At 57.4% G+C, this 57,671-nt stretch carries 41 protein-coding genes and 3 pseudogenes (1 of these 44 only partly in view); 23 read left to right on the top strand and 21 right to left on the bottom strand.

The window, feature by feature from the left end; translation table 11 throughout:
- The 4 genes and pseudogenes from V0R60_RS26940 to V0R60_RS05805 all read left to right on the top strand — a co-directional run.
- Positions 1–226 (top strand): annotated as a pseudogene (locus V0R60_RS26940) (HAMP domain-containing protein) (its annotated part extends 989 nt beyond the left edge of the window); the annotation flags it as partial.
- 267 nt (positions 227–493) lie between these two features.
- Entirely contained in the window at positions 494–1,135 is a 642-nt protein-coding gene (locus V0R60_RS26935; protein WP_408005542.1) for a methyl-accepting chemotaxis protein, read from the top strand.
- Between the two features lie 466 nt (positions 1,136–1,601).
- The gene (locus tag V0R60_RS05810; RefSeq protein ID WP_330079019.1) at positions 1,602–2,633 is read left to right on the top strand and encodes a 1-aminocyclopropane-1-carboxylate deaminase/D-cysteine desulfhydrase; all 1,032 of its coding nucleotides are present in this window, start codon (positions 1,602–1,604) and stop codon (positions 2,631–2,633) included.
- Between the two features lie 32 nt (positions 2,634–2,665).
- Complete coding sequence (locus V0R60_RS05805; RefSeq protein WP_330079020.1) at positions 2,666–4,048, top strand: amino acid permease; 1,383 nt, start codon at positions 2,666–2,668, stop codon at positions 4,046–4,048.
- Positions 4,049–4,250: 202 nt separating this feature from the next.
- Here the strand turns inward: V0R60_RS05805 and V0R60_RS05800 are convergent, their stop codons facing one another.
- Positions 4,251–5,102, bottom strand: a complete 852-nt coding sequence (locus V0R60_RS05800) for an AraC family transcriptional regulator (RefSeq protein WP_330079021.1) — start codon at positions 5,100–5,102, stop codon at positions 4,251–4,253.
- Between the two features lie 698 nt (positions 5,103–5,800).
- Positions 5,801–5,928, bottom strand: a pseudogene (locus tag V0R60_RS05795) (LysR family transcriptional regulator); the annotation flags it as partial.
- A gap of 601 nt (positions 5,929–6,529) precedes the next feature.
- Here V0R60_RS05795 and V0R60_RS05790 point away from each other — a divergent pair.
- Together V0R60_RS05790 and V0R60_RS05785 are read left to right on the top strand one after the other, a co-directional pair.
- On the top strand, positions 6,530–7,909 hold the full coding sequence (locus V0R60_RS05790) for an MFS transporter (RefSeq protein WP_330079022.1): 1,380 nt from the start codon (positions 6,530–6,532) through the stop codon (positions 7,907–7,909).
- 15 nt (positions 7,910–7,924) lie between these two features.
- Positions 7,925–9,340 carry an amidase gene (locus tag V0R60_RS05785; RefSeq protein ID WP_330079023.1) on the top strand — a complete coding sequence of 472 codons (1,416 nt, stop codon included), beginning with the start codon at positions 7,925–7,927 and terminating at the stop codon, positions 9,338–9,340.
- Between the two features lie 256 nt (positions 9,341–9,596).
- Here the strand turns inward: V0R60_RS05785 and V0R60_RS05780 are convergent.
- From V0R60_RS05780 to V0R60_RS05770, 3 genes and pseudogenes are all read right to left on the bottom strand, one after another.
- A pseudogene (locus V0R60_RS05780) lies at positions 9,597–10,922 on the bottom strand (tyrosine-type recombinase/integrase); the annotation flags it as partial.
- Positions 10,923–11,022: 100 nt separating this feature from the next.
- On the bottom strand, positions 11,023–12,291 hold the full coding sequence (locus tag V0R60_RS05775; protein WP_330079024.1) for a tyrosine-type recombinase/integrase: 1,269 nt from the start codon (positions 12,289–12,291) through the stop codon (positions 11,023–11,025).
- Positions 12,292–12,444: 153 nt separating this feature from the next.
- Positions 12,445–13,359 (bottom strand): LysR family transcriptional regulator, encoded by a 915-nt coding sequence (locus V0R60_RS05770; RefSeq protein WP_136475793.1) that lies wholly within the window; start codon positions 13,357–13,359, stop codon positions 12,445–12,447.
- A 198-nt stretch (positions 13,360–13,557) separates the two neighbouring features.
- Between V0R60_RS05770 and V0R60_RS05765 the strand changes: the two genes are divergently transcribed.
- From V0R60_RS05765 to V0R60_RS05755, 3 genes are all read left to right on the top strand, one after another.
- Positions 13,558–14,580 carry a zinc-dependent alcohol dehydrogenase family protein gene (locus V0R60_RS05765; protein ID WP_330079025.1) on the top strand — a complete coding sequence of 341 codons (1,023 nt, stop codon included), beginning with the start codon at positions 13,558–13,560 and terminating at the stop codon, positions 14,578–14,580.
- A gap of 461 nt (positions 14,581–15,041) precedes the next feature.
- On the top strand, positions 15,042–16,568 hold the full coding sequence (locus V0R60_RS05760) for a hypothetical protein (protein ID WP_330079026.1): 1,527 nt from the start codon (positions 15,042–15,044) through the stop codon (positions 16,566–16,568).
- Positions 16,568–17,971 carry an aminotransferase-like domain-containing protein gene (locus tag V0R60_RS05755; protein WP_330079027.1) on the top strand — a complete coding sequence of 468 codons (1,404 nt, stop codon included), beginning with the start codon at positions 16,568–16,570 and terminating at the stop codon, positions 17,969–17,971. The genes V0R60_RS05760 and V0R60_RS05755 overlap by 1 nt, the downstream gene beginning before the upstream one ends.
- Here V0R60_RS05755 and V0R60_RS05750 read toward each other — a convergent pair.
- Positions 17,953–18,873: a SphA family protein gene (locus tag V0R60_RS05750; protein ID WP_330079028.1), complete on the bottom strand. Its 921-nt coding sequence runs from the start codon at positions 18,871–18,873 to the stop codon at positions 17,953–17,955. The genes V0R60_RS05755 and V0R60_RS05750 overlap by 19 nt on opposite strands.
- A 385-nt stretch (positions 18,874–19,258) precedes the next feature.
- Between V0R60_RS05750 and V0R60_RS05745 the strand changes: the two genes are divergently transcribed.
- The 3 genes from V0R60_RS05745 (at position 19,259) to pgm (ending at position 24,900) form a co-directional block, all read left to right on the top strand.
- Entirely contained in the window at positions 19,259–20,911 is a 1,653-nt protein-coding gene (locus V0R60_RS05745; RefSeq protein ID WP_330079029.1) for a VRR-NUC domain-containing protein, read from the top strand.
- Positions 20,908–23,169: an ATP-dependent DNA helicase gene (locus tag V0R60_RS05740; protein WP_136475804.1), complete on the top strand. Its 2,262-nt coding sequence runs from the start codon at positions 20,908–20,910 to the stop codon at positions 23,167–23,169. Before V0R60_RS05745 ends, V0R60_RS05740 begins: the two co-directional genes overlap by 4 nt.
- Before the next feature lie 93 nt (positions 23,170–23,262).
- The gene (gene pgm, locus V0R60_RS05735; RefSeq protein ID WP_136475806.1) at positions 23,263–24,900 is read left to right on the top strand and encodes a phosphoglucomutase (alpha-D-glucose-1,6-bisphosphate-dependent); all 1,638 of its coding nucleotides are present in this window, start codon (positions 23,263–23,265) and stop codon (positions 24,898–24,900) included.
- Between the two features lie 100 nt (positions 24,901–25,000).
- On the opposite strand, the gene V0R60_RS05730 is transcribed toward pgm, so the two are convergent.
- Positions 25,001–25,288, bottom strand: a complete 288-nt coding sequence (locus V0R60_RS05730; RefSeq protein WP_330079030.1) for a hypothetical protein — start codon at positions 25,286–25,288, stop codon at positions 25,001–25,003.
- Between the two features lie 196 nt (positions 25,289–25,484).
- Here V0R60_RS05730 and V0R60_RS05725 point away from each other — a divergent pair, with 196 nt between their 5' ends.
- On the top strand, positions 25,485–26,393 hold the full coding sequence (locus V0R60_RS05725; RefSeq protein ID WP_136475810.1) for an SDR family oxidoreductase: 909 nt from the start codon (positions 25,485–25,487) through the stop codon (positions 26,391–26,393).
- Between the two features lie 77 nt (positions 26,394–26,470).
- Entirely contained in the window at positions 26,471–27,331 is an 861-nt protein-coding gene (gene ku / locus V0R60_RS05720; RefSeq protein WP_330079031.1) for a non-homologous end joining protein Ku, read from the top strand.
- An 88-nt stretch (positions 27,332–27,419) separates the two neighbouring features.
- Here the strand turns inward: ku and V0R60_RS05715 are convergent, their stop codons facing one another.
- From V0R60_RS05715 to ligD, 6 genes are read right to left on the bottom strand one after another with little or no spacing between them, the layout of a single operon-like run.
- Positions 27,420–28,085, bottom strand: a complete 666-nt coding sequence (locus V0R60_RS05715) for a glycosyltransferase (protein WP_136475814.1) — start codon at positions 28,083–28,085, stop codon at positions 27,420–27,422.
- Entirely contained in the window at positions 28,082–28,681 is a 600-nt protein-coding gene (locus tag V0R60_RS05710; RefSeq protein ID WP_136475815.1) for a class I SAM-dependent methyltransferase, read from the bottom strand. Before V0R60_RS05710 ends, V0R60_RS05715 begins: the two co-directional genes overlap by 4 nt.
- Positions 28,678–29,442: a PIG-L deacetylase family protein gene (locus tag V0R60_RS05705; protein WP_136475817.1), complete on the bottom strand. Its 765-nt coding sequence runs from the start codon at positions 29,440–29,442 to the stop codon at positions 28,678–28,680. Before V0R60_RS05705 ends, V0R60_RS05710 begins: the two co-directional genes overlap by 4 nt.
- Positions 29,439–30,461: an acyl-CoA dehydrogenase family protein gene (locus V0R60_RS05700; RefSeq protein ID WP_330079032.1), complete on the bottom strand. Its 1,023-nt coding sequence runs from the start codon at positions 30,459–30,461 to the stop codon at positions 29,439–29,441. The genes V0R60_RS05705 and V0R60_RS05700 overlap by 4 nt, the downstream gene beginning before the upstream one ends.
- Entirely contained in the window at positions 30,458–30,730 is a 273-nt protein-coding gene (locus tag V0R60_RS05695) for a hypothetical protein (protein WP_371922265.1), read from the bottom strand. The genes V0R60_RS05700 and V0R60_RS05695 overlap by 4 nt, the downstream gene beginning before the upstream one ends.
- A complete protein-coding gene (gene ligD / locus V0R60_RS05690) occupies positions 30,730–33,240 on the bottom strand; it encodes a DNA ligase D (RefSeq protein ID WP_330079033.1) in 2,511 nt (836 codons plus the stop codon). The genes V0R60_RS05695 and ligD overlap by 1 nt, the downstream gene beginning before the upstream one ends.
- Before the next feature lie 176 nt (positions 33,241–33,416).
- On the opposite strand from ligD, the gene yghX reads away from it, so the two are divergent.
- From yghX to V0R60_RS05670, 4 genes are all read left to right on the top strand, one after another.
- Positions 33,417–34,340 (top strand): YghX family hydrolase, encoded by a 924-nt coding sequence (yghX, locus tag V0R60_RS05685; protein WP_330079034.1) that lies wholly within the window; start codon positions 33,417–33,419, stop codon positions 34,338–34,340.
- Between the two features lie 109 nt (positions 34,341–34,449).
- Positions 34,450–35,169 carry an SDR family NAD(P)-dependent oxidoreductase gene (locus tag V0R60_RS05680; protein WP_330079035.1) on the top strand — a complete coding sequence of 240 codons (720 nt, stop codon included), beginning with the start codon at positions 34,450–34,452 and terminating at the stop codon, positions 35,167–35,169.
- Positions 35,170–35,362: 193 nt separating this feature from the next.
- A complete protein-coding gene (locus V0R60_RS05675; protein ID WP_136475825.1) occupies positions 35,363–36,118 on the top strand; it encodes an SDR family oxidoreductase in 756 nt (251 codons plus the stop codon).
- Positions 36,119–36,140: 22 nt separating this feature from the next.
- Positions 36,141–36,551: a cupin domain-containing protein gene (locus V0R60_RS05670; protein WP_136475826.1), complete on the top strand. Its 411-nt coding sequence runs from the start codon at positions 36,141–36,143 to the stop codon at positions 36,549–36,551.
- A 61-nt stretch (positions 36,552–36,612) separates the two neighbouring features.
- On the opposite strand, the gene V0R60_RS05665 is transcribed toward V0R60_RS05670, so the two are convergent.
- The 4 genes from V0R60_RS05665 to V0R60_RS05650 form a co-directional block, all read right to left on the bottom strand.
- Positions 36,613–37,380: an SDR family oxidoreductase gene (locus tag V0R60_RS05665; protein WP_136475828.1), complete on the bottom strand. Its 768-nt coding sequence runs from the start codon at positions 37,378–37,380 to the stop codon at positions 36,613–36,615.
- Between the two features lie 22 nt (positions 37,381–37,402).
- Positions 37,403–38,470 carry a phosphotransferase family protein gene (locus V0R60_RS05660; protein ID WP_136475830.1) on the bottom strand — a complete coding sequence of 356 codons (1,068 nt, stop codon included), beginning with the start codon at positions 38,468–38,470 and terminating at the stop codon, positions 37,403–37,405.
- Positions 38,471–38,665: 195 nt separating this feature from the next.
- Positions 38,666–38,983, bottom strand: coding sequence for an SCP2 sterol-binding domain-containing protein (locus V0R60_RS05655; protein ID WP_136475832.1), 318 nt, complete (start codon positions 38,981–38,983; stop codon positions 38,666–38,668).
- Positions 38,984–39,040: 57 nt separating this feature from the next.
- The gene (locus V0R60_RS05650; protein ID WP_136475834.1) at positions 39,041–39,751 is read right to left on the bottom strand and encodes a histidine phosphatase family protein; all 711 of its coding nucleotides are present in this window, start codon (positions 39,749–39,751) and stop codon (positions 39,041–39,043) included.
- Between the two features lie 197 nt (positions 39,752–39,948).
- On the opposite strand from V0R60_RS05650, the gene sohB reads away from it, so the two are divergent.
- Together sohB and V0R60_RS05640 are read left to right on the top strand one after the other, a co-directional pair.
- Entirely contained in the window at positions 39,949–40,965 is a 1,017-nt protein-coding gene (sohB, locus tag V0R60_RS05645; protein WP_330079036.1) for a protease SohB, read from the top strand.
- Positions 40,966–41,036: 71 nt separating this feature from the next.
- Positions 41,037–46,223 carry an NEL-type E3 ubiquitin ligase domain-containing protein gene (locus V0R60_RS05640; RefSeq protein ID WP_330079037.1) on the top strand — a complete coding sequence of 1,729 codons (5,187 nt, stop codon included), beginning with the start codon at positions 41,037–41,039 and terminating at the stop codon, positions 46,221–46,223.
- A 75-nt stretch (positions 46,224–46,298) separates the two neighbouring features.
- Here V0R60_RS05640 and V0R60_RS05635 read toward each other — a convergent pair whose 3' ends face one another.
- Both V0R60_RS05635 and V0R60_RS05630 read right to left on the bottom strand, forming a co-directional pair.
- Positions 46,299–46,793: a DUF934 domain-containing protein gene (locus tag V0R60_RS05635; protein WP_136475839.1), complete on the bottom strand. Its 495-nt coding sequence runs from the start codon at positions 46,791–46,793 to the stop codon at positions 46,299–46,301.
- Positions 46,777–48,429, bottom strand: a complete 1,653-nt coding sequence (locus V0R60_RS05630) for a nitrite/sulfite reductase (protein ID WP_330079038.1) — start codon at positions 48,427–48,429, stop codon at positions 46,777–46,779. The genes V0R60_RS05635 and V0R60_RS05630 overlap by 17 nt, the downstream gene beginning before the upstream one ends.
- Before the next feature lie 219 nt (positions 48,430–48,648).
- On the opposite strand from V0R60_RS05630, the gene V0R60_RS05625 reads away from it, so the two are divergent.
- On the top strand, positions 48,649–49,731 hold the full coding sequence (locus tag V0R60_RS05625; RefSeq protein WP_136475842.1) for an ABC transporter substrate-binding protein: 1,083 nt from the start codon (positions 48,649–48,651) through the stop codon (positions 49,729–49,731).
- A gap of 270 nt (positions 49,732–50,001) precedes the next feature.
- Here V0R60_RS05625 and V0R60_RS05620 read toward each other — a convergent pair whose 3' ends face one another.
- Both V0R60_RS05620 and metH read right to left on the bottom strand, forming a co-directional pair.
- Entirely contained in the window at positions 50,002–50,220 is a 219-nt protein-coding gene (locus V0R60_RS05620) for a DUF2970 domain-containing protein (RefSeq protein ID WP_136475844.1), read from the bottom strand.
- 110 nt (positions 50,221–50,330) lie between these two features.
- The gene (gene metH / locus V0R60_RS05615; RefSeq protein ID WP_330079039.1) at positions 50,331–54,038 is read right to left on the bottom strand and encodes a methionine synthase; all 3,708 of its coding nucleotides are present in this window, start codon (positions 54,036–54,038) and stop codon (positions 50,331–50,333) included.
- Between the two features lie 157 nt (positions 54,039–54,195).
- Here metH and V0R60_RS05610 point away from each other — a divergent pair, with 157 nt between their 5' ends.
- Together V0R60_RS05610 and V0R60_RS05605 are read left to right on the top strand one after the other, a co-directional pair.
- Positions 54,196–56,496 (top strand): fatty acid cis/trans isomerase, encoded by a 2,301-nt coding sequence (locus tag V0R60_RS05610; protein ID WP_136475848.1) that lies wholly within the window; start codon positions 54,196–54,198, stop codon positions 56,494–56,496.
- Between the two features lie 112 nt (positions 56,497–56,608).
- The gene (locus V0R60_RS05605) at positions 56,609–57,643 is read left to right on the top strand and encodes an acyltransferase family protein (RefSeq protein ID WP_136475849.1); all 1,035 of its coding nucleotides are present in this window, start codon (positions 56,609–56,611) and stop codon (positions 57,641–57,643) included.
- Positions 57,644–57,671: the final 28 nt, after the last annotated feature.

Here is a 57,671-nt window from a genome sequence, read left to right as displayed (position 1 = left end):
ACAGTCTGCTTGGCACGGCTCGGTAGTGGCGGTGTCGTTGTTCAGCCTGACGGCGTTGCTCGCACTGTATGGCGTGCTCTGCGTACAGGTTTCAATCCGTCGTAACACCGTCGGTATCACCCGCACTGCTCGCTCGATGAGTGAAGGTGACCTCTGCTCTCGTGTGGAAGTAGTCGGTAACGATGAACTGGCACACATCAGCCATGCGCTCAACGCCGCCCAGGAGCAACTACGGGAGTCGCTCCAGGCCATCAGCCATCAGACCCGTGGAGTCACTGCTACCGTGGCGGTGCTGGATGATCATGCCGGTGCCTCGGTGCAGGCTGCGGACAACCAGCGCCATCAGGTCGCCCTGATTGCCGCTGCTGCGCTTGAACTTGCAAACACCGCACAAGGTGTGGCTCTGACCTGCGAGACCGCTGTCAGCTTCTCCAGCGAGGCTCGCAATCTGGCAAACGAAGGCCATCAGCAGAGCAGTCAGACCACCTTGGGCATGCAGCAATTGACAGGCCGTTTGGATGAAGCCACTGCTGCTCTGGACAGCCTGCGGGAGCGTACCCAGCGTATTGACGTGGTGGTGGCAGTGATCAAAGGAATCGCCGATCAGACCAATTTGCTGGCGCTAAACGCAAGTATCGAGGCGGCCCGTGCCGGCGATCAGGGCCGTGGCTTCGCTGTCGTAGCTGATCAGGTGCGTGAGCTATCGGCGAAAACCCAGGCGTCCACCGCTGAAATCGGAGCCACCATTGCCGATCTTCAGCAGGGCGTCCGCGCCACCGCCAGCTTTATGCTGACCGCTTGCGAGCAATCCAAGAGCGACGCGGCAGACGTGGTCCGCCTGGGCGAGCATCTGAAACTGATTGCCGGAGCGTCACAACAGGTAGGGGAAATGCTCGAGCAAATCGCCACCGCCGCGCAAGAACAGGCAAGTACGGCAGAGGACGTCAGTGCCAATATCTTGCGGGTGGATGAGGCATCGTCGCGGATTCTGGAGAGTGCCCGTGAAGTCAATGGGGTAGCAGTGACGCTCAAGCAGGGATGCGACGCGCTGAAGGAAAATACAGAATGCTTTCGGTTGGAGCATCCCACTGGCGGAATGCCTGATACTCGGCGCAGTGCAGTGTGTATGCCTTGAAGAACCGCTTGGCGATGTAGCCGCGCCGAGCACGGCACCTCAGGCGATTTGCTGAGTAATGTGCTCAGCGGCAAGTGCTATCACGGATGTCGCGCAGGTGACTTCGAGTCTGAATGAAGCGCGAGTCATTCGCACCTTCAGCAGTCTGCGCCTCGGTGTCCCGTGAGGATGTTGGCCAGTCGGCGCACAGACAGTACACATCTACAGCGCCGCGCGCACATTGACTCGCTTCGACAAGATCACGAAACGCTATTCCTCAAACGGTTTACGGTGTTTGCGAAATCTCTTTGTGTGCAGATCCTAAGATTTTCCACATTCAAAAAGGGCGCCTCTTCAGCCGCTAACTATAGAGCTAAGACCCGTATCGGGTTTTTACGTATTTTGTCAGAGACTCAGTATGTGGTGTCCGGACTTCGTTATGTTCGTCGTAGCAGCATGAAGACTCATCATCCTGAGGGTATTTCATATGACCGCTTTGAAAACACTTGAAAACTTGCCTCGTCTTGATCTACGTGGATTCACTACGCCTGTACAATTACTCGAAAGATTCAGTGAGTCGATTGGAGTCGAGGTATGGTGCAAACGAGACGATATAGGCTCCGTTGGACTTGCGGGAAATAAGGTTCGAAAGCTTGAAGTCGAACTTGCATACGCAGTAGCGAGCGGCGCGACCCATTTAGTTGCGGAAGGCTCAAGGCTCTCCAATGCGACCCGAGCTGTGGCTGCTGCCAGTGCAGCGCTTGGATTAAAATGTACGCTGATCCTTTCTCACGAAGAGCCTCACGAGCCTGTTGGCAATTTAATGTTAGACGGGCTATTGGGCGCCAACTTGAATTTCGTTGGAGATGTAAGCTGGCTAGAGCTTAGTCAGCAGGCACAAAGTGTTGTTCGTAAACTCGAGGAGGCAGGTGAACGTGTTTACAGGCTTCCAATTGGATGTGCTTCTGAGCGAAGTTGTTTAGGGTTTGCGCTCGCTTATGCTGAGCTTCGCGAGCAAATGAACGAGCAGGGTCGTAAAGTCGAGACAATTGTACACGCCTCATCTTCGGGTGGAACGCATGCGGGTTTGGTTCTTGGTAACGCACTCTATGGAGATCAGACTAAAATTCGCGGTATTGTTGTCGCGGAAGATGTCTATCCGGATGTGGAGGGTACATATCTTTCATACGCTCGCGGTGCTGCGAAAATTATCAATGCGGATATTGATATCTCGCGCTCTCACATCAATATCAGTCAAGAGTATTTGGGTGATGGATATGGGATGCCATCAGTCGGGATATATGAGGCCATTGACTTGCTAGCCTCAAAAGAAGGCTTGCTGGTTGATCCGGTTTATAGTGGTAAGGCCGTGGCTGCCATTATCGATTTGGCGTCAAAACAAGACCTTAAAGGGCCAGTAGTGTTTTGGCATACAGGAGGGTATCACGCTCTATTTGATCCGAGCTACGCTAAGCGCATTTGGAGTTCAATTGACCGCCTATCAAAAATAAATTTGTAATTTTTAGAAGAATAACAATAAGGTGCACCAAGATGAATGACAATAATCTTCGACGGGGCCTAAGCACTAGGCACATCCGTTTTATGGCTCTTGGGTCGGCCATCGGGACGGGGCTTTTTTATGGATCGGCATCAGCCATAAAATTAGCAGGCCCTTCAGTTTTGCTTGCCTACTTGATAGGTGGCGCAGCGATTTACATGATGATGCGCGCCCTTGGTGAAATGGCGGTTCACAATCCGGTATCTGGATCTTTCGGACACTACGCTAGTCAGTACCTAGGTCGTTATTTTGGTTTTCTCACAGGCTGGAGTTATGCGTTCTCGATGCTGGTGGTGTGCCTGGCTGACGTAACCGCGTTCGGTGTGTATATGGGGTTGTGGTTTCCTGATACACCACCCTGGATCTGGGTGCTCGGAATAGTCCTTTTTATCGGTGCCTTAAACCTATGCAGTGTCAAAGTATTCGGGGAAATGGAATTCTGGTTATCGTTGTTCAAGGTGACTGCTATTGTTGCCATGATTCTAGCAGGGGGTGCTGTACTGTTGTTTGGCATTCAGTTGGATAACGGAACTGGCGCGGTTATCGGGCTCTCCAACTTATGGATCCATGGTGGGTTTTTTCCTAATGGCGTTAGTGGGATGATCGCCTCTTTCACCGTGGTGATGTTTGCTTTTGGCGGTGTCGAAATGATTGGCATCACAGCCGGCGAGGCTAGAGATCCCAAGCACGTGCTGCCCAAAGCAATCAATTCGGTACCTTTACGTATCCTACTTTTTTACGTACTTACCTTAGTGGTGCTGATGGCCATTTATCCCTGGACGAATATTGGTAGTAAAGGTAGTCCCTTTGTTCAAATATTCAGCGGCCTAGGCATAAGCTCGGCGGCGACTGTCCTGAATATCGTAGTGATTTCCGCTGCTGTTTCCGCAATAAATAGCGACATATTCAGCGCAGGGCGAATGATGTATGGTATGGCACAAAACGGCCAAGCCCCCTCAGGTTTCGCATCCCTGTCGCGTTTCGGCGTGCCTTGGATGACTGTCGCAGTGATGAGTATCGCTTTACTTTTAGGGGTGGTGCTAAACTACTTGATGCCGGAAAACTTATTTTTGACCCTCGCCTCGGTAGTGACTTTTTCAATTGTATGGGTCTGGCTGATGATCCTTCTGTCTCAAGTCCTGATGCGCCGTGGCATGAACAAAGATGAAGCGGCTGCTCTAGATTATCCAGTACCTCTATGGCCGGTAGCCCCAGCATGCGCCATTGCTTTTATGGTATTCATATTTGGTGTGCTCGGGTGGTTCCCCGCCACGCGTACAGCCATGTTTGTCGGGCTCGGATGGTTGACACTACTATCGGCGGGCTACTGGCTATGGGTAGCTTGTACCCCACAGCCTGCGTCGGCCAACGCTTGACTCGATAAAACATTATACGTCCGGCAAAGGAGTGCCGAGACGTCTCTATCAGCAAAACGGATCGTATCCATATATTTTGAGATTGTTAGTTTCAGAAAAGTTTAATTCGACTTCACTAGGTGTTTGAAGGGCGATATAAATTGCAAGGTTTCTTATTGAAGTCTGATAGATAGTGTCTCGCGCGACAGCCACTCACGGGTAATTAAGGCTCGCCAGTATTCCCTCCTGTCTCTGGAGAGTCTGAGGATACCTTTCTAATGTCAGCGCTAAGCTGTGTGTTATCCGATGGCTTACTCCGAAAAGCGTTCGGGGTGGCGCCCATAGCTTTTTGAAACATTGCGATAAATGCAGAAGGTGTGCTGTAACCCAATTTTTTGGCCACCGATTGCACGGTCAATCCATCAGAAAGCATTGCAAGTGCCCTTGACAAGCGAAGCCGTTGCTTCCACTTGATAAAACTCATCCCAAGATCACGGTCGCAGCGGCGGGCAAGGGTGCGTTCGGTGCTGTTAACGTGTCTTGACCACTCTAGAAGTGAGCGATTATTCCCAGGGTCTTTGAGTAACACTTCGAGTACCAGCTTTAATGCAGGGTCATCAGACATAGGCAAAAAACTCTCAATGCACGATCCCGCACTTAGCTGATCAATCAAGACCCGCATCAACCGGGTATCTTGTTCATTTTCAGGCTCGTGAGTTCCTCGTTTTTTTATATCTAAGAGAATCGCCTTGGCAATAGCTCCTACTGAAATGATGCTAGCGACAGTTGGCAGGGTTTTGCATAGCGTGGCTTCGACGTTTAAAAGAAAATATGCGGCGTCGTTGTCTGCCCAGGCGAGATGTTCCGTATTAGGTGGTAACCATATCCCAAAATCTGGAGGCGCCGCGTAACAGCTGTTTTCAACAGTTAGCTCAATAACTCCCTTGATCAAGTATACAAATTGCCCCCAAGCATGTTGCTCTGTCGAAAACGAAGTTACTTTGTTTGTTTCTATGATTCCAACCGATACTGAGCTCATCTCTGAAGTCTTATGGTGATCTGAGTGGTTGGGCATCGTACAAACTCCGCATAGCACGTTGATATCGTATCTTGAAAATTATAGCAGAGTACAATTGCTTGTCCTATTTTGTTGTCGAGGCATGCACAATGAAAGTAATAAATTTCACCTGGCAGCCGCACCCCACTGGTGAAGTCATGAGCGAGTTGGATTCCATCAATGAGTGATGGAGTGGGGGAGCACTGCATTTGGCGAGAGTGCCAATCAATCCCGATTGGGCGATGTGCTGGGAGATGATAAGTCTAGCTACTGAAAAGAGACCTCTCATGTCTAAACTCGCCGATTTTCGTCAACTCGAACAGTCCGTCGACGAACAGCTCAAAGTTCTCGACGCGTTGAAAAGCGAGGTTGGTCTCAAGTAAGATTTCAGCCATGAGCAAAACCCTAAAAACTAGCCATTAACTGCTGTTGCTGATTAGCCTGCTCGTTCAAAATTTTACTCACGCGCGCCGATTCTTCTGATTGAAGGGGCAATTTTTTAGTGACATCGCAGATGTTGGCAACGTTTCAGTTTACTTATTCCGATACCGCATTCTGCTCTTAAGCAGCACCGGCCACTGCGCAGGTCCCAACTGTGCGCGCCGGACACCAACCCGAAAGCGATGCCCCGGCCGAAGTTCCCCGGACCAGCAGCATGAGCGAGGCCAGCATGATGACCACCGAACAAGTCCGAGCCGATGCCAACGATACTCGTCCAGGCCTTTTTCCAATTCCTTAATTGCACGCGACAGCGGTGTTGCTCGATGTGCAGCTTTTCGGCCTCACGGGCGAAATGGAGTTCTTCTGCTACGGCGAGGAAGCAGTGTAAATGTCTAAACTGCATCTCGCCTTCCTCCTCAGGTCCCTCTTAACTCAGTGCTTGCTCGACTTCATTTTCGCTAATCGTTGCGGAGTTTTCGCTCGGCAGTCGTCATGGACTCGTTTCTGAAGATTCCTGTATTCAAACAATAGGCTTGCGCGCACGGCGCCCCGCGCTCAACGATCGGTGACAGCAGCCCGTATACAATGATTAGGGCTGTCGCTGCAATAGATGCGGTGGCAATGCTGCCGACGCTAATATCCCAAGGATGTTCTCACTCATCTGCCGACGCAGTGAGCGAGTGAGATTAAGCCTTGCTGCCGCATCAGTGAGTGCCCGTTTAATAGCGCAAGGTGTATTCGGCGGATGCTTACGATCACTTTGCGCGCTTGACGTTACGTATCGTTACCCCTACATACCCTTTTTGTGGGCATCCGCCCCATTTTCATGCGTTCGTAGCTCGTCGAGGAGCGTCAATCCCCGCATTGCAATCGCTTATGTAGCTGTTTTTTAAGGGATTTTCTTAAAATTCAGAGAGTTGGTCTGAAACCTGCAGATAGCTGATATATTAGGACATCAGTTTGTCCGGTGTCACAAATCTTTGCTCAAGATGAAGGATGACAGCGTGAACCAGATCACCCAACACGGTAGCTCTAGCCGAACTTTGGCCTCTCCGGTCCGCGATCGGCAATCAGCCAATCACGTACCGGTCGATGAAAGCACTGTCCGGAAGTACGTGATATCAGCATCCTCAGGTACTGCATTGGAGTATTTCGATTTTGCAATTTATGGATTGGCGGCTGCGCTCATATTCAACCCGTTATTTTTCCCTAACGTATCGCCATTGATTGGTTTTTTGGCCAGTTTTGCGACCTTCGCGGTCGGGTTTCTCGCGCGCTTCATCGGGGGCGTAGTACTCGGATATTACGGTGACAAGCTTGGCAGGAAATTCGTTTTGGTCGTAACAATCGGCTTGATGGGAGTTTCAACGGTACTAATCGGGTGCCTTCCGACGTATGACCAAATTGGATTACTGGCGCCTGTACTGCTCGTGGTCTTGAGAATCTGTCAGGGATTCGGGGCGGGGGCGGAGATTGCTGGTGCAACTACACTCTTGGTTGAAATTGCTCCTATCGGGAAGCGCGGATACATCAGCTCGTTTGTGTCGTTGGGTACAAACGTGGGCACCATCATCGCATTAGGGGTATGGATGCTGGTCTCGATGTTACCCGAAGAATCCCTCTTGTCGTGGGGATGGCGTATCCCGTTTTTGGCTAGCATTGGTGTGGTGATCTATACCCTTTGGCTTCGTCGTAATTTGGAAGATAGCCCGGCATTTAGCTCTAACGCTGCCCGCCAGGAGGCGTTTCATTTCCCATCCTACATGAGAGACCTCCTCAAAAATGGGCGTAGAAGCCTTATAAGCTCGGTCGGTCTGCGCATTGGAGAAAGTGGGCCGTCATCGTTCTATCAAGTATTTTTGGTTGGGTACGTGGTAACGACTTTGCAGCTCGATCGGACCGTGGCCACTAGCGCTTTGTTAATCACTTCAATTATTTGCTTCGCGATTATTCCATTGGTTGGAAAGCTGTCGGATCATTTCGGGCGACGAAAGATGTACCTTTTTTTTACGGCATGGAGCGTGCTTTGGTGCGTTCCCGCATTGCTGCTCGTCAATACAGGAAAGTACCCGTTGGTGCTACTAGCGTTCTTGGGTGGCTATGGAGTGGGCGTAGTTGGAACGTATGTGGTACAGCTCGCTTACCTGCCTGAGCTTTTTGGTTCGAAATATCGCAATGGTGGCCTGGCTACTTCCAAAGAACTTGGCGGGTTGCTCAGCGGTGGGCTTGTACCAGTAGTTTCTGCGTCGTTAATGGCTTTTTTTGGGTCGGTGTGGATCGTCGCGGGCTACATCATGTTCTTGGCCTTAGTGGCTTTTATAACTGCTCTACGTAGTCCCGAAACCATGAATAGAGATTTGGTCGATGCGGCCGATGCCATTTGATTAAGAGAGGTAACAATGCGTTCTGTTTGCGATCTATCTGCCATTGAAATGATTAATGCATTTCGCTCGAAAGAACTTTCTCCTGTAGAGGTCACCCGAGAAGTAATCGAGCGAGCACATAACATCCAGCCGCTGCTTAATGCCTTTTGTTTGATTGATGAAGCGGGTGCTCTGCAAGCTGCTCGTCAAAGTGAGAAAGCTTGGTATTCAGGAAACAACATTAGGGCGTTGGAAGGTGTACCGGTATCCATCAAAGACGTGACCACTGTTAGAGGGTGGCATTTAGGTCGAGGTTCGCTCACATCTGAGGGTAACCCACCTGCCGCTTCGGACTCTCCTAGCGTAGAGCGATTACGCAACGCAGGGGCAGTGCTATTTGCGAGCACCACCAGCTGTGAAGGTGGCTGGAAGGCAGTTACGGACAGCCCTCGAACGGGCATCACCCGCAACCCATACGACCTTGAAAAGACACCAGGTGGAAGTAGTGGGGGCGCGGCAGTGGCAGTAGCTTGCGGTGCTGGCCCGATCGCCCTCGGGAGCGATGGCGGAGGTTCAATCAGAATCCCTGCCAGCTTCACAGGGATTTTCGGCTTCAAACCTCAATACGGTCGTGTGCCTCAATACCCTTTGGGCGCTCATTACACCAACATGTCGCACCAAGGGCCTATGACACGTTGTGTAGATGATGCGGCGTTAGCGCTCCAGGTCATGTCAGGAATCCACCCGATGGATCCCGATACATTGCCTGCATTTTTAAAAGATGATTTTGTTGGATTGGAGGGCGCAACCCTGCAGGGTATGCGCATCGCAATAACATTAGACTACGGCTTCATGACAGTCGCCCCGGAAATAGCGTCTGCCTATGAAAGCCTACCTAGGCTATTACAAGAGCTTGGTGCTGAGGTAGTTCACCTAGAACCGGTTGACGATTGGCGTCAGACTTATCGTACGTTGTGGCAGGCCGGAGCAGCTCAAGCAATTCGCCGGTTGCCCGAAGTGCTTCGCCAGAAAGTTGATCCTGGCTTTTTGGCGGTCGCCGCCAAAGGCGAAGCGATTGCTATCGAGGAATATCTGGAAGCGAACATGGCTCGGATCAGCTATAGGCACATGTGCTCACGACTATTCGGTGAGGTTGATGCCGTTATCAGCCCAACTGTAGCGGTTCTACCTTTCAAAACTGGAGTCGATACTCCATCGTTAGCATTTTCAGACTGGCTTGATTGGGCCGGAATTTCATTGCTTGCTAATTTGACAGGCCAGCCAGCTGCATCCGTTCCATTTGGATATTCAAACCGTGGTCTGCCGATCGGGCTTCAGATTCTGGGTGCCGCTTACGAGGACGTGAAAGTGCTTAAAATTTCTAAAGCACTTGAAACGGCGAACCCAATTTCAAGAAGCCCTAATGAGCTGATGGAGCAGCTATCGCGTTGATTATGACAGGGCTTCTCGGCTAAATCTGACGCTTTTAAAGTATCAACTCCGCTAGTCGCTGATGAACCTCATCAGTGACTGGCTTGAGTTTTGCCATCTGTGTCAATCAATGAAGCTTGCAGGCGCCGATCCATACTTGCCTCAAGCCAATGTGGTTCGTACCGCCTGTGGAACGTTCACTACTCATCGCGAATTTAAGGTCACAACATGGCTTGTCGCGGATGTTAAATTGCGGAGAACGCTGGGTGCAACAGCGCTAGGAGGGTGTCCGCATCTCTGGCGCCGCGTACGCTGGAAAAGACAGAATCGACTCGTTAGGCGTGTGCTCATAGGTGGAGGACAGCACGGCACTGAGTCGATCGCCCAACAGGTTCCAAGCACACTTCTTCTCTTCGGCATAGTCGTGATGCAGGTAGTGCGTCGCACCCGCGAGCCGGCCAGCACATGGTTTTGGCAGTGGTCGATGACGTCCAGGCTGACCCCCAGGGCTTGCATCATGGTCGCGCCGGTGCAGCGCAGGTCATGCGGTGTCCAGTCACCGTTCTGGCCGTCGGCAAGGATGAGGGTACGTCGTGACGCCGTCTGGAGAGGGCCTTGCGGTTTTTAAACCGGGCCTGGCGATCGCCGACCTGTTTACTCACTACTTTTACGACCACATGCCCATCACCCTGCTTGTTGGGAAAGCACCACTGTGAGTCTCCGGTGAGGGTTTTGAGTTCCTGAAAGAAATGCAGCGCAAAGGGGGAGAGGAAGACATAGTGGTCCTGTTTCTTGCCCCGCGTGCCTTTGACGTTTTCACTGGGGGGAACCAGGTCTGCCGGTCCAGATCGACATTTTTCCATTCGGCCTGCAGCAATTCGCCAATCCGGCACAAGGTGCCCAGGCTGATCCAGAGCGCGAGTTGAGTCTCTTTGATTGATGGACGCATGCCTTCGTATTTCTGGCCCGCGGGGAGGGCGTTGTAATAGGCCGTCATTTGCCGCAAGCGATTGTGCAGTTCCAGCAAGTCAGCGGGCGAAAGGTTGCGGATTCGTTCCGCCTCGTAGTCAGCAGGGATCAATGGGGAGATGTCGACCAGCTCAGTTGGATCACCCTCGACCAACAAGGCCCACCAAGGCTGGCGCTGTCTGTCCCAGCTGAACATCTGAGTGAGTCGGCGAAGAAACTGATGGCTTGCCGGTGAGCGCCGCGGTTGCCCGCGGTGCGGATCAGTGCTCGAATATCGTGTTCGGAAACATTGTTCACCGATTTCTTGCCCAGTGCGGGGTAAAGGTCATTGGTAAAACGGCGTTGTAGTTCGGCATTGCCATCTTTGCGCGCCACGCCATCCAACAGCCACGCCTTGGCCATCCTGGACGGTCGGCGTTTGCACCTTCGTCGTTTTTACTTGTTCAGCCTCTACGTTAGCAGCGGCGTATGCCTGTGCCTTGGCGGTTTTCTTTTGCTCGTTGGGGTTGATCTGATCATCGATAAGCGCTCGAGCCCGCAGGCATACCTCTTTGTTCTGGTCGCCCCAGCGATAGAGAAAGCTGACCGGCACACCGACCTTTCGCACCGAGATTCGACCGGCCAGATTGCCGTCCGATAAGGTACAGCCTTCCGCTGTTGATAGCGGTCGGGCTCAATGACCAGAGCCCCAAATAGACCCAATCTGCGAAGGGTTGGCAAATCACTCGATGTAGTCAGTTCACGGCGGCGAGCGAGGCGTTTATGCGCAACCGATCTAGATAGTCCGACCATTGCTGAGCAGCCTCCCGACGTTGTCCTAGCAACTGTGCACGTGCATACACCGCGCCCAGCGCCCCCGGCATACGGTGGGATAACGACAGCTCCAGCACGATCGGGTCGATGCCCAGATGCTCGTGGGCAATGGTCCGGTAGGTGGCGCGAAAGCCGTGGGCTGTGATGTCGTACTCTGGCCAGATGCGTTGAAAGGACTTGAGCATGGAGGTCGGGTTTATTGGACGTCCCGGATAAACCGGTGAGACGAACACCCAGCCTTTACCTTCTTCATCGACCACGCGGGTTTTATGTAGCTCGCGTAACAGAACCAAGGCTTGTTCAGGCAACGGCACGATGTGTTTGCTCTTGTCCAGATGCTTGGTCTTGCTTACCACATAACGCCAATCGGCGCCCACCAAGTCGACATCTTCCCAGCGCATCTGCACCAGTTCGCCTGGGCGGACCGGCAACATGACCAGCAGGCGCATTGCGGTGGCAACGCTGCCATCGTTGCAGTCATCAAGGCGTAGAAGAAACCTGCCCAGGTCGGATGGCCTTTCGATCGCCGGGTTGCTGGTCACGATGTGGCGAATCTTCAACTCCTCGATGTTACTGAGCGCCACGTTGCGCTCGACCCAGCCGCGTCCCTCGGCAAAGCCTAGGACGGCACGGATGATGGTGCGCACGCGCCGGGCCATGGCCATTGTGCGCTGGCGGCGCAGCTCGGTAATGATCGTGGTGATGTGCTCCAGCTTGATCTCGCTTATCGGCTTTTTGCCAATGGCAGGCAAGATGTGGTTGTTCAGCGCTCCGGTAAAGCCCGAGATGGATTTGGTCACCAATTCGGCAGACTTGAATGCCAACCATTGCTCGGCCACGTACGCGAAGGTGCGCTCTTCATTGAGCAACTGTGCCTCGATCTTGGCGGTCCTGGCCTTGAGCGGAGCGGTGTGGTTAGCCACGTCGCGGCGTGCGCCGCGGGCAATGTCGCGCGCCTCCTTGAGGCCAATGTCGGGGTAAGCGCCGATGGAAAAGCGGTTTTCCTTGCCATGCAGCCGATACTTCAATCGCCAAACCTTGGAAGGGGATTTGCCTACCTTGCTCGACGCCCTTACCTCCAAGTAGAGGCCAGGAACTTCGCCATCGGCGTGTTTGCCGGGTTCGGTCAGTGAGCGGATCAAGGCATCGCTGAGTTTTCGCTTAAAAACAACCGCATTATCTGGGGGCATCGGTGGGGGCATCCTTTTTAAGGAACCGAAATTTGCCCCCAATTATGCCCCCATGAGTCGTGGAATCCATTGGATTTAGACAGACGGCAGTGGACTTAAATTGTCAATAAACCTTTGTTATAAAACAATTTTATGGAATTTAGTGGAATTCCATTACAGGCTATCCGGGTCCCCAAAGAACATCTGAATCCTCGACCGCAACCAGCGCTCACCCGGATCATTATCCTGAGACCCACGCCACGCCATGTGCAGCTCAAAACTCTGCACCTCGAGTGGCGGATCCTCGGCTCGTAGCCCGCCCGCCGCGGTCAGCGCTTCGGCGGTGTAGTCGGGTACGGTGGCGAGGATGTCGGTGCCTGACAGCAGGCTGCCCAGGCCATTGAATTGCGGTACAGCCAGCACGACATGACGCTTGCGGCCGAGTTTTTCCAGGATTTCGTCCATGAAACCACCCAGGTCGCCGGCGAACGACACCAGGGCATGGGGACGGGCACAGAAGTCGTCCAGGCTCAGGCTGCCAGGCATGCTGTCGGCGCGCAGTACTTTTGGTTTGCTGCGGCGCAGTACTTTGCGCTTGGCGTTGGCAGGCAAGTCGTTGGTCCAGCTGACGCCCACCGAAATTTCACCGCTGGCAAGCAAGGCCGGCATCAGCAGGTAATTGACCCTGCGTACCACCAGAACGATGCCCGGGGCTTCGGCACGTATGCGTTTGAGCAACTGCGGCAGCAGGGCGAACTCGGCGTCGTCCGACAGACCGATGCGAAACACAGTGGTGCTGGTGGCTGGGTCGAAATCAGCCGCGCGGCTGACGGCTGTAGAGATCGAGTCCAGGGCGGGCGAGAGCAGGGCGAAGATTTCTACGGCGCGCGCCGATGGTTCCATGCTGCGGCCGGTGCGCACGAACAATGGGTCGTCGAACAGGCTGCGCAAGCGTGACAATGCTGCACTGATCGCCGGCTGGCCGAGAAACAGTTTTTCGGCTGCGCGGGTTACGCTGCGTTCATGCATCAGCGTCTCGAAGACGATCAGCAGGTTCAGGTCGACGCGACGCAAGTCGTTACGGTTCATCGGCTCGGCTTCACTGGACGGTTGGGGCAGGGGTGAATCTTAAGGGTAAAGGCTGTTACCCTGCACCGCATAATTTGCCCAGAGCGGCATATCCTTAATCAATGACAAGCATGTCGACTATTAATGGCCACAGATGGTCTAACCGTGAAAGCCCGGATAGAGTTCAGGGTATTAGAGGTTCACTAGGCGAGGTTTGCGATGTCCCGCATGATCCGTTTCCACAAGTTCGGCCCGGCCGAGGTGCTCAAGATCGAAGAGCAGGTCGCGGCGCAGCCAGCTGCCGGTGAGGTGCAGGTCCGCGTTGAAGCGATCGGTATCAGTTGGTACGACGTGCTCTGGCGGCAGAACCTGGCGCCGTCCCAGGCACGCTTGCCCGCCGGTATCGGGCATGAAATGGCGGGTGTGGTCGTGGCCGTGGGCGAGGGCGTCGATGACCTGGCAGTGGGTGACAAGGTCGCCAGCTTTCCGGCCTGCAGTGCCAACGAGCATCCGGTGTACGGCGAGGTCATTGTGCTGCCACGTACGGCATTGACCCGCTACCCAGAGATACTTTCGCCGATCGAGGCCAGTGTCCATTACACGCCGTTGCTGATGGCCTATTTTGCCTATGTCGATCTGGCCCGGGCCAAGGCCGGGCAAACCGCGTTGGTCACCGATGCCAGCCATTGCGCCGGTCCTGCCTTTGTGCAACTGGGCAAGGCGCTGGGGCTCAAGGTATTTGCCGCCACCAAGGATGCCGATCAGCGCGACAATCTGATCAAGCTGGGTGCCGACAAAGTGATCGTCACCGAAGAGCAAGACCTGCTCATGCAGATCAATAAGTACACCGACAACCGCGGTGTCGACATGGTTCTCGATGGCCTTGGTGGCCCGCAGATGTCGTTGCTGGGTGATGTCCTGGCGCCGCGCGGCAGCCTGGTGCTTTACGGCTTGCAGGGTGGCAACCAGACGCCTTTCCCGGCCTGCGCCGCGTTTCAGAAGAATATTCAGTTCTTTGTGCATTGCATCGGCAATTTCACGGGCAAGCCGGAACTTGGCATTACACAGGACCAGGTGGCGCTGCAGCGGGCGCTGCGTGACATCAACCAGTTCACCGCTGACAAGCTGCTGACGCCGCAGATCATCAAGGTTTACCCCTTCGAGCGGGTTGTCGAGGCCCATCGCTACATGGACGAATGCCCCTGTGGTGGACGACTGGTGCTGGAGATGGCTGACGCCTGACACCTTGCCCGAGGTGTTTATCAGTGAAAAGCCCGAGCGTTGCTCGGGTTTTTTTATCGGCATTTAATCTTGGGTTTCGCCGTTGTCGACAACTACGCCGACGATTTAGTTAAGTCGCTCAATTGGGATGACGCTGGAAGCGTATTCCATGGTGTGTCATCTGGATGTAATCAAATAGCCGTTCTGCGCTGAACGGCTTTTTTTGCTTATTCTGTATCTTTTATTCGTTGGCCAAGCCCCGATAATGAGCTGTACTTATTACACTCAGGGAGTGAGTCGATATGAATGAGAATCCCATGATTAAGGTGGTTTTTCAGGCCGCGGCGGGTACTGCAGTCTGGGTTGATTGGTGCGTGTTTAGATTGCTGTAAATTCTTGTAGGAGCTTGTGGGAAGTTTCCTAGGAAGTTAGCTGGCTTTTTGTTTCTGCTGATTTTAAATATTTGCAGAAGCGCACTTTAGATGGCCGGAATCGATATTCAGGTGGGCGTAATGGGCAGTATTCACGATCAAGCCATGCAGTATATCTATCAGCAAGTATTGCAGCGTGTGCTTGAGCATTTGTCGCAAGCGCAAAAGGCATCGCTGCAATTATTGGTTCAGCGATTGATTGTGGCGGCCGGTGGCCTTGAACGGACCAAGGGATTGCGCTTGATGTTCGTGTTTGATGCCAGTTTGCGCTGCGCCCAGGCCCTGGCCTGTGTGCGAGCTGCGCAGTTGAGCATTGCGGCCCGCGCACCTCACACCTTTCACTTGCGTATTGCCACGGCGTGGCAAGCCGGGATGAGCACCACAGCACAAGCGAACATCGATAGCACGTTCTCACGATTGTTCATGCACGATGATCCACGCGTCGAGTTGCTGGTGCTCGATGCCGACGAACTGCTGTCCTACGATAATCGTCGCGCTCCATCTGACGCGCAACAACTGGCAGAGCGTCAGGAGTGGCTGTTGTGTGGTCACCTTGGCGGCGGTTCGCCGCTGTTGGCCAACTTTGCCAGCCACGGTTATTTGCACCTGGCTGAGCTGGCTCGCCAGGCTATTACCTGGCAGGGTCGCGTCGACGCGGTGATCAATGCGGACTCACTGGCCGATCGCAAGCGTTACCTGGCCTGGAGTAGGCGCTCGCTGCGTAACGCCGAATTGCTTGGTGCACGGCCTATTCATAGCTGCGCCGCAGCGCTGCTCGAAGGAATGGGTGAGCTGCACAGGCGCTACTTGGACTTGCTGCAAGGGCACGAGTCAGCTTTCGTACCAGCAGGTGCCGAACCCGAATTTGGCGAGCAGCCGGCATTGCGCTTTATCACAATCGACGATCTGGTGGCTGACCATGAAACGCTCCATGCCAAGCGACTGAGTCGCTTTCTGGGCTACAACTTCGACCAGCAGGCCGACCCCGGTGGTCACAGCGGAATCGCCAACCCATTGTTGTTAGCGCATCTGCAGGGGTTAAAAGCCGAGTTCATCGACAACACTCAATACGGTGATGGCATTCACCTGTATCTGCAGCAAACCCGACAGCGAATGCAGCGCAACGATGACTTTGCCACGGTTGAAACGTGCATTTTCGACTATTGGCAGACTGGCGAGCTGGAGCAACGACGTGGCGAGGCTAATGATTTTGCCTCGCAGGCTTATGGCCTGAGCGAAGCGCAATTGGTTTGCCAGTTGTTCAGTCCGTTCGTGGGGCGGGGTGCGCAGCTTGAAACATTCCTGTGCCGCTGCCATCCCGGCATGCTGGTGGCCATGCCTTACTTGCACAAGGCATTGCAGGGGCAGTCGGCACCGGAGCCGGTGGTGCAGTGGTTGGTGGACACCAGTGGTTTGCCACTGCCTATGCTGCAGAAGCTGTATAGCCGTGATGCGTTGGCTGGCGGCTCGCAGTGCCTGTTGTCCCGCTTGCGCGTGCGCGGTGCCAACCTGCGACATCTGAAGTACCGCGCTGCCAATAGCGTGTTGAGCGATGGCGAGCAGGCCGGCATTTGCTGATGAAGGACAAGACAAAACACAACAGGTTTGCCTATCAGGCGGTACACCGCTACTTGACTGAACTGATTTCCCAGTTGGCGCCAGGTACCTGTAACAAGTTGCCGTCGTTGCGAGATTTGGCGCGCCGATTGGATGTTTCCATCTCGACCATCCAGCATGCCTACTCGATGCTCGAACACGAAGGGCGTGTGCAGTCGGTGCCCAAGTCCGGTTACTTTGCCCGAGGCAGAGAGATCATCGTCCAGGCACAAAGTGGCGAGGATCTGTTGCACGACTTGCAGGCGCACGCCAGTCGTTCGCAAATGCTGGTGTTCAATGGTGAGCAGTCGCTGTCATCGCTCGAGACCAATCTGCTGGGTATCGAGCGCCAGTTGCTTCGTCAACATCCAAGGTTCACCGGGCTCGTTCACAGCAATGGCGACCTGGAACTGCGAACCGCACTGGCGGCGCACTACACCCAGTCGGTGCAGCTGTATTGGAGTGCTGACGATGTCTATCTATCGTCGGACCTGTACTCGCTATTCGAAACCTTGCTGGCCGCATTGGAATTGCAGGGCAGTACGATTGTGGTGACATCACCCTGTTCCTGGCGTTTGCTGCGGATTCTGCAAGCGTGCGGGCTACGGGTAATCGAAATGCCGCTGAACAGTGATGGCGGCCTGAACCTTGAGCACTTCGCCTACCTGCTCCAGCGAGAGCCGGTGCGCATTGTCATGTTGGCTTCACGCTTGAACAGCCCGCATGGCAGCCTGTTGCCCCACGTGCAGTACCAGGCCATCAGTGAACTGCTGGATCTACACGGGGTGTGGTTACTGGAAAACGACCTGGATGCCGAGTACTGCTTCGCCGCACATCCTCAGGTTTGTCTGCGAGAGATGGTCGATCCGCAGCGCCTGCTGGTGTTTTCCTCGCTGGAGCGCACGGTGGGAGCCGAAGCGCCATTCGCCTATCTGTTGTCGCGCCATTGCCCGCAGCAGCTCCAGCGCCAGTTCCTGGCCAGGGGCTTTCATTTGCCGCCCTTGCGCCAGCAAGCTGTGGCACGGCTGTATGGCAAGGGGCGCATCGATATCCATCTGGAGAAGGTACGCCTGCGTCTGTTCGAGCGGGTTACCCATCTTTATCAGCAAATGCAGGTTTACCTGGGCGCGCACATGCAGTTCAAGATGCCTGCCGGCGGCACGACGATCTGGGCGCATACCCGGACGCTGGTGGACATGCGGGTGTTGTTTCAGCGCCTGCTCGAGCAGGGCCTGGTCATCGTCCCAGGTGAATTGTTCAGCTTGCAGGGTGACTACCGCCAGTACCTGCGCCTGGGCTGTCCATCCAGACAGTCACATGACCTGCAGATTGGGCTGAAGGTATTGCGCGAGGAGCTGCAGCGGGCTCAAAAGGCCAAAAGGTAGCGAACGCTCAGTTGATCGCCCTCGCTTCGATTGCGAGCCCCGGATTCGCTGTAGTAGTTGATGAACACGCTGTGGCCACCTGTGCTGTAACGCACACCCGGTCCGAAGCCGAATACCTGCTCCTTGGAGTCCTTCTGGCGATGGCCGTCTATTTTGTCGGCACTTATCTGCTTGAGGTGATAGCCGGCCACGCCCACGCGCCAATGATCGTCCAGTGCGTATGAAGTGGCAAAGTTGCTGTGCAGTGCTTCGCCGGGTTGTATGTCGCCGGCTTGCAGTTGCTGTGCCGGACTGTCATTGCGACTGTTCCAGGCATAGTGCAGCCGCCCGCTGAACTCCAGGCGTTCGCTTGCCATCCAAGTAAAGGCGTAGTGGGGATTGAAGGTCCAGACATTGCTTCCAGTGTTGATCTGCGCGCGCTTGTCATAGTCACCGGTTGGCAAGGTGAAGACGAAATTCAAGCGTTGCCAGAAGGGCCGCCCGAACAACATCACCGGATCCCATTGCAATAGCAGTGGGCTGACTATCAGATCGCCTTGACGGGTGCGGGTACCTTGCGGACCGCCGTCGATATCCAGATCCAGGTGTACCAGCGGTAACAGTACTTCGGCGCCGTAATAGGCTCCGGCGATGCGCTGCTTGCTGATGTAGGCGAAGTGCGGCAGTACGGTGGTGCTTCGTATCCGCTGGCGCCCTGGCACCGAATGGCCGCTGGCATCCACGGCCTGGTTACTGCGGTTGTACTGGACGGGTAGCTCAAAAAGCATTCCCGGTTGTGTGATGCCATCCAGAAAACTAGTGTTGCCCAAAGGCAGGGGCGGCAGGCTGACACTATCGGCCTGGGCTTCCAGGCACAGCAGCGGCCAAAGCAGGCCAAGGGCGGGCAGGTGAGGGGCACGCATGCATAAGTCTCTCTAATTATGTGTTTGTCAAAGCGGCTTGGCGGCGCAGTAAGCATCGATGTGCAAAAGTGTCGTCGTATATCGTTGCTGTTCCGAAATTGATACAGCTCTTGGCGCAATATGTCGTCTACGCAGCCTTGAATTGCGCAAACTGCAACTGTAGCGGCTTTGATTGGGTTGAGTAGCCGGCAACTTGGTCTTCTGCGTTCTTTTTGTAGAACGATGCGGATTCCTGATTTGCTTTTTAACCGAGGGGAATAGATTTGTGGCTCTCTGCGCAACTGCCGATCGACACCCCTTGCCGATCAGTGGTGCTCCAGCAGGTTGCCAAAAGTGGTGATCTGTATGTATAACCAGTGTCATTGAGCCTGCCAGTAGCCTTGCCGTGATTGCCCATTCTGTCGACGACCCGTTTTACTACCTGTACAACTTCCAGCAAGTGCTGAATTGGATCGGGCAGCGCTATGCCGATCTGCTGGACGAAAACGAGCAAACCTTTATCGAACGATTCGCCGAGCAACCGCGTGCTTCCCAGGCGTTGCTGGTGCGTATGGTGATGCGCAAGGGTGAACTGTTTCGTCCAAGCAAGCTCGTCTACGCAGAAATCGGAGCACCCTTGGCGGCATTGCAACCTTTGCTGGAACACAGCTGGGTTACCGATGACAGCCCCTTGAGTCTCGAACAGCTGTTTCAAGTGTTGCGCAAGGATGAAATCGCCAGCGGGTTTAGCGCCCACCTGATTCGTCCTCGGGCGGCCAAGGCTGAGCTTTTTACCCAATTGCAGGCGCTGGAACTGACACCGCGACCTTTGCACGACTGGATGCCCGACTTTGCCGAGCCCATCCTCACGCTGCAGTTGCAAGCGCTGTGCGATCGTTTTCGTCTGCTGTTCTTCGGCAATCTCTATCAGGATTGGTCGGAATTCGTCCTCGCGGACCTGGGGCTGATGCGCTATGAACAAGTGGCTTTCAGTGAGCAATCAAGGGCATTGAAACACCGTGGGGACGTTGATCTGGCCCTGGCCTTGCACCGCTGCGCCGAGAGGCTGGAGCAGGGAGCTACGGCGCAAGAGGTGCTGACTCAACTGGAAACGTTGCAAAGCGACAATCCATGGTTGTTACGGCGACGTTCGCGGCTGCTGTACCAGTTGGGTCAACACAGCGAGCGCCTGGGCGACTGGAACCTGGCTTTGCAGATCTACCCGCGCAGCCAACACCCACAGGCGCGGATTCGCCGCATCCGAGTACTCGAGCGCAGCGAGCAATGGTCAGCGGCGCATGCCTTGGCCACGCAAGTTGCCGCGCATCCGGCCGGGCCAATAGAGGCTCAAGCGCTGGCGCGAATTCTGCCGCGCTTGCAGCGCAAGCTTGGTGGTCCCCCTCAGCCGCGACGAGCAAAGCCCTCAACCGCTTTGATCGAGCTGCAATTGCCGATCGAGCAGGCATTGCTGGGGGTCGAGCGGGCAGTGCAGGTGCACCTGGAACAGGAGGGCGGCCAGGTACATTACGTCGAGAACACGCTGTTCAACAGCCTGTTCGGCCTGCTGTGCTGGGACGCCATCTTCGCGCCGCTGCCCGGCGCCTTCTTTCACCCATTCCAGAGTGCGCCGCAAGACTTGCACGATCCGGAATTCCAGGCGCGTCGCATTGCTTTGTTCGACGATTGCCTGGAACAACTGGACGACGACCGCTACCAGCACACCATCGGCCGGAACTTTATTGCCAAACAGGGCCTGCAGTCGCCTTTTGTCTTTTGGCAGGGACTCGATCAGGCTTTGCTCGATCAAGCGCTGGCTTGCCTGCCGGCAGTGCATCTCAAGCGCTGTTTCGAGCGCTTGCTGGAGGATATTCAGGCCAATCGTGCCGGCATGCCCGATCTGATCCAGTTTTGGCCCGAGCAGCAGCGCTACCGCATGATCGAGGTCAAAGGGCCGGGTGATCGCCTTCAGGACAACCAACTGCGCTGGATCGATTTCTGTACTGAACACGGTTTGCCTATCGAGGTATGCCATGTGCGCTGGATAGCGCAGGCAACATGAGTTATCGCGTGGCGGTGCGGGCGCTGTGTGAGTTCAGCGCCAAGGTTGGCGACCTTGACCTGCGCTTCACCCCTTCGCCGACCGCGCAGGAGGGAATCAGCGGCCATCAACGGGTAGTGGCTCGACGCGGCCCGCACTATGAGGCTGAGGTCAGTCTTGAAGGGCAATTCGGTGCGTTGCAGGTACGCGGCAGGGCAGATGGCTATGACCCACAGCTCAACCGTCTGGAGGAAATAAAAACCTACCGCGGTGACCTGGCGCGCCAGCCGGAGAACCATCGTCAGTTGCATTGGGCCCAGGCAAAAATCTATGCCTGGTTGCTCTGTCAGCAACGTCAGCTTGCCGCAATCAACCTGGCCTTGGTGTACCTGAATGTCGATAGCGACAGTCAGACACTGATCGAGCAGCATTGTACGGCCCCTGAACTTGAACAGTTCTTCAATGCCCAGTGCGGGCTGTTCGTGCAATGGGCCGAGCAACAACTGCAGCGTGTGGCGCTGCGCGATACTGGCTTGCACAACCTGAGGTTTCCCCATGGCCAGTTCCGTCGTGGTCAGCGTGAGCTCGCCGAAACCGTCTATAAGGCAGTCAGTACTGGACGCTGTTTGATGGCACAGGCGACCACGGGCATCGGCAAGACCCTTGGCACCTTGTTTCCGTTACTCAAGGCCGTGGTCCCGCAGCAGTTAGACAAGGTTTTCTTCCTGACCGCCAAGACTCCCGGTCGCGCCCTCGCCCTGGAAGCCTTGCATCAGGTCCATCACAGCGCGCCCGGCATTGCCCTGCGTAGCCTGGAACTGGTCGCTCGCGACAAGGCCTGCGAGTACCCAGGCACTGCCTGCCACGGCGAAGCCTGCCCGCTGGCCAAGGGTTTCTACGATCGCTTGCCGGCTGCTCGACAGGCCGCCCAGGCGCTGGCCATTCTCGATAAGGCTGCACTTCGCGAAATTGCCTTGGCGCATCAGGTCTGCCCCTATTATCTGGGGCAGGAAATGGCACGATGGGTTGACGTGGTGGTGGCTGACTATAACTACTACTTCGACCAGAGCGCCTTGCTGCATGGCCTCGCTCAGGTGAATCAGTGGCGTGTGGCATTGCTGGTGGATGAAGCGCACAACCTGGTGGAGCGTGCGCGGCAGATGTACAGCGCCAGCTTTGACCAGTGGCAATTGCAGGCACTGCGTAAAAGCAAACCCGCCGGCATGGGCAGCGCCCTGGACCGCCTCAATCGTCAATGGAATGCCTTGCACAAGACTCAACTGATGCCGTATCGGGTGGTCGAGGAACTGCCGGAAGCGTTCCTCAAGGCGTTGCAGCACTGTGTCGGTCTGATCCAGGAGCAACTGAATCAGCAACCTACGGGCATCGATCCGGCGCTGTTGCAGTTTCTCTTCGATGCCTTGCAGTTCATCCGCATCAGCGAGTTGTTCGACGGCCATTTCATTTTTGATATCAGTAAGCGCGAAGGGCCGGGCAGGCGCAGCCTTTCGACCTTGTGCCTGCGCAATGTGGTCCCCGCTGCACAGATAGGCCCGCGCATGGCCAGCACCCGTAGCGCAACTCTGTTTTCCGCAACCCTGAGTCCCAGGCATTACTACACCGACTTGCTCGGCATGCCCGCAGACACCGCCTGGCTGGACGTGACGTCGCCCTTTGCCGCCGAGCAACTGCGCGTGCAGGTGGTCAGCAATGTCTCTACCCGTTATCAGCATCGTGCTGCCTCGATTGCACCGATCGTCGAGCTGATTGCGGCGCAATATGCGCTGGAACCCGGCAATTACCTGGCGTTTTTCAGCAGTTTCGAATACCTGCAACAGGTGGCCGGGCGGCTCGCTGCCGAGCATCCGCAGATTGTCCAGTGGCGTCAGGCACCGGGTATGGATGAAGGCCAGCGCCAAGAATTCCTGCAACGTTTCGAGGCCCAAGGGCGTGGTGTCGGCTTTGCCGTGCTCGGCGGCGCCTTCGCTGAGGGAGTCGACTTGCCTGGTACGCGGTTGATCGGGGCGTTTGTCGCGACCCTTGGATTGCCCCAGGTGAATCCAGTCAATGAGCAAATCAAACAGCGTATGGCGCGATTGTTCGATGCAGGCTTTGACTACACGTATCTGTATCCCGGCGTACAGAAAGTCATTCAGGCGGCAGGTCGGGTGATTCGCGGCACCGACGACAAGGGCATGGTCATGCTCATCGATGACCGCTTCGCCGAGCCTCGGGTGCAAGGCATGTTTCCCACTTGGTGGGCGCCGCAACAGAAATAATCAGGGGGCCGGGGAGCATTGCCATCGCGTGCTTGTCAAAGTGCCAGTAAACTCTGCATTTTTGACCCCCGAACATCTTTCTTGAGGTTTTGCATGAAGCTCAGTCCTTTGGCAGGCAAACCGGCTCCAGCGTCCGTGCTGGTAGATATCCCGCGCCTGTTGACCGCCTACTACACCGGCCAACCCGATCCCAGCATCGCCGCTCAGCGCGTTGCATTCGGCACCTCCGGGCACCGGGGCAGTTCGTTGGACCTGAGCTTCAACGAACACCATGTATTGGCCATCAGCCAGGCTATTTGCCTGTATCGTCAAGCCAAGGGTATCGATGGTCCATTGTTTGTAGGCGCGGACACGCACGCGCTGTCGACCCCGGCAACGGCCAGTGCTTTGCAGGTGCTGGCAGCCAATGGCGTTGAAGTCATGTTGTCCAAGGATGACGAGTACACCCCGACCCCGGCAGTGTCCCACGCCATCATCTGCTACAACCGTGGGCGCAGCAGCGGCTTGGCCGATGGTATCGTCATCACGCCTTCGCACAACCCGCCACAAAGCGGTGGTTTCAAATACAACCCACCCAACGGTGGCCCGGCCGACAGCGATGTGACCAAATGGATTGAATCCAAGGCCAACGAGTTGCTCGTCGCGGGCCTGAAAGACATCAAGTGCATCGAGCACGATCAAGCGCTGCGGGCGAGCACCACGCATCGCCACGACTATGTCAGCAGCTACGTCGCCGACCTGGAAAACGTGATCGATTTCGACGTTATCCGCAGCGCCAACCTGCGGCTGGGTGTCGATCCTCTGGGCGGTGCTGGTGTGCGCTACTGGTCGGCGATTGCCGAGCACTACAAGTTGAATCTGGAAGTGGTCAACACTGAGGTCGATCCAACCTTCCGCTTCATGTGCGTGGATTGGGATGGCCAGATTCGCATGGACCCTTCCTCGCCTCACGCCATGCAAGGCCTGATCGGCCTGCGTGAGCGTTTTGACGTGGCGTTTGCCTGTGACCCGGACCATGACCGCCACGGTATCGTGACGCCGAACGGCCTGTTGGCGCCGAACAATTACCTGGCGGTGGCCATCGATTACCTGTATCAGCATCGCCCGCAGTGGCGCCAGGACGCCGCGGTCGGCAAGACTGTCGTGAGCAGCGGCCTTATCGATCGTGTGACTGCACGCCTGGGCCGTCACTTGTACGAAGTGCCTGTAGGGTTCAAGTTCTTTGCCGACGGCTTGTTCGACGGCAGCCTGGGCTTTGGCGGTGAAGAAAGTGCGGGTGCCTCGTTCCTGCGCAAAGACGGGAGTGTCTGGACCACCGACAAGGACGGCTTGATCCCGGCACTGCTGGCGGCGGAAATCACCGCACGTACCGGGCGCGATCCGAGTCAGGCCTATGCCGAGCTGACCGCTGAATTGGGTGAGCCTTTTGCTACCCGTGTTGAAGCCAAGGCCAATCCGCAGCAGAAGGCGCTGTTGAGCAAACTGGCACCGGAGCAGGTGAAGTCGACAGCGCTTGCCGGTGAGCCGATCGAGCAGATTCTCAGCCATGCACCAGGCAACAGCCAGGCTATCGGTGGCTTGAAGGTCATGACCGCCAATGGCTGGTTTGCGGCGCGCCCATCGGGTACTGAAGACATCTACAAGATCTATGCAGAAAGCTTCATTGACGAAGCGCATCTGCAGCGCTTGGTAGCCGAGGCTCAGGAACTGGTTGACACTGCTATCGCTTGATATCTGCTCCCATTCGATTGACGGGGCGGGTAGATGAAGATTAACAGCCGATCAAAAGCCGACTGAAATCTCGCTCCAGGGGGCTTGGCCCGCGTAAACGCTACTGCAACTCAAGCTGCAGTTGCAAGCCGCCATCATCACACTGTCGATGGTAGTGGACGATCCCGCGGTATGTGCGCCCCTCCCAGACGAACGCGATGCTGTGCGAGCGTTCGAGCTTGGCCGGGACTGGGGCGCGCACCTGCATTTGCAAGCCGGGTTGACCATTGAGGTTCAGTGGCGCCAGTTGCACTTCGCACTCGGCGCTGTGGGCGATGGGGCCGAACAGCGTATCCTGGACGAAATCGATCTGCAGGCAGGTCGGGCACGCCCGGCTTACGTTTCTCATGCCGAAGCTCTCCGTGTAACTAAAACAATGTTGGGTGATTAGTTTTTCGAGGAGAAATCGCCAACAGAGTTCAGCTTTTTTGCACGCAGGACCACTGGTCGGACATCGCCGAAGATTTAGCAAACCTTGGCGCTGGAGTTACTTCCAAAGATAAGCAGCGCCACGCTGGCGCTGGATGCAATTTGGGAGTTAAACAATGGCCAGCGACAAGTCCCGCAACCAGTACCAGATGCAGAATCCGCTCACCCAGTACCCGCAACCACCGTTTCCGGCGCAGTCGCAAGCAGCGCCGGGCCTGGATCAGCAGATGAAGCCCAAGCCCGACCACGGTGAGCAAAGCTATCAGGGCTTCGGTCGACTCAAGGGGCGCAAGGCTTTGATCACTGGCGCCGACTCCGGTATCGGCCGCGCGGTAGCAATCGCGTTTGCCCGCGAGGGTGCTGATATCGTCCTCAACTACCTCCCGGTCGAACAACCGGACGCCCGCGAAGTGATCACGCTGATCGAGGCCGAGGGCCGCCGCGCGATTGCCCTGCCAGGTGATTTGAAAGACGAGGCGTTTTGCCGGGATCTGGTCGATAAGGCCCATGAACAGCTTGGCGGACTGGATATTCTGGTAAACGTCGCTGGCAAACAGGTCGCTCGCAAGGAAGTAGGCCGCATCAGTAGCGAGCAATTTGATGCAACCATGAAGACCAACGTTTATGCGCTGTTCTGGTTGTGCCAGGCGGCAGTGCCGCTGATGCCGGCGGGGGCGACCATTATTAATACCGCTTCGATCCAGTCCTACGATCCCTCGGCTACCTTGCTCGACTACGCCACCACCAAAGCGGCCATCGTTGCCTTTACCAAAGCGTTGGCCAAGCAGGTTATCGAGCGGGGAATTCGTGTCAACGCCGTAGCCCCAGGGCCGATCTGGACGGTGCTGCAGCCCAGTGGTGGTCAGCCCGACGAGAAGATCCCGCAGTTCGGCGGACATACACCGATGAAGCGTCCAGGCCAGCCCGCGGAATGCGCACCGCTCTATGTGCTGTTGGCCTGCCAGGAGTCGAGCTACATTACCGGTGAGATATTCGGGGTTACCGGGGGCAATCCATTGCCCTGATCGTCGGCACCGAAAACCTTCACGCAGCGTTGTAGTCAGACAGACAAGTGCTTTTCAATCGCCCGAGGGAGAACATCATGGCCAGAGCTATCTGGAAAGGTGCCATCAGTTTTGGTCTGGTGCATATCCCGGTGTCATTGAGCACGGCAATCAGTAGCGACCGGGTCGATTTTGACTGGCTCGACGAGCGCAGCATGGACCCGGTTGGCTATAAACGCGTAAATAAGGTGACCGGCAAGGAAATTTCCCGCGAGCATATCGTCAAAGGCGTGGAGTACGAAAAAGGGCGCTATGTGGTGATCAGTGAAGAAGAGATCCGCAAGGCTCGCCCGGAGGCGACTCAGACCATTGATATCTTCTCATTTGTCGACAGTGCCGAGATTCCCTTGCAGCAGTTCGATACACCTTACTACCTGAGTCCGGATCGGCGCGGTGGCAAGGTGTATGCCTTGTTGCGCGAAACCTTGCAGAGCACCAGTAAAGTCGCCTTGGCCAAGGTTGTTCTGCACACTCAGCAGCACCTGGCGCTTTTGCGCCCGCTTGAAGATGCGTTGGTAATGATCACGCTGCGTTGGCCACAGGAAGTGCGTAGCCTGGACAGCCTGGAGTTGGACGCCAGCGTGCGCGATTCGAGCATCGACAAACGCGAGTTGCAGATGGCTAAACGCTTGGTCGAGGATATGAGCGGTACCTGGAGCCCGGATGAATACCGCAACGACTTCAAGGAAACCATCATGGCCCTGGTCGAAGAAAAAGCCCGTCAGGGCAAGATCGCCACGGTGGCCCCAGTGGAAGGTGAAGGCGAGCAGAAAAGCGCAGACATCATCGACCTTACCGAACTGCTCAAACGCAGCTTGGGCGGGCGCAAGGCTGCGGCAAAAAAAGCCCCGGCCAGTAAAAAGACCTCCCCACCCAGCAAGCCTCGGAAAAAAGCCTGATCAGTTGGCCACCGCTGTCTGATACAGATGCCACCAGCGCAGGACGTCAGTGGCGTCGGTGAACACTGTTTCATCAAAGCCTGGCTGGCTACACCGCCGACGCATCGCCCAGGCTGTTGAGAAAGTCGCCAAAGCCACCGCGTACTTTGCAATCGCGCCGGCTACTGGTGGACACGCTGTTGCGGGCGGTCCAGACAATGTGCGCGCCGCATTGCTGCAGGTCGCTGACCAGTTGCACATCCTCATCGAGTGCCAGGGCTTGAAAGCCGCCCACTTGCTGGTAGGCCCGGGCGCAGATACCGAGGTTGGCACCGTGGATATGACGATGATCCTCGCGCGCCTGATAATGAGCCAGATAGCGCTCGCGCAGCCGCGAGTCCTGGTGTGGCTGCCAGGTCTCGACATGCACGGTGCCACATACAGCATCGGCGGCAAATGCCAACTGACACAGCAACCAATGCGCGGGCACACAGCTATCGGCATCGGTAAAGGCCAGCCAACGGGCACCTCTTTCCAGCATCAATGCCGCCCCTGCGCGGCGAGCGTGACCGACATTGCGCGCAGTTACCTTGAGGCTTTCCACACCATGGTTGAGTGCGATGATTTCACTGGCGTCGCTGCAATCGTCCAGCACTACCAATATCTGCACAGGCTCTCCCAGCGCCGACACTGCCCGAGCGGCGTCGGTCAGCGCTTGCAGGCAGGCGCCGAGCAGTTGTTCTTCGTTATGGGCAGGAACGATCACGGCTATCATGGGCAAGGCTCGTCGAGGTCGATGATCTGGGGGGTCACGCACCAGTATTCGAGGAGAAAGTCTGCCTCTTCGTGGCGCAGCTGACGGTGCAGGGTCAGGTGTGCTGCCAACAGTTCATGCGCCTGCTGACCGGTTTGAGGACAGCCCTCGATCGGGTGTAGCCAGTGGCAGAGCAACAGGGCTCCGTCGCTGCTCAAGCTCGCCCGCGCTCGTTGCAATACTTCCAGCCACTGACGCGGATCGAGGTAGTAACCGATCTCGCTGAGCACGATCAGATCGAATTCGCCGCTCGGCCAGTCCTGTGGCAGGCAGCCTTTTTCCACGTGTGCATGGTGCCACGGGCGCAAGCGCTCCCTCGCCAGATGGACGGCGGTGTTATCAAGGTCTTGGCACACCAGGTTTGCCGTGCGCTCGGCCAGTCCAGCACTGAGTTCACCATTGGCGCATGCCGGTTCGAATATTCTTGCGTAATGCTGGCGCGGCAGGCTTGTGAGCAGCACCTCGCGTTTGCGCTTCTCGTACCAGCGGGTGCGAAATGCCCATGGATCATCGTTGCCAGCAAATAGTTGTTCGAAATAGCTCGCGGGTACACTCATGTAAACACCAGTTCAAAAGGTTGCAGAAGACGCGCCAACGCTTCGCGATCCAATACGGGGGGACGTTCTCCATCGGCTTGCAGTTGGCTGGTGTGGGCGGTGATGGCCTGGCGCTTGAGCGCCAGCACAGCCGAGTCGAGAAACAGCTTTTGTGCACGCTGCCAGGGTAGGCGTGGGTCGTCTGGTCGTGCCCAGTGCCAAGCCCAGATCGGCACTTCAATCAGTTGCGCCCCGACGCGCTCGCAGGCCCTGGCACAGGCCCGTCCCACTGCTTCGTGATCGCAGTGGCCATCAAGGCGCCAAGTGGTCAGCACCCGGTCGCCGGGGCGTAACAGGTGAACCAGTCGTTCAGTCAGGCCCCGTTCATGATTGGCTATGGCGCTGTCTGCCAGTCCCAGGCGTAGCCAGGTCAGGTTTTCCATGACCAGTCCGAGGCGCCGCAACGCTTCGGCGCTCTCTCGAGGGCGTTGCTGGCGCAAGCGCTCGCTGGTCCAGTGCCGGGAGTACGGGTGACTGGCTTCGCCATCGCTGACCGATACCACTATCAAGTCATGTTCCCGACCTTGCAGGCTCGCCAGCAGGCCACCACAACCCAGTACTTCGTCGTCCGGGTGCGGCGCTACTACCACCAGGCGCGAGCCTTCAGGAACCAGTTGGTCGAGATGAATTGCCGGGACCGCCTGAAGGGTCGGCGATGCTTGCCAGTGTGACAGCGGGGTGCCGGGTGCCTGGATCGGGTTTTCGGGGGGACGCAAGGTCATAGGTGCCATCCTCCGTCGCCAGCGTTGCCGAGTTGACGGCCTAACTCGGCCAGGTCGCGTTCAGCATGACTTTGACGTATGAACACCGGTAGATCGGCGCTTAAGCGGGCAAAGTGACTGTCGCGGCAGAACGGTGTGGCGCCGAGTGCGCGACCGACGTGATTCAATACCATGGTCGCGGCTGACTCGACCTGGGCACGCAGACGCCGCACCTCACGTTCGGCATTGCTGCCAGGGTGGCTGTCGATCCAGTGAGCAGTTTCGCGCAGCGCCGCCCGTGCGCCCATGAGTGCGGCGTCGATCGCGCCCAGGTGGGCCTGGGCGTGAGGGTCGTTGCGGCTGTTGCAGTGCTCCAGCAAGAATCCGCCAAGGGCCTGGGCGGCACCGTACCAACAGGCTGCAATACCGCCACCGCCGTGCCAGAAGCCCGGGCGTGAAAGGTACTGGCCGCTGCTGCCGACCTGTTGCGCCGGGGTATCGGTGAATTCAACATCGACACTGGCCGTGTTAGCCATGCCTACCGCCTGCCAGCCCTCGTTGAAGATCCTCAATGAGGGTTGATTCAACGCTACCGCCACCAGGTAGGGTCGCTGCTGCTCATCCCATGCCGTGAGCAGGGCATGGTCAATCTGCAGTGCCCCGGAACACCACGCTTTGCGGCCATGCAAGCGTACTTCGTTGCCGTTGCGCGCACTTATCTGCACGCGCGCCGTCGGCGGCTCGGCCGCCCAGACGCCCCAAGTGCCAGAAGTGTCCAGGTGACTGGCGCCGCACTCATGGATGATTGCCAGCGCGTCGGTGTGGCCTTCGAACAACTTGGCCAGGCTCAAGTCGGCGCCGGCAACCTGAGCCAGGACTTGCCAGCGTTGCAGGGTGCGGCCATGGCCGGGCAGAGGCAGTTGGTCCAGGGCATTTTCGCGGCATTGCTGCAGACAGTGCTGCAGTTGGCGGTCGATGCTCAAGGCCAGCGGCCGCTGGGCGAACTGCTGCAGAAAAGCGGCAGGGACGGGTGTGTTCATCTGGTCGACTCCCGTGCAGCGTGGTGGTTATCTGCGCTGTTCTTTTTCAGGCCGCGCAGATTCATTGCGCAGAGACAGAACTGCAGCACGATCAGGGCCCAGGCCTGGGTGTGCCAGCCCCAGATCGCCCATAACAGGTTACTGGCAATAAAACAGACGAAACCGACTCGACGCCGTCGCGGCTGCTGCGAACCAATCCACCAGGCGGCGAGGACTGTCGCCAGCATTGCCGGCCATTGCAGCCAGTCGATCACATCCAGGTCGGTCATCAGTCAAGTCCCAGACGGCGACGCAGGTCTTTGCTGATCGACTGACGGACCTGGCCATAGTCGGCCCACGGATCTGTGCCTTCTGCCAGACGCTCGCCGAGGTTAAGCAGATTCCACTGGTTAGCGCCTTTGAGTTCGGTCAGTTCAGCTCGGGCAATGGGTACGGACACCGGCAAACCTTCGCGTGCGCGGATCGAGTAGGCGCACACGGTGGTAGCGCCTTTGCTGTTGCGCAGGTAGTCAATGAAGATCCGTCCGACGCGATTCTTTGGCCCGGACACCGCCGACAGCCGTTCCGGGAACAGTCCGGCCAAGTGCTGGACAATGGCCTGGCTGAAGCTTTTCACCTCATCCCAGCCTGCGCGACGCGTCAACGGTACGACAATGTGCATACCCTTGCCGCCACTGGTTTTGAGGAACGATTGCAGGCCCAATTCATCAAGCAGCGCCAGTGTCAGCTGGGTGGCCTCAAGCATGGCTTTCCACGGCAGGGCCGGATCTGGGTCCAGATCGAGCACGAAACGGTCAGGCTTGTCGAAGTTCTTTGCCGTGGCGTTCCAGGTGTGCAACTCAAGGGTGTTCATCTGTACCGCACCGAGCAGAGTCTGTGCCTTGTCGATGATCATCAGTGCTTGGCCGGCTTCGGCCTTGTCGTGGCTTTCCAGGTCGGGAATGTTCAGTTGCGCTGCATTTTTCTGAAAGAACAGTTCGCCGGACAAACCATCCGGGGCACGCACCAGTGCTACTGGCCTGCGCTGCAGATGCGGCAGTATCCAGGGCGCTACCTGCGCGTAGTACTCCGCCACTTGGCGCTTGGTAATCCCCGTGCTGGCATCAATGATGCGCTCAGGGTGGGTGAGGTGCAGGTTGCTGGGCAAGGCGGGGTGTTTCGACGGGTGTTTCGACTGATTTTTCACAGGTTGCTCCAGGGCAATGTCGCGCGCTGGTTTGTCATCGCGCAGGCCATGGAATACCGAATGGCGAACCACGCCGTCGCGGGTCATTTGCGCGAAGGCCACTTCGGCCAGCAACTGTGGCTTGAGCCAGTGCACGCCCTTGGCCTCGGCGCCGGTGGGCGCTCTGACGAATTGCGCCTTGCTGGTGTGCAGCGGTACCAGGCGCTGGTGAATGTGTTCGAGGGTCTGGCTGTTGAACCCGGTGCCGACTTTACCGGCGTAGCGCAGCTCGCCGCTGTCTGCATCGTGTAGAGCCAGCAGCAGGGCGCCAAAGGCCTGGCGTGAGCCTTTCGGATCGGTATAACCCACAACCACGAACTCCTGGCGCTGCTTGCACTTGAGTTTGATCCAATCGCTGCTGCGGCGGCTCACGTAGGTACTGCCAAGACGTTTGCCGATCAAGCCTTCGATCTCCATTTTGCAAGCGCTGTCGAGGAGCGATTGCACCGCTTGGGTGAAGTCGGCGCTAAAGCGCAGGCGCTGTTCGTCGGCATCTTCCAGCGCTGCGGCCAGGACCTCACGGCGTTGCTCCAATGGGCATTGACGCAAGTCCATGCCATTGAGAAAAGGCGCATCGAACAGGTAGTAGATGATCTGCTCGTCCTGAGCCTCGTCGAAGGCATTCTGCAAGGCCTGAAAGTCGGCAATACCTTCGGCGTTGTTCACCACCATTTCGCCATCGAGCCAGGCTGATTGCAGGCCGAGTTTGGCCAGCGCCTTGGCTTGCCTGGGCAGTTTGCGGGTCCAGTCGTGGCCGTTACGGGTAAACAGACGCACCTCGTCGCCGTCGAGACGGGCGAGGATACGGTAGCCGTCGAATTTCACCTCGTAGCACCAGTCACCTTCCGGGGGGGACTCAACCAGCGTCGCCAGTTGAGGCTTGAGCTCGGCGGGCAGGGGGCTTGCCTTTGCGGCTGTGAGTGCTCGATTGGCAGGCTTGGCCTGTGCTTTTTTTGGGGTCTTGGTCTTGGTGACTGACTTGGCCTTGCGATCGATCAGGGTGCGCTCACTGAGCACACTGTCCGGTTCAGCGGCGAGAATGTCATAGTCGGCTTGCGGGCGGGCCTGGGCGTCATCGGACTTGACCAACAGCCACTGCTCTTTCTTGCCGTCCAGATGAGTACGAAACAGATTCCAGATGCCGGAGAGCTTTTCACCTTGCAGGCGAAAGCGCAGCTTGCCTTTGGCATAGGCCTTGTGCGGATCTTCTTCAGGGATCCACACCCCGCGATCCCAGACGATGACATCACCGGCACCGTAGTGGCCTTCGGGGATGTTGCCCTCGAAGTCGGCATAGTCCAGCGGATGGTCTTCGACGTGTACCGCCAGGCGCCGGACCTTGGGGTCCAGCGACGGGCCCTTGGGAATGGCCCAGCTTTTCAGGGTGCCGTCCAGTTCCAGGCGAAAGTCGTAGTGCAGATGGCTGGCGTCGTGTTTTTGAATGCAGTACTGCAAGGCATGCGCAGGCGTTTTACCCGCAACGTGCTTGCCTGCGGGTTCCGGGGTGGCGTCGAAATTGCGCTTGCGCGCGTACTCCTGCAGCGGCTTGGCCATGGTGATGTCCTGCGACTTTTGTGCGTTCACATAGCATTGGGAAAGGCCGCGGGGATGGGAGTTCAATCGACTTGCACGCGCTGGCGTAACCTTGGGCGACTCCTCTTGGCGCCGCCGCGCCGTCGCTCTGCTTTAATGGGTCAGACATTTGATGCCGTCTCACGGAGTACGCGCCCATGGAACGTCTTAGTGCCAAAGACTTTGCCCCTGAACTGCTGGAACTTTACGATTACTACGCCCATGGCCAGATCAACCGCCGTGAGTTTCTCGACCGTGCGGCGGCGTTTACCCTGGCCGGGATGACAGCCAGTGCGCTGCTGGCATCCCTGAGTCCGAACTACGCGCTGGCCGACCAGGTTTCTTTCACCGACCCGGAAATCGTCGCCGAGTACGTCAGCTACCCGTCGCCCAAAGGCCATGGCCAGGTGCGGGGCTATCTGGTACGCCCCGCCAACGCCAACGCCAACGCCAACGCCAACGCCAACGCCAACGCCAAGGGCAAGGTGCCCGGCGTTGTCGTGGTGCATGAAAATCGCGGCTTGAACCCCTATATCGAGGATGTCGCCAGACGCTTGGCCAAGGCCGGCTTCATCGCCCTGGCACCCGACGGCCTGAGCTCTGTGGGTGGCTACCCGGGGAATGATGACAAGGGGCGCGAGCTGCAAGCCAAGGTCGACCCGGAAAAGCTCATGAACGACTTCTTCGCGGCTATCGACTGGCTGATGGGTAACGACAGCACCACCGGTAAGGTCGGCATCACCGGCTTTTGCTATGGCGGGGGCGTGGCGAACGCTGCGGCCGTGGCGTATCCGGAACTGGGTGCGGCCGTACCGTTCTACGGCCGTCAGGCCGATGCCAAGGATGTGCCGAAAATCAAGGCGCCATTGCTCCTGCACTATGGAGAGCTCGATGCCCGCATCAATGAGGGATGGCCGGCTTACGAACAAGCCTTGAAGGCGGCCGGAAAGACTTACGAAGCGTATTTTTATCCCGGCGCCAATCACGGTTTTCACAACGACACGACCCCGCGTTACGACGAGGCAGCCGCCAATCTGGCGTGGGAACGGACACTGGCGTGGTTCCGGCGCTACTTGGTTTAGCGGCTACGGCTGGTGCATACACATTTGGACATGGCTGGCCATTTGCCAACCCTGAAACTATCTGTTGCCATGCGCCTCTCAGACCATTAGCCATGTCAGGAGACCGGCAATGAGAACCATGGTAATAGGGGCCAGCAAGGGCTTGGGCAGGGCCCTGATCGAGGGATTGGGCGAGGCCGGCGACACGCTCATTGGCGTGTCACGCAGCAGGCCCGAGGGGCTGATTGCGCAAGCCGGCGTCGAGGTGCAATGGTTAGAGGCCGATCTGGCGAAACCGCGCGACGCCGCCAGGCAACTTGAGTGGGCGGTGGAGGAGCAGGGACTCGATACTCTGATCTACAACCTGGGCATCTGGGAGTCGCGCGCGTTCACACCCGAGTACAACTTTATCGAGGATGACGATGATCAGATCGAAGCCATCGTCAGCTGTAACATCAGCGCCACCCTTCTAGTCATCAAGCGCCTGCTGCCGACGCTACTGAAAAGTGCGCGACCGCGCATCATCCTCACCGGTTCGACATCGGGGCTTACCCAGAGCGGGCGTCCTGAGGTAGCTTTTGGCGCGTCAAAATTCGCCTTGCGCGGCATCGCCGATGCCCTGCGCGAAGGCTATCGTCAGCAGCACCTGGGCGTTACCTGCCTGAACCTGGGCTACTTGAACACCGACGATACCCTGGGTACCGCTCGTGAGGTAGCGGCACAACACGGTGAGGGGCAACTGATCCCGGTCCATGATGTTGTTCAAGTAGTGCGCATGGCCTTAAGCCTGTCGTGCGCAAGTTTCGTCAGGGAGCTGACGTTGCCGGCAATACTCGACGAACGCTTCTGATCGGTCGCAGGCCCTGGCGCGGGGCCTGCTCGCCTGAGCTACCGCTGATCTACAGCGGCGCCTTGTGTTTCGATGATGGCATAGACTCAACGGTTGCAATGTAACCGCCGAGCAGGCCGAAATCCGCCCGATGTTGCCGTCTTCCGTAGGCGTCTGACCCGCTCATCGCCCCCCCTATTCGGGAGACTCAGTCATGAAAGTCGTCGTGATCGGTGGTACGGGCCTGATCGGTGCACAACTGTGTGCGATCTTGCGAAACAAGGGCTATAAGGTGCTCGCCGCCTCGCCAAGCACCGGGGTCAATGCTCTGACCGGCGAAGGCTTGGAGCAGGCACTGGACGGTGCGGCGGTGGTCGTCGATGTAGCGAACTCGCCATCCTTTGAAGACGCCGCAGCGCTGGCATTCTTTCAAACCAGTGGACGCAATGTGTTTGCTGTCGAGAAAGCCTGTGGTGTGAGTCATCACATTGCGCTTTCGGTGGTGGGTACCGAGCGCATGCTCGAAAGCGGCTACTTTCGCGCCAAGATGGCGCAGGAGCATCTGATCAAGCAATCAGGCGTGCCCTACACCATATTGCGCGCCACCCAGTTTTACGAATTCATGGGCGCCATTGCCTATTCAGGCATCGACGGCAACCGTGTGTGCCTGACCACTGCCGCGTTGCAGCCGGTCGCTTCGGCCGATGTCGCGCAGGCGCTGGCTGACCTGGTCGAGCAGGCCCCTGGCAACCGCACGGTGGAAGTCGCCGGCCCCGAGCGCAAACCGTTGGTGGAGTTTGTGCGCAGCTACCTGGAACACAACCGCGATGCGCGTGAAGTGATCGTCGACCCCCAGGCCACCTACTTCGGGGCGCCGATCGATGATCGCTCGTTGACCCCAGAGGACGGCGCACGAATCGGTGTCATCCGCTTCCAGTCATGGCTGCAGAGTGTGCCTGTTGAAGGCTGAACCACGCGTTGAGGAGACCAGCATGCGCACCGGCTCGCTATTTTTCTTTGTAACCCTGGCGTGCACCACAGCTGTTCACGCCCAGTCCCCGGGCGCAAGCGCACCGCCGCCCAGTGTTACGCCAGTCATGACCCAGACGTTGCCTGAGTACCCTGGCAAGGAGGTATTGATTCTGGAGGTGCAGTATCCTCCTGGAGGCGCTGACCCGGTACATCGCCATGACGCCCACGGCTTTGTCTATGTGCTCGAAGGCTCGGTGGTGATGGGGGTGAAGGGCGGGAAGGAAGTGACACTCATGCCTGGCCAGAGCTTTTATGAAGGGCCACAGGATGTGCATACGGTTGGCCGCAATGCGAGCCAGGAAAAGCCGGCCAAATTTGTGGTGTTCCTGCTCAAGGATGCCGATAAACCAGCGCTGTTGCCTGCGCAGTGAAGCGGTCGGGCAGTTGCTGGCGATAGACACGCAGCAACTGCTCGGTGAAACCGCCTGGCGGTCAGGACAGGAAGCCACCGTCCACATTCAGCGCTACGCCTGTGGTGTAGCTTGAAGCATCGCTGGCCAGGTACAACACGGCGCCGGCCATTTCTTTCGGGTCAGCGACGCGCTTGAGCGGTATCTGCTGCAGGGCGGTGTTGAGAATGGCATCGTTCTTGACCAGTGCCGAAGCGAACTTGGTATCGGTCAGGCCCGGCAACAAGGCGTTGCAGCGAATACCAAAGGGCGCGCACTCTTTGGCGAACACTTTGGTCATGTTGATCACCGCCGCCTTGGTCACCGAATAGATCCCCTGGAATACGCCAGGCGACACACCATTGATCGACGCTACGTTGATAATGCTGCCGCCGCCGTTTTCACGCATCAACTTGCCAGCCTCGACCGACATGAAGAAATACCCGCGAATGTTTACATCGACGGTTTTCTGAAAGGCGCCAAGGTCGGTGTCCAGTACGTTGCAGAATTGCGGGTTGGTCGCGGCGTTGTTGACCAGGATATCCAGGCGACCGAACTGCTCGCGAATGCCGCTGAACACCGCGTTGATCTGTTCCATTTCACCAATATGGCAAGCCACAGCAGTGGCTTTGCCCCCAGCTGCCACGATGGCATCGGCGACTTGCTGGCAGCCGTCGAGCTTGCGGCTGGAAACAATCACATGGGCGCCTTGCTGGGCCAGCAGATGGGCAATCGCTTCGCCGATGCCACGGCTGGCGCCGGACACAAACGCAATCTTGCCGTCGAGGTCGAACAGTTGAGTCTTGGACATGGTTTTTTCCTTGTTGTAGTCGTCAAAGGCTGGACTTGGCAATGACCTGCAGGCTCATGTGCTCCAGTAGCGTGTTCATGTGGATGAACTGGGCAAAGCGCTTGTCCTGGGTCTGGCCATGGTAGAAGCGGAAGTAGATCTGCTGGACGATGCCGGCGAGGCGGAACAGTCCGTAGGTGTAGTAGAAGTCGTAATTGTCGATGCTGATGCCGGCGCGCTGGGCATAGTAGTCGACAAACTGCTGGCGAGTGAGCATGCCTGGCGCGTTGCTTGGCTGGCGTCGCATCAGTTGCACAGGTGCCGGATCATCGGCTTCGATCCAGTAGGCCAGGGTGTTGCCCAGATCCATCAGAGGGTCACCGAGGGTGGTCATTTCCCAGTCGAGCACACCAATGATGCGCATGGGGTTTTCAGCGTCGAGAATGACGTTATCGAAGCGGTAGTCGTTATGCACGATGGCCGGCTTGGGATGATCAGCCGGCATCTTCTCGCGCAGCCAGGCGATGACTTTCTCCCAGCGGGGCGCATCCGGGGTCAGGGCCTTTTCGTAACGGCTGCTCCAGCCTTCGATCTGACGTTGCACGTAGCCTTCGGGCTTGCCCAGATCGCCCAGTCCGCAAGCGTTGTAGTCCACCTGATGCAGTTCGACCAGACGATCAATGAAACTCTTGCACAGCATTGCGGTGTGCTCGGCATCAAGCCCCAACTCCGGCGGCAGGTCTGAGCGCAGAATGATGCCCTTGACCCGGTCCATGACGTAGAACTCGCCGCCAATCAACGCTTCGTCGGTGCAATGCACGTAGGCTTTGGGGCAGTAGGGAAAACCGCTGTTGAGCTGATTGAGGATGCGAAATTCACGGCCCATGTCGTGGGCCGATTTGGCCTTGTGACCGAACGGCGGACGACGCAGGACGAACTCGCGCTCGGGGTATCGCACCAGGTAGGTCAGGTTCGAGGCGCCGCCGGGGAACTGGCTGACCTGCGGCGTGCCGGTCAAACCCGCAATGTGCGCCTTCAGATAAGGGTCGATGATTGCACCATCGAGTTCTTCGCCGGGGCGGACCTGGGTGGACTGGTCGGTGAGCGTCATACTTTTCCCTTATGATTGAAGCCGGTGACTATTGGCTAATCTAATTCTCGCGCCGGGCCCGAACAAGCCTGGCGCGGCGTTATAGGTCAGCGTGTTGCTGGTCGATCAACGCCCCTGATGGCAGCGGTGAAACCATCAGGCGAAAAAAAACCGAAGCCATTCAAGGCTTCGGTTCGCTTGGCATCAGCGCAGGGCTCAGGCCGGGAACAGCTCGCTCAGCTTCATCGACAGCATCATGTCGCCTTCGACGCGCAGCTTGCCGCCCATGAACGCTTGCATGCCGTCGGTTTCACCGCTGACGATGTCTTTGAGGGTTTCGCTGTCCAGCACCAGGGTGCAGTTGGCGTCGGCATTCTCGCCTTCCTGGATTTCGCAGGTGCCATCCTTGACGATCAGGGCGTAGTGCTTGTCTTCGTCGGTGATGTTGAAACCGAACACCAGGTCAAGACCGGCAGCAGCGGCTGGGTTGAACTTGGCTTTCATCGCTTCGACGGCTTTTGCTACATCGCTCATGGTGCGTTCCTTATTAAGTGATTACGGCAACCCGTAAAGATTGCCACGGGCCGGGGCTCAACGGTAGGTAATGAGCTCCGGCACCTTCAACAGCTGCACGTGGGCTTGGCTATTGAAGGAAGCCAGGGCCACCTCGCTGCCACGAAACTTCAATTGGCTGAGCGAGGTGTTGATGATCTGCCAGTTCAGCTCGAAAGCCTGGCTGGCAGTAATACGGATAACCCGGTGGAGCAGGGCAGTGATGGTGCCGCCAGAGGTAAAAATTGCAATGTTGTCGCCATGGCTGGCCTGATCCAGTACCCGGTGCAGGCCGGCTTCGACACGCTCGACGAAAACGTGCCAGGACTCACAGCCTTCGCAGGCGTGTTCGCCACCGTGCCAGCGCTGGATCAGCAGTGCAAACAAGCGCTGGAACTCTCTACGATTCTGCGCACCGTTGCGCAGAATGTGGCGTGCTTCAGGTTCGTCCGGCAACAGGCCCGGCAGCAGGCTGCGAATGACCGCGTCGGCGTCGAACTCATTGAAGGCGTCGTCAGTTTCCAACTGTGGTACCTGAACGCCGCTATCATGCATGCTCTGCAGGGCCAGGCGAGCGGTGTCCTGTTGACGACGCAAGTTGCCGGCCAGGCAGCGATCAAGGCGTATACCCAACTGGGCCAAATGCTGACCAAGTGCTTCGCTCTGGCGCATGCCCACGGGAGAGAGGACGTCATAGTCGTCTGCACCGAAGGAGGCCTGGCCATGTCGAATAAGGTAAATACTGCCCACGTCGTACGCCTGCGGTAAGAATGAGCCCGAGGTTAGGTTGCCTCCGGCAGACTGTCAACGAAAAAACATACAAGCGTTTGAAAAGAGCGTTTGAACTGCGTTGCTGGACGTTTCCTACGCTGGTAGGGGCAAGGCGGCGCCGGTATGCTTGACTATCGGTTCGCGCCGTTCGGGCGCTGGCATGTTAAGGAGTTACTGTGGAGTTTCTTGCAGAGTACGCAAGCTTTCTCGCCAAAACCGCGACCTTGGTGATCGCGATTTTAATTGTCCTCTCGGCGATTGCCGGGCTGCGCGGCAAAGGCCGGCGCAAAGCTGGCGGGCAATTGCAGGTCAACAAGCTCAACGAGTTCTACAAGGACTTGCGTGATCGCCTGGAAAGCAGCTTGTTGGATAAAGCCCAGCTCAAGGCGCTGCGCAAGCAGCAAGCCAAGGCGCAACAACAGCAGAAGAAAACACCGGAAGATAAACCGCGGGTGTTCGTGCTGGATTTTGATGGTGATATCAAGGCATCGGCCACTGAGAGCCTGCGTCATGAAATCACCGCCGTGCTCAGTCTTGCCACCCCGCGCGACGAGGTGGTGGTACGCCTGGAAAGCGGTGGCGGCATGGTTCACAGCTACGGTCTGGCCTCTTCGCAACTGGCGCGTATTCGCCAGGCAGGCGTGCCGTTGACGATTTGTATCGACAAGGTCGCTGCCAGTGGCGGCTACATGATGGCGTGTATTGGTGACAAGATCATCAGTGCCCCGTTTGCCATCCTCGGCTCGATTGGTGTGGTTGCACAGCTACCCAACGTCAACCGCCTGTTGAAAAAACACGATGTCGATTTCGAGGTGTTTACGGCGGGTGAATACAAACGCACGGTGACGGTGTTTGGTGAAAACACCGAAAAGGGCCGGGAGAAGTTCCAGGAAGATCTGGACGTCACCCACCAACTGTTCAAGGACTTCGTATCGCGCTATCGCCCGCAGTTGCACATTGATGATGTGGCCACTGGCGAAGTCTGGCTGGGTGTGGCTGCGCTCAACAAGCAACTTGTCGACGAACTCAAAACCAGTGATGAATACCTGGGTGAACGTGCGCGTGATTCGAGTCTGTACCATCTGCATTATGCCGAGCGCAAAAGCCTGCAGGAGCGGGTCGGCCTGGCAGCGAGTGGTTCGATCGAGAACACCCTGCTGGGGCTGTGGAGCAAGCTTGGGCAATGGCGCTGAGCAATATGTAACGCCAATGCATGAGTAGTTTGGCTTTTCCTGTGGCTTCACCCTCCACAGGAAAAGCAAGCATGGCCACCTCTCCAAATCTTTCCATTCCAGGCCTCAATGGCCGCTTTTTGAAAGAGCATCTACCTGACTGGCTCAAGCACGCCACGCCTGCCGACTTGAAGCGCTGGCGCGAAGGACTGCTCCCAGCTCAATTTACCTCGGATGGTCAGGCAGACTGGTTCACACAAGCCAGTGAGGCGGACCGTGAAGCGCTGAACAACGCGCAAAAACGCAGCCGAACCTCCAGCCAGGCCCTGGCCCGTGCACTGAAGAACCTTCAGCCGTTGAGCGCTTTCGCTGAGCCTTTGCTGATGGACAAGCTGACCGCGGAGTTGGACGAGGTGTTTGATGTAAACACCACGCAGTTGGTGGAGATCCACTACGAGGCTGTCCTGCTCGGATCCATGCTTCGACTCCAACCGCGCCGACAAACCCTCATGCAAGCTGCCTTGCAGAACTTTGCCGCCGATACCGCGTTTGAAAAAGGCAGTGCATTGGCACCCCAAGGGGCCTTCGAACTGGAGCTAAAGTCCGACTCCACAGCTGCCAGGCCGCAATTTCAGTACCGTTACACCCGCAAACTGAAAACCAGACCAGAGTCTTTTGCCAAGTGGTGCCATGAGCTGGATCTGGGGGGCAAGTATCAAGCACATCTGAGCGAAGTGTTCGAGGCCCCAGAGACTGCGGATGAAGTGCGAACCCTGTCGATGAATGCCTACAAGGACAATTTGCGTCTTCTCGCCCAGACGGCGTTCATGAAGGGCGAGATTACGTCCTCGGCGCGACAGATGTTTAACCAATTGCTCGAAGGAAATCAGGCAGCGCTTTTCCATGGCAAACCTGTCAGCTGTCAAACGCTGACGATGTACCAATCGCCCCTGGGTGGTGTGCTGACGTTCAGTGCCAATCGCATTACCAGCAATGAGCAAGAGCCTATTGTCGCGTATTTCCCTGGAGCACCGTTGTACCCGCTCAAGGAATATCCTTCGGTGAAGGCGCTCAAGCAAGACCTGCGGGTAAACCTGCTGTCGCCAACCTATCGACAGTTGTTTCGCAGTTATGTACCTCAGCATGAGCAAGCCCATTTCTTCAAATTGCTCGATGAAAAGCTGCTCGACAACAGCGCAGAACTCGATCCAGGTGCCAACCTTCACCTCCGTGATGAGGTGATCGAAGGTGAGCTGTTTGATTATGTCCATGACCAGCAATTGGCGCGCCTCAAGGCCAGCGCCCTTGCGTTGGCCGTGCCCAGTGCACAGGTCGACGAGGAGGCCAGGAACAAACGTGTAGCGTACTGGGAAAGTATTGGCTTCAATGCGCTCAACGCTGCTGCGTTCATTGTCCCGGCTCTGGGTGGGGTAATGGCTGTTGTCGCCGGCTATCAGCTGCTCAACGAGGTCGTCGATGGCGCTCATGCTTGGGAGGCAGGTGATATCGATGAAGCCGTAGGCCATTTCGAGTCGGCTGCATTGAACCTCACATTGGCGATCGCAGGAGGTGTTGCTGGCAGCTCGGGCAGGCCGATAAACGCCAGTGAGCGTGTGGATGGATTGCTGCGCGTAACGCTGCCGGGGGGAGAGGAGCGATTATGGAAGCCTGACCTTGAACCCTACGCGCGCGATGTCGTGTTGACTGGCAGAGCTGCCGATGCCGAGGGTGTCTATCATCTTTCCGGCAAGCAATATATTCGCATCGATGAGCGCGTGTTTGAAGTGGCCAAGGACGCAGAGGGCGAATGGTCGATACGCCACCCTGAAGATGATCAGGCCTATCAGCCCGCGCTCACGCACAACGGCGAGGGCACCTGGCAGGCGATTGGTGAGCAACCCTTGCAATGGTCCCACGAGCAGTTGCTCAAACGTATCGGCGTCGCTGCGCATGGCCTGACTGAGGAAGAGCTTGAACAGGCTGTAAAAATCAGCGGCGTTGATGATGATGTGCTACGACGTATGCATCAGGATCACATGAAGATTCCGCCGCTGCTCAAGGAAGCCTTGCGTCGCTATCAGGTCGATCGTCGGGTAAGCAGGCTGATCACATGTTTGCGGGAAGGGGCACCCAATGCGCAGGGGCTGGGATTCGAGCCGACCCTGGCCCAGGACCTGACGCGCTGGCCACAGCGAGTCTTTGAGGTCTATGACGAAACCAACTTGAATCGCGAGCCTATACGCTACGGGGCACACCGCTGGCCCAGTGGACGCGTCATTCGATTATCCGTGCAAGAAATTTTTGCCAATAAACTGGCCGAGAAGGTACTCGCAGACCTGACGGATAGCGAAGCGATTGACCTGTTCGGTACAAGTGTCGAAGCCGACAAGCGCCTGGACGTGCTGCGTGCCCGGGTTGCCGAGCGAGCGTCAGCGCGCCGAGGCGAAATTTTCAAGGTGATGTACGAGGATGGCGGGCAGTCGCATTCCCCTGAACAGTTACGCCTTATGCGCGACTTCCCAACGCTGACCGATGCCGCTGCACTGGAAATAGCAGACGCCGCCGACGCTACCGAGCTTAAGCAGTTGCAGGCAAATGAAGGTCGCGTCCCGATGCGCCTGGCTGAAGAGGCGCGTATCTATCAACGCCAGATTGTCCTGGGTCGAGCGATACAAGGGTTGCATCGCCCAACGCTGGCCAGCTTAGACAGCGACCGGCTGGCATTGGGCTTATTGGGCACGTTGCCAGGCTGGTCCGATACGGTACGTGTGGAAATGCGTGAGAACGGCTTGTCTGGTCGCTTGCTGGCCAGCGTAGGCAGCGCCGGGGGCGAACTCAAGTCGTTGGTGCGTCAAGAGGGGCTTTTTAGCGTGTTTGATGCCCAGGGGTTGGAGCTGGCCAAAGGCGAAGAGATTGGCGCTTCATTACTCAAGGCCTTACCCGACAGTGAGCGCCAAGCCATGGGCCTGGAAGTAAATGATAGCCACAGACTGTGTCGAGCTTTGTATGCGCAGGCAATCGGCGACCAGGCGGTGGCGGCAAAATTGCTTGGTCAGCAATCGATAAAACCTTGGTTTCGTGCACCTATGCGCCTTGCCGATGGCCGCGTCGGTTATCCCCTTGGCGGAACCGTAGGTAGTCTGGCAGTCAACGCCAAGCTCCAGGCGCTGTATCCAGAGTTGACCGCTGGCGAGCTTGAGGCGATGAAAGCGCGGCTGTTGGTCGAGAATCAGACCATGGGCGATGCGCTGTTCAAATTGGACGCCGAGCGTACAGCGTTAAACCAAACGCTTGCGCAGTGGGTTCAAGCGAGCACTAGCGACTTTCAACGCAGTGCGCGAGTGCGACTAAGAGAGCGGCTGATAAACGCCTGGCATCGAAAAGGCAGGCGTCGTCGCGCAGAGCTGATACTCGATGAACCGGATGCCGGCGCTCTACCTGCGCTATCGGCGCGCTACGAACATATTCGAAGGTTGATCGTGCAGCCTATGCATCTGCAGCAACTACCAGTCGGCTTTTTGCGCTGTTTCCCCAAGCTCCAGATGTTGTCGTTGACGGGCAACCCACTGGGCGTCATTCCTGCGGATGTCGCGGCATTGACCGATTTACGTCAATTGACCCTGACAGAGGCCTGGTTGGAAAGTAGCGACGACATGTTCGAGGTGCTCAGGCCTTTGGTGAGGCTGCAGTCGCTGGAACTGCAGAACAATCATCTAGAGAGCATCCCCGCCTCAGCAGCGCAAGCCCTGGCATCATTGCCTGTTCTGGGGCGACTGAACCTGAGTGGCAACGCGATGGCCTTGAGCAGTACAGCGTTAGAAGTACTGAATGCTTTACCCCTGCGCTTTCTGGACTTGAGCAATACTGAGCTGGCGCTCGACGAAGTCGGCGCCCACGCTTTCGCAGGTTTTACCCACCTGCAGCGCCTGAATTTGAACGGTAACCCGCTGGGCAGCGTGGTGGAACTTGCAGGCTTGTCGCAATTGCAGCATCTGGGCCTTAGGAATTGCCAGTTGACGCAGTGGCCGGAGGGACTGCTCGCGCTGATGAACCAGGATGCCTATGCGTTGCGAACGGTGGACTTGAGTCACAACCAGCTGACGCAAGTGCCCGATCTGGCGGGCACGCATTTTGGCGCGGGCCTGGCGCGCAACGCTGATGGCCTGCATGAGCTGGATATGTATTTCAATCCGCTCGATGCACAGAGTATTGCGCATTTGAACACCGTTGCTGCGGCGTTTCACTCTGAGGTGGAAGTGCGTATGCAGCCAGATTTCTCCTGGGTTGAAGGGGCAAGCCAGAGCCAGCGCAACCTGTGGCACGAGCTGTTTCAGCAGCAGCGCCACAGGGCGCTGAACGATGTGCTTTCCCGACTTGCCTTGTCCAGTGAGTTCGAGCGCAACGCCGCCGACCTACGTGCCCGGGTCTGGTCTATGCTGCAACTGGCCTCTGAGCACACTCAGCTCAGGGAGGATCTGGTCGATATTGCCGGGACGTTCCCTGTTACTTGCGGCGATGCTGGTGCCGACGCCTTCAGCGCCTTGGAAATTGCGGTGCTGGTATTTCAGCGCAGTCTCGAGGCCAATACCGGCGAGCGGGCAGGGGCGTTGATCAAACTCTACGCTCAGCTGTTTCGCCGCCATGAAGTAGAGCGAATGGCAGATGCTCTATCGCTGGCGCGGACGTTGCGACGCCAGGCGCTGGTTGCCCAGGGCGCACTCCCGGCGCTGGATCCGCTGGATGATATCAGCGATAGCGTACTCGTTCGTCAAGGTGTCGATGACATCGAAATACGATTGCTGCTGCGCCAGGGGCTGGCAGAGGCGCTGGATTATCCGGAACCTTCGAACGGCATGCTGTTCGAGGCCACCGCCAACGTTTCGTCACAGACGATCACCAGGGTGGCTGGCGCGGTCAGGGCGCGCGATACGCTTGCCAATCGCCAGGCATGGATGGTGGATGAAAGCAGTTGGCAGCGTTACCTCAAACAGCGCTATGGCGATCAATTTGATCAGGTGTCGACGGTCTGGGCTGAAGGCCTGGAATACTTGAGTTACTGCGACGAATCGTCCGAGGAGGTGCCCGATTTGCTCGATAGTGAGGTTCTGGCGGTGCTGCGTACCGTGCTCGAGGGAGAACCGCTGGATGAGGCTGGTGCGTTGCGTCGACTGCGTATCCGTGATGGATACCTGGCGGCGGTCGATACTTTGGCAAGCGCGCGTAACCGTGCCGAGGTGGCCCTTATGAAGCGTTTGACCCAGGCCTTGTCTGCCTCGTAACAAACCGATGATGCAAGAAAAAGGGCAGTGGATTCGTTTGCCAATGAATTCACTGCCCCTGATCAGCATCGAGACTTAACGGCGACGGAACAACGGTTGCGGCTCGTCAGTGGACGCCTGGTAGGTCACGGAGAAGTCCTTGAGGCTTTCCAGTGCTTCTACCGGGTCCTTGTCGGCACGCAGGGCGAAGGCGTCGAAGCCGCAGCGCTTCATGTAGAACAATTGGTCGCGCAGCACATCGCCGATGGCGCGCAGCTCGCCAGTGAACTTGTAGCGATCACGCAGCAGGCGCGCATTGGAGTAGTTGCGCCCGTCAGTGAACGCCGGGAAATTCAGCGCGATGACCTGGAAGTTGCCGACGAACTCGCCGATTTCCTCTGCTTCTTCGTCCGCATCCAGCCACACACCCAGACCGCCATCGCGGGCTTTGAGGGCATGACCGTGGTCGCGCCACAACTGCAGCGGAACAATGTAGTCGTCGCAGTTGGTCAACTCGTCGAAATTAGCGTCCTTGGGCAGCAGGTGCCAGGTTTCGTCGACGATCTCGTTGTTCTTAATTATTCGCTGCATAGACGCGCTCCTTGAAAGGGTCGATGCCAATACGTTGGTAGGTGTCGATGAAGCGCTCGTCTTCGGTACGTGTTTCAACATAGACGTCGATCAGCTTCTCGATCACATCCGGCATGGCGTCCTGGGCGAAAGAAGGGCCGAGAATCTTGCCCAGGCTAGCGTCGCGACTGGCGCTGCCACCGAGGGAAACCTGATAGAACTCTTCGCCTTTCTTGTCTACCCCAAGAATGCCGATGTGGCCGACGTGGTGGTGACCACAGGCGTTCATGCAGCCAGAGATGTTCAGGTCCAGTTCGCCGATATCGAACAGATAGTCCAGATCGTCGAAGCGGCGCTGGATGGACTCGGCAATCGGAATCGATTTGGCGTTGGCCAGCGAGCAGAAGTCACCACCGGGGCAGCAGATGATGTCGGTGAGCAAACCAATGTTCGGTGTGGCGAAGCCGCCTTCACGCAGTTCCAGCCACAGGGCGTGCAGTTGGCTCTGCTCGACATCGGCAAGAATGATGTTCTGCTCGTGGGAGGTGCGCAACTGGCCGAAGCTGTAGCGATCGGCCAGATCGGCAACCGCATCGAGCTGCTTGTCGGTCAGGTCGCCAGGCGCTACACCGGTGGGCTTTAGCGACAAGGTCACGGCAACGTAGCCCGGCTTCTTGTGCGCCAGCACGTTGCGAGTGCGCCAGCGCGCAAAGCCTGGGTTCTGCAGTTCGAGTTCGCTGAAGTCGAGGTTGTCGAGCAGCTTGTAGTCCGGGTCGACGAAGTGCTTGGCCACACGGTGCACTTCGGCTTCGGTCAGCGTGGTGCTGCCGCCGCGCAGGTGAACCATTTCGGCATCGACTTTCTCGGCAAAGACTTCAGGGGTCAGTGCTTTGACCAGGATCTTGATCCGCGCCTTGTACTTGTTGTCGCGACGGCCGTAGCGGTTGTAGACCCGCAGGATCGCATCCAGGTAGCTGAGCAGGTCCTGCCACGGCAGGAACTCATTGATGAAGGCGCCAACTACCGGAGTACGGCCCAGGCCGCCACCCACCAATACGCGGAAGCCCAGCTCACCGGCAGCGTTGTACACCGGCTCCAGGCCGATGTCGTGCACTTCGATGGCGGCGCGGTCGCTGCTCGAGCCGTTGATCGCGATTTTGAACTTGCGCGGCAGGTAGGCGAACTCGGGGTGGAACGTGGTCCATTGACGGACGATTTCACACCATGGGCGTGGATCGATCACTTCGTCGGCGGCGACACCTGCGAACTGGTCGGTGGTGACGTTGCGCAGGCAGTTGCCGCTGGTCTGGATCGCGTGCATCTGCACGGTAGCCAGTTCAGCCAGGATCTCCGGGATGTCTTCCAGGGCTGGCCAGTTGTACTGCACGTTCTGCCGGGTGCTGATGTGGGCATAGCCCTTGTCGTAGTCGCGCGCGATTTTCGCCAGCATCCGCGTTTGTCGCGACGTCAGCTGGCCATAAGGCACGGCGACCCGCAACATCGGGGCAAAACGTTGAATATAGAGGCCATTTTGCAGGCGCAATGGGCGGAACTCTTCTTCGCTCAGCTCTCCGGCCAGGTAGCGGCGGGTCTGATCACGGAACTGCTTGACGCGGTCCTCGATGATCCGCTGATCGTACTCGTCATATACGTACATAGGGGTCCTGTTCTCAAGCTGCTTGCAGCTAATCGCGCGCACGGCCGCGCACTCCCAAAGCGGAGCGGGAGGAACGATAGCAGTTTGCGGTTATACGCAAAAGTGATGTTTTAGCATATGAAAAGAACCATTTGGACTAAGTGAGATTGACTGCCATTTAGCCGTTTGACCCGTCACGGTGTTTATAATTGACGGTTTTGAATAGCAGGAGAGCTCCACATGCTCAAGGCCTTGTGCCAAAGCCTTTGCCTGAGTCTGCCGCTGGCAGCCGGGGCACAGGCTGCATCGGTGGTTTTTCTCAATCCGGGCTATTCCAATGAAACCTTTTGGCTCAGCTATTCGAACTTCATGCAGGCTGCGGCAAAAGACCTGGGCATGCAGTTGCGCATCGAATACAGCGAGCGGCAATCGGAATTGGCCCTTGTTCAGGCACGCCAGGTGCTTGAGGGCAATCCGCGTCCAGACTATCTGGTGTTAGTCAATGAACAGTATGTGGCCCCAGAAATCATCCGCCTTTCGCGCGACAGTGGGGTCAAGCTGTTCCTGGTCAACAATGGTCTGACCGCCGACCAGGCGCGATTGATTGAGCAGAACCCGGACAAGTACCCGCCACTGCTGGGCACACTGGTGAGCAATGATGAGCAGGCCGGGTACCAGATGCTCAAGGAACTGATAGCCCTGCACACGCACAAGGCTGGTAATCAGCCTGTGGAGTTGCTGGCGTTTTCCGGCCTGAAGACGACCCCGGCCGCGTATCTGCGCGAGCAGGGTATGCGCCGGGCCTTGGCCGAACACCCGGAGATTCGCTTGCGTCATGTGGTGCGCAGTGGTTGGGGCCAGCAGCGCGCTTACGAGCAGGCGCAGCAACTGCTCAAGCGCTATCCGAATATTGATCTGGTCTGGTCGGCGAATGACGAAATGGCCTTTGGTGTCATGCAGGCATTTGTCGAAACAGGTCGCACGCCAGGCAAGGACGTCTTGTTCAGTGCCGTCAATAGCTCCGTGGAAGCGTTGCAGGCGCGCATTGACGGCACCCTCAGCGTGTTGATGGGCGGGCACTTTTCCATGGGCGGTTGGGCAATGGTATTACTGCACGATGATGCGCTGAATCTGCCAATCGATCGAGACGGCAAAAGGTTTCACCAAGTGCCAGTGTTGCAGATGATCGACCCCATGCAGGCCAGGCGTTGGCTGAAATTGCAGGGCCAGGCCGACTACGGGCTGGACTTCAATCGCTTCAGTGCCCAGGGCCGCCCCCAAGACTATAGGTATCCGTTCCTCAACGCGCCGGTCAACTATTGAAAAGTCCCTGCTTGAGCAAAGGTCATTACTGAACTTAACTGCTACGGGTGACATGCATTCCCATAACCACTACAAGAGGCGATGCAATGGGAAACTCGACCAAAGCGGGTAAGGCAGACAGTAGTGTGGATGCCTGGGCAATTCTCTGTCTGATCATCCTGGTTGTTGTGACCGCCGTGTATTGGGTCAGCCACCAGTGACAACACGCCAAGCGTAAGCATTGACCGCCCGCAGAATGGACATCTGTGGGCGGATTGCATTGTCAGCGGGTCAGCGCGCGGTCAAGTGCATGGCCAGTTGTACCAACCCCACCAATACCAGAATGAAGATCAAGGTGAAGACGGTGCCCAGCGCAATAAAATGGCTGGCCTTGCCGTAGGTAAAATCGCGGGCGCGATTCTTGCCGCTCTGCACGCCGAACGCCGCTGCCAGAATGCTCTGCAGCATCTGCCAGAGGGTGGGTGGTTTGCCTTGCACTGGATCGTCCATGAGAGGCTCCTTGGAATAGGCATCCCCCTCATTGTAGGTGACAGTTGCGCGCTTTCAATTGCAAGCTGCAAGAAGGCACCGGGCCTTTTACAGCTTGCAGCTTGCAGCTTTTAGTTTTCATATCCCAGGTTAGGTGCCAGCCAGCGCTCGGTTACGCTCAGGTCCTGGGCTTTGCGGGCGGTGTAGCTCTCGATCTGGTCCTTGTCGACTTTGCCCACTGCGAAGTATTGCGCCTGTGGGTGGGCGAAGTACCAGCCGCTCACCGCAGCTGCCGGGAACATGGCGAAGTGTTCGGTAAGGAACACGCCGCTAGGGCCTGTCTCGCCAATGGCGGTGCCGTCGAGCAGCTTGAACAGGGTTTCCTTTTCGGTGTGATCCGGGCAGGCCGGGTAGCCGGGGGCAGGGCGGATACCGGAGTACTGTTCCTTGATCAGCGCTTCGTTGTCCAGGTGCTCGTCTTTAGCGTAACCCCAATAGTCTTTGCGCACTTGCTCGTGTAGCCACTCGGCACAGGCTTCGGCCAGGCGGTCGGCAAGGGCCTTGACCATGATCGAATTGTAGTCGTCGCCTTTGTCCTGATATGCCTTGGCCACTTCCTCGGCACCGATACCTGCGGTGGTGATGAAGCCGCCGACGTAGTCGGTAATGCCGGATTCTTTCGGCGCGACGAAGTCGGCCAAGGAGAAGTTCGGCTTGTTATCCGGCTTGATGGTCTGCTGGCGCAAATGGTGGAGTTTGGCCAATGGTTGGCCGTCTTCGCCATACACTTCGATGTCGTCGTGATCGACCTGGTTGGCCGGCCAGAAGCCGAACACCGCACGGGCGCTGATCAGCTTCTCGTCGATCAGCTTGGTGAGCATCTCCTTGGCATCCTTGAACAGCGCGGTGGCCGCTTCACCGACAACTTCGTCGGTAAGAATACGTGGGTACTTGCCTGCCAGGTCCCAGGAAATGAAGAACGGCGTCCAGTCGATGTACTCGGCGAGCACGTTGAGATCGATATTCTCCAGCACTTTGACACCGGTGAAGCTTGGCTTCGCGGGTGTGTAGCCTGCCCAGTCGTATGCCGGCTTGGCGGCGATCGATTTCTCGTAGCTCAAGCGTTCGGTGCGGGCACTGCGATTGGCAGTACGCTCGCGTACTTCGATGTAGTCCAGACGGGTCTTTTCGACGAAGCCGGGCTTGAGTTCCTTGGACAGCAGTTGCGTGGCAACCCCCACGGCACGCGAGGCGTCGGTCACGTAGACCACCGCATCGTTGCTGTATTTGGGTTCGATCTTCACCGCCGTGTGCGCCTTGGAGGTGGTCGCACCACCGATCATCAGCGGCAGGTGAAAGTCCTGGCGCTGCATTTCCCGGGCTACATGAACCATTTCGTCCAGCGACGGGGTGATCAAGCCGGACAGACCGATGATGTCGCACTTCTGCTCACGGGCAGTCTGCAGGATTTTTTCGGCCGGAACCATTACACCCAGATCTACGATGTCGTAGCCGTTGCAGCCGAGCACCACGCCGACGATGTTCTTGCCGATGTCGTGCACGTCACCCTTGACCGTGGCCATGAGGATCTTGCCCTTGGCTTCAGGCTTGTCGCCTTTTTCCAATTCAATGAACGGGATCAGGTGGGCTACCGCCTGTTTCATCACGCGCGCAGATTTAACGACCTGCGGCAGGAACATCTTGCCTGCGCCGAACAAGTCCCCCACCACGTTCATGCCGCTCATCAGAGGGCCTTCGATGACCTCGATAGGTCGCGCGCATTGCTGACGGCACAGCTCGGTGTCTTCGACGATAAAGGCAGTGATGCCTTTGACCAGGGCGTGTTCCAGGCGCTTGTCAACGGGTAGCGAACGCCACTCTTCGTTTTCGATTTCCTTGACGGCGCCGCCACCTTTGTAGTCGTCGGCGATGGCCAGCAGGGCGTCGGTGCCTTCCGGGGTGCGGTTGAGCACCACGTCTTCGACTTTCTCGCGCAGCACCGCCGGGATCTCGTCGTAGATCTCCAACTGGCCGGCGTTGACGATACCCATGGTCAGGCCGTTCTGGATCGCATGGTAGAGGAACACCGAGTGGATCGCCTCGCGCACCGGGTTGTTGCCGCGGAACGAGAACGATACGTTGGATACCCCGCCGCTGGTCAGGGCGTAGGGCAGGTGATCGCGAATGTAGGCGCAGGCTTCAATGAAGTCGACGGCATAGTTGTTGTGCTCTTCGATACCGGTGGCCACGGCAAAAATGTTCGGGTCGAAGATAATGTCTTCTGGGGGAAAACCCACTTCATTGACCAGGATGTCGTAGCTGCGTTTACAGATTTCACGCTTGCGTTCGGCGGTATCGGCCTGACCAACCTCGTCGAAGGCCATCACTACCACGGCTGCGCCGTAGCGTTTGCAAAGCTTGGCGTGATGCTTGAAGGCTTCGACGCCTTCTTTCATCGAGATCGAGTTGACGATCCCCTTGCCCTGGATGCACTTGAGACCCGCCTCGATCACCTCCCACTTGGAGGAGTCGATCATGATCGGTACACGGGAAATGTCGGGTTCGCCGGCGATCAGGTTGAGGAACTTGACCATGGCCGCCTGGGAATCAAGCATCCCTTCGTCCATGTTGATGTCAATCACCTGGGCACCTGCTTCGACCTGCTGCAGGGCGACTTCCAGGGCTTCGGTGTAGTTCTCTTCACGAATCAGGCGGGCGAACTTGGCAGAACCGGTGATGTTGGTCCGCTCGCCGACGTTGACGAACAGCGAGCTGCGATCAATGGTGAACGGCTCCAGTCCCGACAGGCGACAAGCCTTGGGAATGTCTGGAATGACGCGAGGTGGGTACTTGGCCACCGCCTCGGCAATCGCCTGGATATGGCCTGGTGTCGTGCCGCAGCAACCGCCAATGATGTTGAGGAAACCGCTAGCAGCGAATTCTTCGACCACTGCGGCCATTTCAGCCGGGGTTTCGTCGTACTCACCAAAAGCGTTGGGCAGGCCGGCGTTAGGGTGCGCAGACACATGGGTGCCAGCTTTGGTCGACAGCTCTTCCAGGTATGGACGCAGGTCCTTGGCACCCAGTGCGCAGTTCAGGCCTACCGAGATCGGGTTGGCATGGCGCACCGAGTTCCAGAAGGCTTCGGTGGTCTGCCCCGACAGCGTACGCCCAGACGCGTCGGTAATGGTTCCGGAAATCATGATCGGCAATTCCAGGCCGTCTTCTTCGAACACCTGCTGCACGGCGAAGATTGCCGCCTTGGCGTTAAGGGTGTCGAAGATCGTCTCGATCAGGATCAGATCGGCGCCGCCTTCGATCAGGCCACGGGTCGCTTCGGTGTAGTTTTCTACCAACAGGTCGAAAGTAACGTTGCGATAACCTGGGTCGTTGACGTCTGGGGAAATCGAGCAGGTGCGGCTGGTCGGGCCGAGCACACCGGCAACGAAGCGCGGCTTTTCCGGCGTTTCCAGTGTTTTCGCATCGGCAACCTGCCGTGCGATGCGAGCACCCTCGACGTTCAATTCGTAGACCAGCGATTCCATGCCGTAGTCAGCTTGGGAAACCTGCGTGGCGTTGAAGGTGTTGGTCTCGAGAATATCGGCACCTGCGTCCAGGTAGGCCTTCTCGATCGCTGCGATCACATCGGGGCGCGAGAGCAACAGCAGGTCGTTGTTGCCTTTGACATCGCTTGGCCAATCAGCGAAGCGCGTGCCACGATAGTCGTGTTCCTCCAGGCGGTAGCTTTGGATCATAGTACCCATACCGCCATCGAGAATCAGAATGCGCTCTTTGAGTGCTTGCTGAAGTGCTTGGAGACGAGCGCTGCGGTCAGACATTAGGACTACCTGGTCGGGCAAAGACAAAAGTTGCGGAATAATAACAAAGCTGCGCGGTTTTTAGACGTGTCGAGGATTTACATGAATTTCATTCATGTTGGCGCGCCGCCAGCACCGGTAGAATCGTGAAGCTTTCAATACCCAGGACTCTTGGCACATGGTGCATCGTTTACTTGCCGGCGCATTCGCTCTGCTCATCAGCGGCGCAGCGTTTGGGCAAGCCCCCCAATCGAGCTCGGCTATTTCGTATACCCGGGATGTTCAACCGATCTTCACCCAGAAGTGCGTGGCCTGCCACGCCTGCAACGACGCTGCCTGCCAGTTGAATCTGGGCAGTGCTGAAGGCGCTTCGCGCGGCGCTTCAAAAGTGCCGGTCTATCAAGGCGACCGCAGTACAGCCGTCGCGCCAACCCGGCTGTTCTACGACGCCCACAGCACCGAGGCCTGGCAACGCAAGGGTTTCTATTCGGTGCTGGATAATCAGGGCAGCCAGGCTGCGCTGATGGCGCGAATGCTCGAATTGGGCCACAAGACCCCGTTGACGCCCAATGCCAAGCTGCCCGAAGACATTGTGTTAGGCCTTAACCGCAACAATATGTGCCCGCAGCCCGGTGAATTCGACGCTTATGCTGGCGCCCATCCAAAAGAAGGTATGCCGTTGGCCGTCACAGGCCTCACCGAAGCCGAGTACCAGACCCTGCAGCGTTGGCTGGCAGCCGGTGCACCAGTGGAGAGCAACCCGATTCAAGCCAGTAGCACGGAAGCTGCGCAGATCGCCGATTGGGAAGCGCTGCTCAACCGTCCGGGGTCTACCGAGGCACTGGTGGGGCGGTGGTTATACGAACATTTGTTCCTCGCCCACATCTATTTCGTGGGTGGGGAGCCAGGGCATTTCTTCCAGTGGGTGCGTTCGCGAACGCCCAGTGGCCAGCCGATCGACTTGATTGCAACGCGTCGTCCCAATGATCCGCCGGGCACCGATTTTTATTATCGGCTGATGCCGGTACAGGGTGTGATTGTGCACAAGACTCACATCACTTACCCGATGGGCCCGCAAAAGCTCAAACGCGTCAAACAGCTGTTCTATAGCGGCGACTGGCATGCCAATGCGTTGCCAGGCTACGGCCCGCGTCACCGCGCCAACCCGTTTGAAACCTTCGAAGCAATCCCGGCCGTGGCGCGCTACCAGTTCATGCTGGATAACGCCGAGTATTTCGTCCGTACCTTCATTCGCGGCCCGGTTTGCCGTGGCCAGATTGCCACCGACGTTATTCGCGACCAGTTCTGGGCGCTGTTCCAGGAACCGGTGCATGATCGCTACGTGACTGATGCCGAGTACCGGGGCCAGGCGACACCTTTGTTGGCCATGCCGGGCCAGATCGACGACGTAGGCAGCATCATCAGTCTGTGGCACGCCTATCGCGACAAGCGCAACGAGTACGAGAAGTTGCGCCGCGATACCTACGCGGAGATGCCAGCGCCGAGCTGGTCAACGTTGTGGGCCGGTAATGACAATGCCTTGTTGACGATTTTCCGCCACTTCGACAGCGCTTCGGTAACCAAGGGCTTGATTGGCGATGTGCCGAAGACTATCTGGCTGTTCGACTATCCATTGCTTGAGCGCACCTACTATCAGCTGGCGGTCAATTTCGACGTTTATGGCAATGTCTCGCATCAAGCGCAGACGCGCTTGTACTTCGACTTGATCCGCAACGGTGCCGAGGTCAACTTCCTGCGCCTGATGCCAGCCGATGCGCGTAGCGCGATCCTTGGCGATTGGTACCAGAACAGTGGCAAGGTCAAGATGTGGCTGGACTATGAGGACATCGATACCGACACCCCGACTGCACTGAAACTCGACGCATCTGACCCCAAACGTGATTTCGGCTTAAAGCTGATCCAGCGCACCGGCAGCCTCAACGCCGCGCCTGATCCAATCAACCGTTGCCAGGGTGCGTACTGCTCGCGACCACAGATGAACGAAGAGTTTCGTGGCGTCGAGCAGACCTTGAGTCGCCTGGTGTCGCGTCCGGCAGCCGGGCTCAAGGTTATCGGTCAATTGCCCGAGGCGACCCTGTTGCGCATCGAAGACAAGAATGGCCAGCGTCTGGTCTACAGCCTGCTGCGCAACCGTGCTCACAGCAACGTTGCGTTCATGTTGGGTGAGGCTTACCGCTACCAACCGGGACTGGATACCTTGACGCTGTACCCCGGAGTGCTTAGCAGCTATCCGAATTTTATGTTCAACGTGCCAGCAGCCGACGTGCCGGAGTTTGTCGAGGACCTGGAAGCAGCCCGTGACGACACTGGCAAATTCGAGCGCGTGGTCATGCGCTGGGGTGTGCGTCGTAGCCACCCGCAGTTCTGGCAGTACTTTCACGACCTCAGCCGCTATATCCAAGAGACTGAACCGGTGGAAGAGGGGGTTCTGGATATGAACCGCTACGAAAACCTCTGAAAGCGACCGCCGGGAAGGTCACCTGACCTTTCCCGGCCACCTGCGGTCCGAGTCCTTGACATGGCCCCGCCTGCAAGCGGGGCTTGAGTAGGATTCAGGCGCAGGTATTCGGATGTTGTTTTCGCTTCAGGCTTTAAGGGCACTTGCTGCCTGGGTGGTGGTTTGCCATCACTTCATGCAAATCTTTTTCGACTTCCACGCCAGTGGGCCGATCGGCCGCTTTCTGGTTGAGCGCGGTGCGGTGGGGGTGGATGTTTTCTTTGTTATCAGCGGGCTGGTGATCTACCTCTCGACCTGCGACAAGGTCATTGAACCCAAGCGCTTTTTGCTCAATAGAGCATTGCGCATTGTACCGGCCTATTGGTTTTACACGGCATTGATGGGCCTGCTGCTGCTGACTGCCCGACAGTGGATGCCGCACCAGGCTTTCGACCTTGAGCATTTCCTCTTGTCCCTGCTGTTCATCCCCGCGGAAAATCCCGGGGGGTATGGGCAGTACCCGACCTTGAACGTCGGCTGGACGCTGAACTACGAGATGTTTTTCTACCTGCTGTTCTCATTGGTGTTTCTGGTGCGTCAGCAGCACCGGTTGTTGCTGGTGGCAGCTGCGCTGTTGCTGGTCAGCGAAGTGCTGACCCGTGTCGGTTTGCTCAATCACTTCTACCGTAACAACATTGTCTATGAGTTTGTGCTGGGCATCGGCGTTGGCGTGCTTTATCGCCGGGGCTGGATTGCCCAGGGGGTGTGGCTGCCACTGGCAATCCTGTTGGCGGCGGGCGTGGCTATTCACTTTCTCGACGCCTCGCAGCGCTTGCTGCATTGGGGCTTGCCGAGTGCGTTGATAGTGCTGGCGTGTGTATCGCTGGAACCTTATTTCAAGGACAACCGCGTGCTCAAAGCCCTGGGCGATTGCTCGTATTCGGTGTACCTGGTGCATGTACTGGTGCTTTACGCCGGTTGGTTTGCCAGCCAACGGTTGCACTTGAATCCCTATGCGGTATTCAGCGTGTGCGTGCCGTTGATTGCGCTGTTGTCCTGGGCCAGCTATCAGTTGCTGGAAAAGCGTCTTTACCGGCGTATGCGCGACTGGTTTGCGCCGCCGGCGGGGGCGCAGGTACCTGCAATGCTTTCCCGACATAATTACTAGGACTTTGTTCGGCGGCCAGGTTGGCGTA

The sequence above is a fragment of the Pseudomonas auratipiscis genome (genome assembly GCF_036324085.1).
GTDB classification, from domain to species: domain Bacteria; phylum Pseudomonadota; class Gammaproteobacteria; order Pseudomonadales; family Pseudomonadaceae; genus Aquipseudomonas; species Aquipseudomonas auratipiscis.
Note: the sequence above shows the minus strand (reverse complement) of the source record. Positions and strands in the feature narration are given on the sequence as shown.

Excerpts from the sequence above, each read along its gene's own strand:
- V0R60_RS26935 (WP_408005542.1), top strand. The coding sequence starts at position 494 with ATGCAGCAATTGACAGGCCGTTTGGATGAAGCCACTGCTGCTCTGGAC.
- V0R60_RS05810 (WP_330079019.1), top strand. The coding sequence starts at position 1,602 with ATGACCGCTTTGAAAACACTTGAAAACTTGCCTCGTCTTGATCTACGT.
- V0R60_RS05805 (WP_330079020.1), top strand. The coding sequence starts at position 2,666 with ATGAATGACAATAATCTTCGACGGGGCCTAAGCACTAGGCACATCCGT.
- V0R60_RS05800 (WP_330079021.1), bottom strand. The coding sequence starts at position 5,102 with ATGCCCAACCACTCAGATCACCATAAGACTTCAGAGATGAGCTCAGTA.
- V0R60_RS05785 (WP_330079023.1), top strand. The coding sequence starts at position 7,925 with ATGCGTTCTGTTTGCGATCTATCTGCCATTGAAATGATTAATGCATTT.
- V0R60_RS05775 (WP_330079024.1), bottom strand. The coding sequence starts at position 12,291 with ATGCCCCCAGATAATGCGGTTGTTTTTAAGCGAAAACTCAGCGATGCC.
- V0R60_RS05770 (WP_136475793.1), bottom strand. The coding sequence starts at position 13,359 with ATGAACCGTAACGACTTGCGTCGCGTCGACCTGAACCTGCTGATCGTC.
- V0R60_RS05765 (WP_330079025.1), top strand. The coding sequence starts at position 13,558 with ATGTCCCGCATGATCCGTTTCCACAAGTTCGGCCCGGCCGAGGTGCTC.
- V0R60_RS05760 (WP_330079026.1), top strand. The coding sequence starts at position 15,042 with ATGGCCGGAATCGATATTCAGGTGGGCGTAATGGGCAGTATTCACGAT.
- V0R60_RS05755 (WP_330079027.1), top strand. The coding sequence starts at position 16,568 with ATGAAGGACAAGACAAAACACAACAGGTTTGCCTATCAGGCGGTACAC.
- V0R60_RS05750 (WP_330079028.1), bottom strand. The coding sequence starts at position 18,873 with ATGCGTGCCCCTCACCTGCCCGCCCTTGGCCTGCTTTGGCCGCTGCTG.
- V0R60_RS05740 (WP_136475804.1), top strand. The coding sequence starts at position 20,908 with ATGAGTTATCGCGTGGCGGTGCGGGCGCTGTGTGAGTTCAGCGCCAAG.
- pgm (WP_136475806.1), top strand. The coding sequence starts at position 23,263 with ATGAAGCTCAGTCCTTTGGCAGGCAAACCGGCTCCAGCGTCCGTGCTG.
- V0R60_RS05730 (WP_330079030.1), bottom strand. The coding sequence starts at position 25,288 with ATGAGAAACGTAAGCCGGGCGTGCCCGACCTGCCTGCAGATCGATTTC.
- V0R60_RS05725 (WP_136475810.1), top strand. The coding sequence starts at position 25,485 with ATGGCCAGCGACAAGTCCCGCAACCAGTACCAGATGCAGAATCCGCTC.
- ku (WP_330079031.1), top strand. The coding sequence starts at position 26,471 with ATGGCCAGAGCTATCTGGAAAGGTGCCATCAGTTTTGGTCTGGTGCAT.
- V0R60_RS05715 (WP_136475814.1), bottom strand. The coding sequence starts at position 28,085 with ATGATAGCCGTGATCGTTCCTGCCCATAACGAAGAACAACTGCTCGGC.
- V0R60_RS05710 (WP_136475815.1), bottom strand. The coding sequence starts at position 28,681 with ATGAGTGTACCCGCGAGCTATTTCGAACAACTATTTGCTGGCAACGAT.
- V0R60_RS05705 (WP_136475817.1), bottom strand. The coding sequence starts at position 29,442 with ATGACCTTGCGTCCCCCCGAAAACCCGATCCAGGCACCCGGCACCCCG.
- V0R60_RS05700 (WP_330079032.1), bottom strand. The coding sequence starts at position 30,461 with ATGAACACACCCGTCCCTGCCGCTTTTCTGCAGCAGTTCGCCCAGCGG.
- V0R60_RS05695 (WP_371922265.1), bottom strand. The coding sequence starts at position 30,730 with ATGACCGACCTGGATGTGATCGACTGGCTGCAATGGCCGGCAATGCTG.
- ligD (WP_330079033.1), bottom strand. The coding sequence starts at position 33,240 with ATGGCCAAGCCGCTGCAGGAGTACGCGCGCAAGCGCAATTTCGACGCC.
- yghX (WP_330079034.1), top strand. The coding sequence starts at position 33,417 with ATGGAACGTCTTAGTGCCAAAGACTTTGCCCCTGAACTGCTGGAACTT.
- V0R60_RS05680 (WP_330079035.1), top strand. The coding sequence starts at position 34,450 with ATGAGAACCATGGTAATAGGGGCCAGCAAGGGCTTGGGCAGGGCCCTG.
- V0R60_RS05675 (WP_136475825.1), top strand. The coding sequence starts at position 35,363 with ATGAAAGTCGTCGTGATCGGTGGTACGGGCCTGATCGGTGCACAACTG.
- V0R60_RS05670 (WP_136475826.1), top strand. The coding sequence starts at position 36,141 with ATGCGCACCGGCTCGCTATTTTTCTTTGTAACCCTGGCGTGCACCACA.
- V0R60_RS05665 (WP_136475828.1), bottom strand. The coding sequence starts at position 37,380 with ATGTCCAAGACTCAACTGTTCGACCTCGACGGCAAGATTGCGTTTGTG.
- V0R60_RS05660 (WP_136475830.1), bottom strand. The coding sequence starts at position 38,470 with ATGACGCTCACCGACCAGTCCACCCAGGTCCGCCCCGGCGAAGAACTC.
- V0R60_RS05655 (WP_136475832.1), bottom strand. The coding sequence starts at position 38,983 with ATGAGCGATGTAGCAAAAGCCGTCGAAGCGATGAAAGCCAAGTTCAAC.
- V0R60_RS05640 (WP_330079037.1), top strand. The coding sequence starts at position 41,037 with ATGGCCACCTCTCCAAATCTTTCCATTCCAGGCCTCAATGGCCGCTTT.
- V0R60_RS05635 (WP_136475839.1), bottom strand. The coding sequence starts at position 46,793 with ATGCAGCGAATAATTAAGAACAACGAGATCGTCGACGAAACCTGGCAC.
- V0R60_RS05630 (WP_330079038.1), bottom strand. The coding sequence starts at position 48,429 with ATGTACGTATATGACGAGTACGATCAGCGGATCATCGAGGACCGCGTC.
- V0R60_RS05625 (WP_136475842.1), top strand. The coding sequence starts at position 48,649 with ATGCTCAAGGCCTTGTGCCAAAGCCTTTGCCTGAGTCTGCCGCTGGCA.
- V0R60_RS05620 (WP_136475844.1), bottom strand. The coding sequence starts at position 50,220 with ATGGACGATCCAGTGCAAGGCAAACCACCCACCCTCTGGCAGATGCTG.
- metH (WP_330079039.1), bottom strand. The coding sequence starts at position 54,038 with ATGTCTGACCGCAGCGCTCGTCTCCAAGCACTTCAGCAAGCACTCAAA.
- V0R60_RS05610 (WP_136475848.1), top strand. The coding sequence starts at position 54,196 with ATGGTGCATCGTTTACTTGCCGGCGCATTCGCTCTGCTCATCAGCGGC.
- V0R60_RS05605 (WP_136475849.1), top strand. The coding sequence starts at position 56,609 with ATGTTGTTTTCGCTTCAGGCTTTAAGGGCACTTGCTGCCTGGGTGGTG.